The organism is Paenibacillus sabuli (assembly GCF_014705605.1).
Taxonomy (GTDB): Bacteria; Bacillota; Bacilli; order Paenibacillales; family Paenibacillaceae; genus Paenibacillus_D; species Paenibacillus_D sabuli.
Window position 1 is genome coordinate 1 of record NZ_JACXIZ010000035.1, and the last position, 57,671, is coordinate 57,671.

The window sequence follows — 57,671 nt, forward strand, 5'->3', positions numbered from 1 at the left end:
CGGCGAGCGCCCAAGCGGCCGCGCCGGCGTGGCGCGCGCTGCCGGGAGCGGCGCGCGGCGAGGTGCTGCGCAAGGCGGCGCGACTGCTGGAGGCCCGTGCGGGCGAGATCGCGGAGACGATGACGCGGGAGATGGGCAAGACGCTGCCGGAGGCGCGCGGCGAGGTGATGCGCGGCGTGGCGATCCTGCACTATTACGCCGCCGAAGGCATGCACGCGACCGGCGAGCATCTGCCGTCCTCAGACGGCCGCTCGCTGCTGTATACGCGCAAGAAGCCGCTCGGCACCGTGGCGCTGATCACGCCCTGGAACTTCCCGGTGGCGATCCCGCTCTGGAAGCTGGCGCCCGCGCTCGTGTATGGCAATACAGCTGTGCTCAAGCCGGCCTCCAACGCGTCGGTGACGGCAGCGCTTGTCGTCGAGACGCTGGTCGAGGCCGGCATGCCAGCGGGCGTCGTCAATCTCGTACACGGGCCTGGCGGCGAGCTCGGCGCAGCGCTGCTCGGGCACCCGGCCATCGAGGGCGTCAGCTTCACCGGCTCCAATGCGGTCGGCCGTACGATCGGCGAGCTGGCAGCGCGCCGCGGCATCAAGTGCCAGCTGGAGATGGGCGGCAAAAATGCAGTCGTCGTGCTCGCCGACGCCAATCTTGACAAAGCGGCCGACGCGGTCGTGTCCGGCGCGATGAAAAGCACCGGGCAGAAATGCACCGCCACGAGCAAGGTGATCGTCGAGCGCGGCGTGAAGGCCCGTTTCACCGAGCTGTTGCTCGAGCGGCTCGCCGCAATTACGCCCGGCGACGGGCTTGCCGAAGGCACGTATTTCGGACCGCTGGCGACGGCGCGGCAGCGCGATACGGTGCTGGCGGCGGTGAAGCAGGGACAGGCGGAGGGCGCGCGGCTGCTGCTTGGCGGCGGCGTGCCGGAGGAGGAGGCGCTGCGCGGCGGTCACTTCGTACAGCCGGCGCTGTTCGACGGCGTGACGCCGCAGATGCAGCTGGCGACGGAGGAGATCTTCGGGCCGGTGCTGGGGATCATGGAAGCGGACGATCTGACGGAGGCGGTCGCACTCGCCAACGGCACGGCGTACGGTCTGAGCGCGGCGATCTTCACCTCCAGCCTCGAATCGGCGATGGCGTTCGTGGAGGGCGCCGAGGCGGGGATGATCAAGGTCAACGCGGAGACGGCCGGCGTGGAGTACCACGCGCCGTTCGGCGGACTCAAGGCGTCCAGCTCGCATTCGCGCGAGCAGGGCCGGGCGGCAATGGACTTTTTTACGCATACGCAGACGATCTCGATCTCGGTATAGGCCGGGACGAACGCGAAAGGAAGGGGAACGGGGATGAAAATTACGAATGTGCGGCTGGACGTGGTGCGGATTCCGCGCAATACGGGGTTCGTCTGCGAGCACGGGCTGGTGCGCATCGAGACGGACGAAGGGGTGACCGGCGTCGGGGAGATGAGCGACTTCTCCCATCTGCCGAAATACGCGGTCGATGCGCGCGATCTGGAGGCAACGCTGCGCGGCGCGCTGGTCGGGCGGGATCCGATGGGGCTGATCGGGATCAATCAGGAGCTGAAGGATCTGTACCCGGAGACGATGTATTATTACGAAAAGGGGACCTTCATTCGCTGCGGCGTCGACATTGCGCTGCACGATCTGGCGGCCAAGGCGGCGGGCATCAACGTGAGCGCGCTACTGGGCGGACGCGTGCGCGAGCGCATCAAGGTGTGCTATCCGATCTTCCGCAGCCGCACGATCGAGGAGGTGGACGCCAACGTCGAGATCGTGCGGCGCAAGCTGGCGGCGGGCTTCGACGTCTTCCGGCTGTATGCGGGCGTCAATCCGGACGCGGACGAGCTGCTGCTCGATCGGGTGCGCACCGAATTCGGCAGCCGGGTGACGATCAAGTCGCTCGATTACAGCCATCTGCTCGACTGGAAAAAAGCGCTGCGCATCACGAAGCGCCTCATGCCGTACGGGGTGGAGCTGATCGAAAGTCCGGCGCCGCGCAACGACTTCGAGGGATTGCGACACTTTCGCATGGCCGTCGATCTGCCGGTCAGCGAGCATGTGTGGAGCTTCAAGCAATTGCATGACATGCTGCGTCACGACAGCGTCGATATCTTCAACATCGCGCTCATCTTCATTGGCGGCTTCGCCGCGGCGCGCAAGGCGGCGGCGGCCGCCGAGGTGGCGGGCAAGGGCGTGCTGATCGGCACGACGCAGGAGCTCGGCTACGGCACGGCTGCGCAAGCGCTCTTCGGCGCATCGCTGACGAACCTGGACGCGATCTCCGATCCGACCGGTCCGGAGCTGTACGTCGACGATGTGACAACGGAAAAGGTGCGCTACGAAAACGGCTGGCTGCATGTGCCGGATGCGTCGCGGCCCGGCCTGGGCGTCGAGATCGACTGGGACAAGGTCGAGCGGCTCAAGGCGGACAGCTTCGCCTGGGGCGATCAACAGGTAGCCAACCTGCAGGACCGCACGGCCGCGGGTACCGCGAGCGGGGCAGGCGAGGCGCGTCAAGACCGGTAAAGCGGCGTCACGGGCAGCGCACCGCAGGTGGGGCGTTGCTCGGGTGAAGCGGCGCGGGTAGGAGGCCGAGCAGGCGAGGCGTGTCAAGACTGGTGAAGCGGCTGTTTGCGCCCGTTTATAGGGCCGCGAACCGAGCTAAGCGTCTCTCATATCCATTAGAGCCGGCTTAGGATCCTTCACGAAATAACCAAAGACAGCTCATCCATCAGGCGGGCAAACGGACTCACCTCACCTCAGCTAACGGTTGCCAGCGCGCTTATTTCGATCAATTTCAGGCGATTTCCAGGCTAGCGGTTGCCACAGCACTTATTTGGCCTAGATCGCGTCTTTTCAATGGATTTCAAGAAAATAAGACCTGTGGCAACCGTTACAATTCAATCGGCGCTTTTTTGGGCGCAATAGCCGCTGTGGCAACCGTTAGGTTCGTTGGCCGATGGTGAAGGGATAATGACGATTTCAATTGCACCAGGTTATTCTGTCATGGACGCTTAGTAGCGGAGTAACGCTAACAACAGCTGCGGCGATTTGTTCGCGGGAGCAGTCGCGAGCAGGGAGCACAGCAGAATAAACCAATTGTTTAGTGCGGGCGCGATTACGGCGCACAGCAGTATGGATACAATTGGCGAGCACAATAATACGGACGCAACGACGAATCACGCAGCATGGAGTATTGCAATACGGACGCCCTCACGGAGCCACAGCGGTGTAGTCAATTACAAGGCACAGTTCGCAACAGGGGACAGACCGCATGGATCGCACGCAGCATGCATGCCATGCCGCGTGCGAGTGTCGAATCGGCCTCAATCGTGTCTCACAACCGCGCTCCTTTTTCATCGAGCACTTGCGCCATCTTGGTAATATGCTGACTCATCAGCCGGCCTGCTTCTTCGGGCCGGCTGTCTCGAATCGCCGCGGCAATTGCGGCATGCTCGCCAAGCAGCCGTTCGGAGGAGGAACGCTGCGAATAGAACCACAAGGCGCGCGTATCGCGCATACTGTCGTGGAGCCGGCCGGATAGCGATTCCATCAGATCGGCGATGACCGGATTATGGGTGGCCGCGGCGATCTGCAGATGGAAGCGCACATCCGCCTGTTCGCCGTACGTCTCGTCGTCGAGGTGCGCGGCCATGCCGTCAAGCGTAGCCTGTAGCTGCGTCAGATCGCTCTCGGTGCGATGACGCGCGGCGAGCGAGGCGGCGCCAGTCTCCAGCACGTTGCGCACCTCGACGATATGGCGTAACGATTCGGAGCGCCGCATCCACGCCTCCGCTTCGTCGCCCTGCAATTCCGGCGCCGGCTGGTTCCTGACGAAGGTGCCGCCCCCTTGACGAATGTCAAGCAGGCCGAGCGCTTTGAGCGAGCTGAGCGCCTCGCGTACTGTGGAGCGGCCGACACCGTAACGAACCGCCAGATCGACGACCGAGGCGAGACGGTCCCCAGGATGGAGCGCACCGTCTTCCATTTGCTTGCGAATATCTTGCATGACCCACTCGTAGCTTTTGAGCGGCCGATTGTCAGTGGTCACGATCTATCTCTCCTTTGCCGGGCGCATAATTGAGTGAAGAACGCATATTTCGAGTCGAGCTTTCAATTTGAATGAAGCGCGCATCGCTGTGGTCCAGGCGATAATAAGGCGCGAATGCGGAGTGAAGCAGGTGTTGCTGAACTTCGCACATAACGGACATTTTTGTCCGTAAGCGGCTTATTATCTATGAATACTGGCTGTAACGGAGTTAGAAGCTCGAAAGTCGAGTTTTTAAACAAGATTTGTTGTCTAACGGACAAAACTGTCCATTAAAATTGAAAGTCCATGCTGTTGAGCACGCTAACGGACAAAAATGACCAATACAAAGCCATGGGCCAGAGAAGCAAATTGGAAAGCACTACAGTTGCAATCCAATCGAGATTAGCCCAGCGCAGCCCCGAAAATGGAGTGTGGTCCATCGCCACCGGCTGCAGCCAAAACGCATGCGTGTGGCCCATCGCCAACGGTTACCGTGCCAATTCGTCTTGTTGCAGCAAGTCTTCCCCGCATGTTTATTTTAGTGTATACTATGTGACAGTAAAAGTCATCAGATGACCTGATTAATTGATCTGAATCTGAATTCATTAATTTACTGATTTGAATTCATACATTTCTGATCTGATTTCATTAATCTACGGCTCTGAATTCATTAGTCAGCTGACTTGATTAATGAATCTATCGGATTATTCAGATGATTTAATCAAGCGGTCGAATGTGCGCAATACGCTATTCGACCTAGTTACTAGGTGCAATAGGTGTACACAGGAGGGATTACTTTGTTGCAAGAGGGAGCCAGAACAGAGCTGCTGCGCATCTTGGGCGAACAGGGCTTCCGCGATGATCAAGAGTCGCGCATCACGCATTCTTACGACGGTACGCCGATGCTGCAGGCGCTGCCGGACGCTGTCGTCTATCCGGTCGATACCGCACAGGTGTCAGCTATCATGAAGGTGCTCGCCCGCCATCGCATACCGGTCGTAGGACGCGGCTCGGGCACGAATCTGTGCGGCGGCACAGTGCCGCTGGAGGGCGGCGTCGTCATGGTGATGCACCGCATGAACCGAATTCTCGAGGTCGATCTGGACAATCTGACGGCGACTGTACAGCCGGGCTTGATTACGAAGGACTTCATCGCCCATGTGGAAGGGCTGGGGCTATTCTACCCGCCTGATCCGAGCAGCATGGCGATCTCCACCATCGGCGGTAATATCGCCGAATGCTCAGGCGGGCTGCGCGGCCTGAAGTATGGCACGACCAAGGACTACGTGCTCGGCCTGGAGGCGGTGCTGCCCAGCGGCGAGATCATCCGCACGGGAGGCAAGCTGATGAAGGACGTCGCCGGCTACGATCTGACGAAGCTGCTCGTCGGCTCGGAGGGGACGCTCGCGATCGTCACCGAAGCGACGCTCAAGCTGATCCCCCCGCCGGCCGCCAAAAAAACGATGCTGGCCATGTACGCCGATCTGTACGACGCCGCGCGCACGGTATCGCGGATCATCGAGCGCCGGATCATCCCGGCAACGCTGGAATTCCTGGATAATCCGACGATCCGGGTCGTCGACGCCTATGCGGGGCTCGGCCTGCCGCTCGATATGGCGGCGATCCTGCTGATCGAGCAGGACGGCCCGCCCGAGCTAGTCGAGCGGGATATCGGCCAGATCGAGGCAATTTGCCGCGAGGAACGCGCGGTCCGCGTCCAGGTGGCCGAGAGCGCCGAGGAGGCGCAAAAGCTGTTGACGGCGCGACGCAGCGCCTTCACGGCGCTGGCGCGGCTGCGGCCGACGACGATTCTCGAGGACGCGACGGTGCCGCGTTCCAAGATTGCCGACATGGTGCTGGAGATTAACCGCATCGCCGCCAAGCACGCGGTCAACATTTGCACCTTCGGCCATGCGGGCGACGGCAATCTGCATCCGACGGCGACGACCGATGCGCGCGATCAGGACGAGATTCATCGCGTCGAGGCGGCGTTTGCGGAGATTTTCGAGGCGTCGATTCGGCTCGGCGGCACGATCACCGGCGAGCATGGCGTCGGCGTCGTCAAGGCGCCCTATCTGGAGTGGAAGGTCGGGGCGGCGGGCATCGAGGTGATGCGCGCCATCAAGTCCAGCTTCGATCCGCACAATCTGCTCAATCCGGGCAAGGTATTCGCCAAGGAGACGCGCAAACGGGTGGTGATCGACCGTGGCTGAATCGACTCTGGAAAAGCGCGGCGCGCGGACGGCGGTCAACGGACCGGAGGCCGGGCTGACTAAGCTGAATCCGCTGGCCGACAAGCTGAAGCTACGGCTTGACGAGGACCAGCTGACGAATTGTATGCGCTGCGGATTCTGTCTGCCGGCGTGCCCGACCTTCCGGGAAACGGGCATTGAAGCGGAGTCGCCGCGCGGGCGAATCGCGCTGATGAAGGCGGTCGCCGACGGGCTGATGGATCCTGACGAAGCTTTTGAGACGCAGATGAATCATTGCCTCGGCTGCCGCGCCTGCGAGCCGGCGTGTCCGGCCGATGTGAAGTATGGCCAGTTGATCGAGCAGGCCCGCGATGCCATCGAGGACCATACGACGAGCCACCGCTGGTGGGTGAAGACGGTGCGCAGCGTCATGTTCAAGCAGGTGTTCCCCAAGCAGCGCAACATGCGACTGCTCGGCGGTGCGCTGCAGCTGTATCAGCGCACCGGTCTGGCCAGATTGGCGCGCGGCGCAGGCGCGATGAAGCTGCTGCCCCGGCATCTGGCGGATATGGAAGCCATCATGCCTGCAGCCTCGCGTACAGGCGTCGTCGATCGCATCGGCGAGCATGTGCCGGCGCGCGGCCCGCGGATCGCCAAGGTCGGCCTGTTCCGCGGCTGCCTGATGGATGTGCTGTTCACCGAGACGAACGTCAAGACGGCCGAGCTGCTGGCGACGGCAGGCTTTGAGGTGGTCATCCCCCCGGCGCAGAATTGCTGCGGCGCGCTGCACGCGCATAGCGGCGAGGCGGAGGGGGCCCGCGCGCTGGCCCGCCGCAACATCCGCGCCTTCCGCGAGGCGGGAGTCGATTATATCGTATCCAATGCCGGCGGCTGCGGCGCCGCGCTCGTCGAATACGATCATCTGCTGCACGAGGATGTGCAGTGGCGGGAGGATGCGGCGTGGTTCGCGCAGCGCGTCATTGATGTCAGTGAGCTGCTCATGCGCAGCGGCAGGGTGACGGAGCTGCTCGCAGTCGGCCTTCCCGAGACCCGGGACGCGGCGCAAGCGGCGTCTTCCGAGGCCGGGAGCAGGGCGAGCGCACCACCGGTCGCGGACGGGGATCCGAGGGCTGGAGCGGTCGCGGGCGGCACGCCCATCGCCGCAGCGGCTTGCGCTCCGGCAGCGGAGACGATCACGTACCAGGACTCGTGCCATCTGCGCAATGTGATGCGCAGCGCGGAAGCGCCGCGTCGCTTGCTGCAGCAGGTCGCCGGTACCTGCTACACGGAAATGTGCGAATCCGACCGCTGCTGCGGATCGGCCGGTATCTACAACCTGACCCAGCCGGAGATGGCCGGCGATATCCTGGCTCACAAAATGGAGCATGCCAACCGCACCGGAGCCGGTGTAATCCTGACGAGCAATCCCGGCTGTCTCCTGCAAATGAAGCTGGGTGTCAAACGGCACGGACGCGATGCCGAGGTCACGCATGTCGTCGATTATTTGCATCGGCGCCTGCGCATCCAGGAGGCGCCACGGCGAGGCTGAACGGGCTTGCCGGGCAAGACGGTCTTGATCGGGCGAAGCTTCTAAAGCCTGGTCAAGCCCGTCGCCTGGTTATATGAACACAATTGGTGTCGCTTTGCCCTTTTTCGATTTTTTAGTAAAATAACGCAAAATTTTAAATAAAATTAAGAATAAACCTTTTCGTCTATTTAGGTTTCCGCTATAATTTAAACCATTCCGGTAGCGGTTGCAAACGGCCGATTAGCCGCGAAATTCACTAAAAATGGCGAGAGGCGGTGTGCTCAAAATGGAGTTGAACAAACCGGCTATACGGGCGACCTACCGCATTGAAACCCCGCAGTCGCTGCAGCGCGCAGCCCACGTTCGGCGTGGCGGGCAATCCATATTCCGATGCCGCGATGGTCGCGATCGAGTACGGCAAGCGCCATATGCTGAAGGACGATTGGAAGAAGGTCTTTGAGCCGGAGAAGGTGGCCGAGACGATCGATTACATGCTTCATCCGAACAAGCTGCAGGGGTAGCGACGGGCTGCCGACGCGACGAATTGAAAGGGGCTGCAATTCCGACATGACACTGCCATTTCCGTTTCAAGTGCCGGACAACAAGCAAATTCGGGTCATCGTCAATACCGACGCGAAAAACGAAGCGGACGACCAGTTCGCCATCGTGCACGCGCTGCTGACGCCGCGCTTTCGCATTCCAGGTATAATTGCCGCGCATTTCGGCACCGGGCGCAGCGCAACCTCGATGGACGACTCGTATCGCGAGATCGGGCACGTGCTGGAGCTGATGCAGCTGCCCGAGGCGCCGCCGGTCGTACGCGGCGCGGCGCAGGCACTGGTCGACGAAGGGACGCCGCAGCCCTCCGAGGGCGCGGATCTGATCATCCGCGAAGCGATGAAGGAGGACGAGGCGCCGCTCTATGTCATCTTCCTCGGTCCGATCACGGACCTGGCGGCGGCTTACCTGCTGGAGCCGCGGATCGCGGATCGGCTGACTGCGGTCTGGATCGGCGGCGGCCCGTACCCGGCCGGTGCGAGCGAATTCAATCTAAGCAATGACATCGCGGCGGCCAACGTCGTCATGCGCTCGTCGATTCCGCTGTGGCAGGTCCCGCAGAACGTATACAAAATGATGCGCGTCTCACTGGCGGAGCTGGCGGTGCGCGTGCGGCCGCACGGCGCCATCGGACAATACCTGTTCGACCAGCTCGTCGAATTCAACCTTCTGCCCTGGCACAGCGCGCGCTGGCCCAAGGGCGAGATGTGGATGCTCGGCGATTCGCCGGCCGTCTCGCTGCTGCTCGACGATCACGAATTTGATTACGACCTCATTGATCCTCCGTATATTACACCGGATATGGGCTATGCGCCGGGCAAGGGCGGTCGGCAGATCCGCGTCTATCGCTCAGTCGATGCGCGCTTCACGCTGGAGGACATGTATGCGAAGCTGGAGCTGTTCGCGGCCGTCACGCGGCACGACTGATCGCAAGAGCTGAGCCGAACTTTATTGTCATTGGCCTTCGCGAATACGCGCTATTTCAAGCCGCCCGGCATCGGGATATGCCGGGCGGCTTGCGTATTTTTTGCAAAGCGAAGATCAGGATCGCCCGGGCGCTGACTGGTCAGCCGTTCGATTTTCGCCTATACTGACTATGATTTCAAGGCTGTGTTACGTATTCGGAGGGAGCGCAATGATAGGGTTTTCCATTTTACTGGCGTTTCAAATGGCCGGGATGGCGGTCCAGACCGGGCTCGGCGTACCGCTGCCGGGCAATGTGATCGGACTGATTCTGTTTGCCGGGTGCTTGTTTTTGGGTTGGATCAAGCTGGAGTGGGTAGAGCAGAGCGCGGCTTTTTTGGTCCGCCACATGATGCTGTTCTTCCTGCCGTACGTGGCGGGCAGCATGATCCTGCTGCGCTACGTGGAGCTGTCCGAACTCGCCGGGCTGCTGCTCGCGCTCGTGGCGAGCACGCTCGTCTCGCTGCTGGCGGGGGGCGGGTTGACCACATTGCTGCGCAAGAGAGAGGAGAGAGAGGATGGATAACGGAGAATGGCTGCAGCGTCCCGAGTGGGGGGTGGCCCTGACAGTGGCGGCCTATGCGGCGGCGCTCTTGCTGCGGCGGCGTCTGCCCTGGATGCATCCGCTCTTCGTCGGCACCGGGCTGGTCGTGCTGATCCTGCTCGCGGGAGGCGTCTCCTATGAGGACTACCGGATTGGCGGCGATCTGGTGCTGTTCATGCTCGGGCCGGCGACTGTCGCGCTCGGCGTCCCGCTGTACAAGCATTCGCGGCAGCTCCGGCATCAGCTGGGCGCCGTGCTGGCGGGGGTCACCGCGGGGTCGCTGGCCTCGATTGGCAGCGCCTGGCTGCTGGCTGCGGGGGCCGGATTGTCGAGCGCCGTCGCATCCTCTTTATTGCCCAAGTCGGTCACCTCGGCCGTATCGGTGTCGCTAGCGGGAACGCTCGGCGGCATCCCCGAGCTCACAGCCGTGCTGACGGTGCTGACCGGTCTGCTCGGCAGCATGTTCGGCCCGCTGCTGCTCCGGCGATGCAGGCTGGGCAGCGATCTGGCGATCGGCGTCGGAGTCGGCACGGCGGCGCACGGCATCGGCACGGCCCGATTGGTCAATGACTCGCAGTGGCAGGGCAGCGTCGGCGCCCTGGCAATGAGCATCAGCTGCATCGTGACGCCGCTGCTGCTCTTGCCGTTGCATTGGCTCCTGCCTTAATCGTCGTCAGTGCGCCGAGACGGTACCGCTGCCGCCTGCGGGCAGCGCGGCGGCCGGAGCCGAGCAGGAGGCCCGGACGACGAGCCGCGTATCGACGACGATCTTGGTCGTCACGCCGGGCCCGTGCGCCATCAGATCGATCAGCTTGGCCACGGCGAGCTCCGCCATCGCTTCCTTCTCGACGTGCACGGTCGTCAGCTCGGGCGTGATGACGACGGATTCGTGAATGTTGTCGAAGCCGATGACCGACACGTCATGCGGCACGCGCAGTCCGAGCGCAGCCAGCGACTTGATCGCGCTGATGGCGATGTAGTCGCATTCGCAGAATAGCGCCGTCGGCAGCGGTTCGCGGCGCGTCCGCAGCGCAGCGATGAACGGCTCCTGCGCGGCCACTATCGTCGGCGAGAGGGTGAAGCGATCCTCTTCCGCGCAGTCGAGCCCGGCTGCGGCGAGCGCCTGCAGGAAGCCTTCCTGGCGCGCCGAAAAATTGGCGATCCGTTCGTCCGACTGGACGATGCCGATCCGGGTGTGTCCGTCGGCCAGCAGCTGACCGGCGGCCTGGTGAGCGCCGAGCTTGTTGTTCATGACGACGAAGTTCGCTTCGATTGCATCGAAGCACGTATCCAGGACGACGAGACGGCGCTGCTGCGCTGCGATCGCGCGGACCTGATCGCCGCCGAGATTCGTCCCGAGCAGCAGGATGCCGGCGGAAGCGTGCTCCTGCTCGAGCTCGCCGATGCGCCGCTCCAGCTCGTCCGGATGCAAGGTATTGAACAGCAGAGACAGACCGCGTTTGCGGCACTTCTCCTCAATATATTGAATGAGCTCCATAAAAAAGGGCTGTTGGGAAAAATGCTCGGGAACGATTCCGGCCTGTGTGCAGGCGATAAAACGAATCGTATTGCCCGGTGCGCGTCCTTTTTCCGCTTTTGGCGTCCGGGCGGCGTATCCGTGCTCCTTCGCAATTTGCAGAATGCGGGCGCGCGTTTCTTTGCCGATTCCGGGCTTGCCGTTCATGGCCAGTGAGACGGCCGATTTGGAAACGTTGGCCATTTTGGCGATGTCTTCAATTTTCACCGTATTCAGTGACTCCCTCCATGCAGGAATGAAACCGTTACTGGAGATTTTACTACATTCAACTAAAACAAACAACATTCACACGCTAAGTTTAGAAAAACGAACGCGTCAAATTTAGTCAACCCACATAAACAACAAAAAAGCCCGGACGTCCGGACTTTAATTTGATAGCTTTGGTCGGGATGACACGATTTGAACATGCGACCTCCTGGACCCGAACCAGGCGCTCTACCAAGCTGAGCTACATCCCGAAAGCGTGCGAATGGTGCCGGCGAGAGGACTTGAACCCCCAACCTACTGATTACAAGTCAGTTGCTCTACCAGTTGAGCTACACCGGCGAACCGGAGCGCTGCGCAGGGCGCATCACTCGAGCACGAAATGTATTATCGCATAATTCCGTCGTATAATGCAAGCCTTATTTTTAATATTTTTTGGCAAGGTCCGGCGCTTCTACAATGCATTCGCAGTAGGCGAAGATTGCCATTTCATGGTACAATATGCGCAAGCGCCGATCATTGACTGTGAGGGAAGCCATATGAAACATCAAGCAATGCGCAAGCAGACCGGGAAAGCGGCCGCAACGGATCGAATGCCTGCCGTCCAGCGCCAGACTGCGCAGCATCCGATGCTGAATCTTCAGCAGACTGTGGGCAATCAGGCCGTGCAGCGTATGGCCGAGCCGAGAGTGGCCGTCCAGCGCGCGGCGCTGCCGGAGGCGGAGGATGAGCTGCAGATGAAGGTCGACGACAGGGCGCTGCAACGGATGGAAGAGGCCGGGGACGAATCGGAGGAACTGCAGATGAAGGCTTTGCCGGGTCGCGCCCGTTCGACGCACTGACCGTCCTCAAGCGCGCAGCCCCGCGCCGTAGCATGCTACGACGCGGGGCTGCGAATGTCTCGCGATAGCGGGAAGCCCTTACAGCAGCTCGCGAATGTCCGATTCGAGCGCCTCGGGTGCCGTACGGGCGCTGAATTGCTTGACGACGTTGCCTTCGCGATCGACCAAAAATTTGGCGAAGTTCCATTCAATTTCACCCGTTCGATAAGGCTCGGGTACCTGTTGCAGCAGATGCGCATACAACGGATGAATGTTGTCGCCCTTGACCTCGATTTTCGCAAACATCGGGAAGGTGACTTGGTAGTTTAATTGACAAAACTGCTTGATTTCTTCTTCGGTGCCGGGCTCTTGACCGGCAAATTGGTTGCACGGAAAGCCAAGCACGACAAGGCCTTTTTCACGGTAGGCGTCGTACAGCTTTTGGAGGCCTTCGTAATGCGGCGTCAAGCCGCAGGCGCTGGCGCTATTGACGATCAGCAGCACCTGATCCCGATACGCGGAAAGGGTGGTCGATTCGCCGTCGATGGTCGTGACGGAAATGTCGTAAATAGACATGGCTTCAGCCTCCTCGGATGATATGCGTGCGTGCGAAATTGCATTGCAATCCTGAACATGTTAAAGTGAAATTTATGCCTTAAAACAGGCATTTGGATAAAACATAGCACACTTTTAAATATTCGGTCAATCCTTGAAGAAGGGAAAACCAGGGGACAGGAAAGGAGCGGAGCGGCTGTATGACGATATCAAAAGCGCAGTGGCTGGCGGAGCAGGCGCGCGTCGACGAGGTAACGGGCAAAATCGCACGCCGGATTGCGCGTCTGGAGGAACGAACCGGAGACGTACGCTCCGACGTTGTCGAAATCCGCAAGCATTTTTGGGACGAGGTTACAATCAATTTCAGTCATGCCGAGGATTTAACCGAGACGTATTTCAGCATGAAGCAGCAGGCCGACGTGCTCTCCGAGCGCGAGCGCAGTCACCGGCACGCATCCGCCGAGCTCGGGAAGTTCAGACGGCTGGTGAAGTCGCCGTATTTCGGACGCATCGATTTCAAGGCGGAGGAAGACGAGGTCGCCTCGTCGATCTATCTCGGCATCGCTTCGTTTCTCGACGAGCAAAGCGATGAATTCCTCGTATACGATTGGCGGGCGCCGATTTCGAGCTTGTATTACGATTACGGACCTGGTCCGGTCGGCTATGAGACGCCTTCGGGCCGGATGGCGGGCGAGATGGCGCTCAAGCGTCAATTCGTCATTCGGGACGGCCGGATCGAGCTGCTCTTCGATTCGGGCGTCACCATTGGAGACGAGCTCCTGCAGCAGGCGCTGAGCCGGAGCTCGGATACCCAGATGCGCAATATTGTCGCTACGATTCAGAAGGAGCAGAACCGGATCATTCGCGACGAGCGAGCGCGGCTGCTGGTCGTCCAGGGCGCCGCCGGCAGCGGCAAAACGTCGGCGGCGTTGCAGCGGGTCGCCTATCTGCTCTACAAGCATCGCGAGTCGCTGCAAGCCGACCAATTGGTGCTGTTTTCGCCGAACCCGCTTTTTAACAGCTACGTCCAAGCGGTGCTGCCCGAGCTGGGAGAAGAGAACATGGAGCAGACGACCTTCCAGGATTATCTGGCGCATCGGTTAGGCAACGCCTTCGAACTGGAGGATCCGTTCGACCAGATGGAATACGTACTGACGCAAGACGCCCAGGATCCGCTCTATGCGTCGCGACTGGAAGCGATTCGCTTCAAATCGTCTCCGGCATACCTGGCGATGCTCGATGATTACGTTGATCGGCTCGAGCAAGCGGGTATGCGCTTTCGACCGCTCAAATTCCGCGGCGAGGCGATTGTCTCGGCCCGGGCCATGCATGAGCGCTTCTACGGAATGGATCGGACGATCCGTCTGCCGGTGCGCATCGACCTGCTCCGGCAGTGGCTGCTGGGTCAGATCAAGCAATTCGCCCTCGATCAGGAGGGCAAGCCGTGGGTCGAGGAGGAAATGGAGCTGCTGTCCGAGGCGGACTACCAACGCGCCTATCAAAAGCTCAGGAAGCGCCGACGCAGCAGCAATACGCCGACCTTTGACGACTACGACCAAGAGCGCGAGCTGCTGGCAAGAGTAATCGTCCGCGAGCGACTCAAGTCGGCGCGCCGCAGGGTCCAGGCGCTGCGCTTCATCGATCTTCCGAGCATGTATGTCCAGCTATTCACTGCATTGCAGCAAGCCGGCGGAGCCTCGACGTCCGCGTACAGTCTTCCGCCACGCTGGGCGGACATTTGCACGATGACCAGGCAACGTCTGGCGGCCGGGGCCTTGGCTTACGAGGACGCTGCGCCGTACCTTTATTTACAGGAACGCGTCCAAGGCTTTCAGACCAATACCCTGATTCGCCATGTATTCGTCGACGAGGCTCAGGATTACTCCCCTTTTCAACTGGCGTTCCTGAAGCGGCTCTTCCCCAGAGCGCGCATGACGGCGCTGGGCGATCTCAATCAGGCCATCTTCGCACACGCCTCCGCCTATGACGCGCGCGAGCCGCTGCGGGGCCTCTTCGCGCCGGAGGAGACCGAGGTCATCCGGCTGGAACGCAGCTATCGCTCGACCAAGCCGATCGTATGCTTCACGCGCGGCATGATCCCGGGAGGCGAAGAGATCGAGCCGTTCGAGCGCGACGGCAGCCTGCCTCTGGTTACTCTCGTGGACAGCGAGGATTCGCTGCGCGCGCAGGTGATTGAGCAGACCCGAGCGCTGCAAGCGGAAGGCAATGCGTCGATCGCAATTATCTGCAAGACAGCGGGGCATAGCGAGCACGTGCACCGTCTAATCGCAGACGCGCTGGAGGCGGTCCTGGTCGGCAAGGAGACGGCGTCGTTCTCCGAGGGCATCCAGGTGATGCCCGCATACCTGGCCAAGGGCGTCGAGTTCGATGCGGTTATCGTGTGCGACGGCTCGAGCGAGCAATACCGCCTGGAGCGGGAGCGCAAGCTGTTCTATACGGCATGCACGCGAGCCATGCACGAGCTGCGCATTGTATGCCTGGGCGAGCCCAGTCCGTTCATCGTCGATCAGGAAGAAGATACGTACAATATTGCGTATGCCTAAGCATGATTGTTCATTTTTGAATCTTTGAAGCCGCCTTTCCGCCATTGGAGGGGCGGCTTCTTTTGCGATCCTTAGCCCAAAAGGAAGGGGTTGACAAAATGACTTTATATAATTAATGTTAATATTAACATTTGATATATGGAGGGGTTGCTAATAATGACGGGGCAGGATGTCGTGTTGGGCATGCTGGTGCACAGTCCAAAGACGGGCTACCAAATCAAGCAGATGATCACTCGTATTTTCTCGTTTTTTTTCGATGCCAGTTACGGTACGGTCTATCCGACGCTGCGCAAGCTGGAGCGGGAAGGCATGATTCAAAAGGAAGTGGTGCTCCAGGAGGGGAAGCCCAATAAAAACGTTTATGCCATTACGCCTGCCGGGATATCGACATTTCAGCTTTACCTGGAACGAGAACTGGCCGAGGACATCCTCAAATCAGATATACTGGTGCGCCTTTATTTTGGCGATCTGGCGGATCGAGACACCGTTTGTACGTGGATCGACCTTGCAGCAGAACGGGCTGAAGCGCGCGAGCGTCAACTGCGGAAAGATCTTCGCGAATATAGCGGCATGAGCAAGACGCAGCAGATTTGCTTGCGCTACGGTATTTCCAAGTATGCGCACGATGTGAATTTTTTCAAGCAGGCGTTGTCAGAGTTGAGGGACGCCGCAACAACGGAAAAGAAAGGGTGAGGGATTTGGGAATTTGGATAACGATCCACCTATTGGGCGTGGTCCTGTTTATCGGGAACGCGTCGACGGCCGCCTATTGGAAAATCACCGCCGTACGCTCGGGTGACGTGCGGCTGCTTGCCCATACTGTTCGACGAGTCATGACGGCCGATTATGTCTTCACGATACCCGGTCTTGCGCTTGTCGTTGCAAGCGGAAGTGTGCTGGCCGTACAAGAGGGGTATGCTTTGGATCAGCTGAGTTGGTTGACCGTTTCGTTGCTTCTCTTCATTGCTACGGGCTTGCTGTGGGTAAGTGTATTAATGCCTTGCCAACGCGCTATGATCCGCGAAAGCGACGATTCGATTGCTCAGGGGCGTCCGAACGCGGCTTTCCGTCGCGCTTCCCTGCGCTGGGACGTTTTTGGAATACTCGCTACGGTGCTGCCGCTTGCCGTGATGTATCTGATGGTGGCCAAGCCGTTCTAACGCTAGGAGCTGCGGCTTACTTGTCGGGGCCAAGCGGTTCCGATAAAATAATAAGGAATGGAAGATTGGGAGGATTGGCCCTATGAGGAGAGCGAAGCTCGCGCTGGCAGCCATGCTGCTGGTCGGCGCTGTAATGACCGGCTGTACGGCGGAGGAAGCGCCGCAGCAGAACGAGAGCGACAACGCGACGCCGGAGCCGCCCGGCACAGGCAACACGAATGAGCTTCGAGAGCCCGATGAAGGAGGTTTGCCGGCTCAATCCGCGTGGCCCGAAGGCTTGTACGAAGGCGAGATGGAGGGCGTGCCCTTTGCGATCGGCGACTACACCAATACATTGGAGGAGGCGCTCGGTCAGCCTTCATCCCGGGATTACTTTTCCGGCGGTCTTTATTATCGATATCCAACGGTTGTATTTTTTACGGATGCTGGAATGGACGACGAAGGACAGGTCCAGCCGGGCAAGATTACCGCGCTCGGCTTTCCCGAAGGCGCGGCGCTGCTGGGCGTGACGGTCGGCGATTCGCTGGACGCGATTGCCGCTGTGCTCGGCGAGCCGGACGCGCTGCTTTCGCCGGAGGACACAATGAATAGCGAGCTGTACGACGAGATGTGGGCGATGGAATACGACTTGGGCGAGTACGTGCTCGTATTCAGCGCGGCGGATCGGGAAGCGCCTACGAGCGGTGCCTACTACCTGCCTTTATGACGGGCATATGGCTCGCGGTCGGATACCTCATCGTCATTAATGCCGTCGCATGCGGCATGATGCGCGCGGACAAGCAGCGCGCCCGGCAGCACAGGCGCCGCATTCCGGAGAAGCGTCTGCTGCTCGCCGCGGCAGTCGGAGGAGCCGCAGGAGCCTGGCTTGGCATGAGGAGATGGCGGCACAAGACGAAGCATGCCGCTTTTGCCGCCGGCCTGCCTCTGATGACGCTTGCGCAAGCAGCGCTCCTGATCTGGCTCGCGATGCGGCTGTTGCGGCTGATCTAGCTCGGATTCGATCGTCCCCGGTGCTGCGCGGACAGGCGGGACCTGCTTGCGGGAGCCTGCGCTTGTGCGGTGCGCACGCCTCGATTGGCGCCTGTGGCGAGCTCCGGCGCATGTGCGGCCCGATAGTCGGAAGGCGACAGGCCGTATTTTTTTCGGAACACGCGAAAGAAATAGGAATAGCTGCCGAAGCCGCAGCTCTCGGCAATTTGCTCCAGGGTCATGACGCTGTAGCGAAGCCGTTCTAGGGCGATCGTCAGCCGAATCTCCTGCGTATATTCGACGATCGTCTTGCCGTAACAAGCCTTGAACAGATGCGAAATGCGCGATACGCTCAGTCCGACATGCGCTGCTGGCTCCTCGAGCGAAAAGGGGCGGGAGGCATGCTCTTCGATGTAAGATTTGAGTCGTGCAGCGATGAACGGGCGCCCTCGGGCAGCCGAGCGTTCGTCGAGCTGACGGTCGATGGTGAGGCAGATCGTGCGCAGCAGATAATCCGCCAACTCGGCCTGGCCGCCCTCCAGACGACGGCGCTCCAAAATGAGCATGCGCCACAGCGGCAGCAGTCGTTCTTCGTAATGAATGCGGGAGAGCAGCGGGCGCTGGCGGGCGTCCCACCAGTCGTTTAGCCAGGTCCCGCGGCACGACAAATAGTAATCGCTGCTGAATACGACATGACCGCGCTGCGGGTGTTCCTGCGCTTCGATGACGAGGCGGTAGGTGTCTCCGGGGCCGATCAGCAGCAGGTCGCCTGCCCCGATCGTCTCCATCTTGCCCTCGTTCAATGCTGACGCTGCCCCTTCCGTCTGCAAGCGGAACAGATAACCGGGCATCGACTGACCGTGCGCATCGGAGTAAAAGGGGGCGGTGTGATGTGAATATCCGCACATCAGCAGTTCGGTTTCCATTGGCCGGACTCCTTCATTGGTAGCAGAATTGTTCATGTCATAACAGTATCCTACATTGCACGCGCGAGGCAAATGTTTTTATAATGAACTTGGGTTTTTAATCGCGGTACAGGAGGGAACGCTAGCTATGGAAAAAATGGGAATTGGTCTTCAATTGTATACGCTGCGCGACGATCTGGCTCGCGACTTCGCAGGAACACTGCGCGTGGTGGCCGAGATGGGTTACGAGGGCGTCGAGTTCGCAGGTTACGGCAATCTGTCGGCAGACGATATGAAAAAACTGCTGGACGAGCTCGGGCTCAAAGCGGTCGGCAGCCACATTGCGCTTAAAAGACTCGACGACGACATTGCCGGTGAAATCGCTTACTTGAAAACGATCGGCGCGGCATACGGCATTGTGCCTCATCTGGCCGAGGCGGATCGGGCAGATGAGGCGACCTGGGAAAAAACGATTGCGCGACTGTCCGCTCACGCGGCAGAGTTTGCCAAGCACGGGCTGAAGCTCGGTTATCATAACCATGCCTTCGAATTCGAACTCAAGCTGGATGGCGAATACGTATTTGACGCCATCTATTCCAAAACAAGCCCGGATCAGCTCGTCGTGGAAATGGACTTGGGCTGGGTCCAGTACGCCGGCGAAGATCCGCTTGCTTATATCGCCAAGTACGAAGGACGTCTGCCGCTGCTGCATCTGAAAGACTTCCGCAAGGCTGCCCCGGGCGAGCCGATCGATACGGTGGAACTGGGCGAAGGCGATCTGAACCTGCCGGCACTGATTGAAGCGGCCGGCGCCGCCAAGGTCGAATGGATTATCGTGGAGCAGGATCGCTGCGCGAATCCGCCGCTTCAATCGGTCCGCACGAGCCGCGAATGGCTCAAAAGCAACTATAAGTAAAGCTAATTGCCGGAACACCACATTTCCAAACCAAGGAGGAGCAAGGCATTGAAAAAATTCAGAGTGGCCGTGATCGGGTGCGGCTCGATTGCCAAGCATCGTCATATTCCGGAATACGAGAACAACGAGCAGGTTGAACTGGTCGCCTTTTGCGATCTGGTCGCCGAGCGTGCGCAGCACTATGCGGACAAGCATGGAGCCAAGGTGTATCGCGACTATCAGGAGCTGCTGGACGAGGTGAAGCCGGACGCGGTCAGCGTCTGCCTGCCGAACGCCCTGCATGCGCCGGTGTCGATCGCCGCAGCCAAGGTCGGCGCGCATGTGCTCGTTGAAAAGCCGATGGCAGCCACCGACGAAGAAGCGGCGGCGATGATCGCCGCCGCCGAGGAAGCGGGCGTCTATCTGATGGTCGGCCACAATCAGCGTCTGATGCCGCCTCATGTGAAGGCCAAAGAAGTGCTCGAGACCGGACGGCTCGGCCGCGTGTTGTCGTTCCGCACTTCCTTTGGCCATCCGGGGCCCGAGGGCTGGAGTATCGACGGACGGGAGAGTTGGTTCTTCCGCAAGGACGAAGCGATCATGGGCGCGATGGGCGATCTGGGCGTCCACAAGTCCGACCTGATTCGCTGGCTGCTCGACGACGAAGTGGCGGATGTGGCCGGCTTCATCGGCACCGTCTCCAAGGAAGGCACTGACGTCGACGACAGCGCCAATTGCATCCTGCGCATGAAGAGCGGCGCCCTCGGTTCCCTCGTAGCCAGCTGGACGTACTACAAGGGCGGAGACAACAGCACCGTGCTTTGGTGCGAGAACGGGGTCATGAAGATCGGGACTGACTCGGAGGATCAAGTGATCGTCGAGCTGCGCGACGGCACGGTCGAACGCTACAAGGTCGGCGCGATGGCGACGAACACCAAGCAGACGGCCAGCGGCGTAATCGATGCGTTCGTGGATTGCCTCGTCAACGATACCAAGCCAAGCATCTCCGGTGAAGAAGGCCGCAAGTCGCTGGCCGTTATTTTGGCCGCGTTTGAGTCGCAGGCGACCGGCAAGGTCATCTCGTTGCAACAATAAATCAATCTCTATCTCAGGCGTGTGCAGTCGGGTTTTCCGGCCGCATACGCCTTTTTGCGCGCTTGCGGCGCAAGGGATTCAGCCCGTCAAACCTAAGTGGGACAAAGGATTGCGGCGACCGAAAATGTGAACATTGCGACGAAACGGACGAGGATGCTAGCATGAGCTACGGGAGAGGGAAAGCAGGTGTGAAAGCGGCTACATGTACGCGGCCGCTTGCTTTCGGTCATAGGAAGGGTTGGGCCTGGGAGCCGCGAGGCGATCGCCTTTTCCGCAATCTGAAAAGGAGGAATGATGATGATTCGAATGATGTTGCGCAGGCGCGCCCAGTGGGCGCTCGGACTGGCCGTGCTGCTCGGACTCGCTACGCTGAGCGGAATTGGGCCTGGCCCGAAGAGGACGGCGCAGGCTGCAGGTGAAGTAGAGGCGCCGCTCTACCGACTGGATCTCGATACGTACGGCTCGGCGGCTTCGCTTGTCCCCGGCTCTGCGCTGGCGTCGGCGACGGAGCTGGATTTTACGGCGGAGGGCAAGAGCAATACGGCGCCTGCTGCGGCGGCGGACAGCTTTGCCCGATTGACAACGGTCCAAGGGGAGAGTGTGTATGCCGCCCTGGATATGGCTTCCGGTTCGGATAGCGAGCTGCTGGAGCAGCTCAACAATCTGCCGCCCGGGGAGTGGGAGGTGCAGGTCGAATTCGACTTTGACATGGTAAGCCGGGGCGGCGACGCCGCGAACCGTCCGACCGTGCTGCTGCGTCTGTACGGTCAATCTGCCGTAGCCGGCGCCACCGGAACGAAGGAGCTGCGCATCGTGAACAACGTGAACATCGGCAGCTTGGATACCCAGGGCGACGGTGCGTTCACCCGCTACACCGCGACCCTGCCGCTCACGCTGTATGAGGCGGGCGGCGCCTTGGACAATGGCAGCGGCCTGGAGGATCAACTGCTCACGAGCGCGTTCTCCAGAGCGGACTTCAACCTGTCGCTGCGCTCGCTGCCGGAGGCGGCCGTGCCGATGACGGTCGATCTGGACAATGTGCGGGTCACGGCCGTCTCCGAATCGGCCGATCGTCCGACGGCGCTGGCGCTTGATCCGCTCCCGGCGGCGATCGACGAGGGCGACACGGTCGGACTGGGCGCTGTCGTACAAGCCGTATACGGGGACGCGCTGCAGCCGCTAGCCGGCCAGCCGGTCGTGTTCACCGCCGAGTCGGCGCTCGCGCCCGAGGCCGTGATCGGCACGGTCGTCACCGATGCGCTCGGCCGGGCTGAACTCGACTACACGCCTTCCCATGAGGGCATCTATATGGTGCGGGCCAGCTATGCCGGGGACAGCGGCCTCGGCCTGTGGCGCTCCGGCGCGGCAGCCGAGCTGACCGTCCTGGATCCGTGGGAGGCGCCGCCGACGCTGCTGCGCGTCAGCGATGCGGTCTCGCCCGGCGAACTGCTGACAATCTACGGCGACGGCCTGGAGGGCGAGCTGGAGCTGTCCATGTCCGACTCGAGCGGACTGGATGCCCTGAGCGCGCCGCCGGCGGCGGCCTATACGTTGCCGGTCGTGCAGAGCGATCCGGAAGGCAAGTATGTCGTGACCCGTATGCCGGACAGTGTGTCTGCCGGGGTGTACGGCGTCTGGGTAGAGAATGCGTTCGGCTGGAGCCGGCCCCTGCTGCTCAATGCGGCGCGTCCGCAATGGCTCTCCGAAGACACGGCGGCCGAGGGGCTGCGGGTGCGGGTGATGGGCCGTAATCTGGACGGTCGTGAATTCGGAGCCGCGGCAGCGACGACAGTGAGGCTGACCGATGGCGCGGCCGATTATCCGGTGACGGTGACGGAGACGACGCCGTTCATGGCGGAGATCGAGATCCCGGGAGACGGGGCCGTGCCGGCCGGCACGTATACAGTGGAGCTGGCCAATGACGGTGTCCACTATCGCCCGCTGGAGGAGGATGTGACGCTGACGATCGTCCCGGCCGGATCCGATCCGCTGGGTCTGGGCGTGGCGTGGAGCTATGCCTTCGACTGGGGCACACAGCTGGACGCCACCGCCTACGGCGCTGACGGCAGCGACGGACTCGACGATACGGCGGCGATCCAGGCGACGATCGATGCGGTCGACGCCTTGGGCGGCGGTACGGTCTATCTGCCCGAGGGCAACTACCGGATCAGCCGACTGGAGCTGCCGGAAGAGATCGTGCTGCTGGGCGACGGTCAGGAGGAGACGGTCCTGACGTACGTGCCGCTCGCCACGGCGACGACGGCGGAGCTGGAGAGCTGGACGGTCATTCGGTCCGTATCGAACGACGGCGGCCAGGGGCTGGCCCGGCTGACGCTGACGATGGACGATGCGGCGTCGGATCTGCCGCTGCCCAATCAATTCCTGTGGCTGGGCAATGGCTGGAATCCGGACTACAGCTCGCAGCAGACGGCGGAGCGAATCTTTCTCAAGGAGTTCGCGCTGGACTACCGGATGGAAGAGGGGCCATGGTCCAGGAGCGGTACGCCGGGATATATCGCCATCGAGGCGCTGGCTCACGTGCTGATCGCGGACTCGGAGTTCCGCGGCTTCGCGCCGGGACCGACGTCGTCGTACATCTACAATTACGCCCAACTGCTCGACAATGAATTCGACACGACCGCGGGCAACACCTACGTGACCGGCAGCTACATCACGGTGATCGGCAACGAGATCACCCGCAGTCTGCCTAGCGTCGACGAGGGCAAGCAAGGGATCTTCGTGCGCGGTCCGGCTTACGTGGCGGGCAATTCCATCGCCAACACCGGCAGCGAAAGCGCCAACGATGGCGAGATCGTCTCCGCCGAGAACTTCCGGGGCGGCCTCAAGATGATGGGTACTGTCGCGGCGGCGGGCGCCGACAGTGTGACTGTGGCGCCCAAGCGCGACAACGGCGGCGCGATCCTCGGCGCGAACGGACTGACCGCCTGGACGCTGGAGCGGCGCGCCTGGGGAGAGTGGCATATCGTCATCGTCGACGGCCGCGGCATGGGGCAGTACCGCGCGCTGACGGCGTATCTCGGAGACGAGACGTACCAAGTCGCCCAGCCATGGGATATCCTTCCAGACGCGACGAGCAAGTTCGCCATCGTGCTGGCGAACAAAATGGTGACGATGACGGACAATGTCGGCCTGAACAACGGCAACACGTTCCAACTCTACGGCGACTCGATCGATGCGGTGATGGCCGGCAACGCGCAGACGGACAGCGAGGGCTTCTACGCCCATTCGATCTATTTGGAGCGTCCTGAGCGGTCGGACTCCCGCTTCTCGCTGGCGTACTTCACGCGCATCGAGGACAATACGGTAACCGGGGTGTCCTGGCGCTCGAATGTCGGCACGATCAGCATCCACGCGCTCAACGAGACCCATGATCCATTTGCCTATCTGATCTATGGCGCGGACATCCGGGACAACGAACTGACCGGTATCTCCGACTCGAGCCGTCTGCGCGACCGCAATTACTACAACGGCATCGCGGTAGGCTCGCTGCACAATGCGGTCAAGCCGACCCGGCCGGCGGTCAAGGCGGTCGTCATTGCGGACAATGCAATCGCGGACACGGACCGCGGCATCACGATCGGCGCGCCCGGTCCGCAGTACGATTCGAATACCGGATACATGACCAGCCGCCACGACTCGGCGGTGACGGGCGTGGTCGTCGAGGACAATACGTTCGACAATGTCGATCTGGAGATCGACAACAGCTACGGTTCGTCGAATGTGACGATCCTGCCGTAAGCCGGAGCGCCCTTTGGGCAAGAGAGCGGCCGTACCCCGTGACAGGGTGCGGCCGCTTTGGACTGCGGCGTTGATCCGCCGAGCCGGATCCGTGATAGGGCCTGTGCGCTTGCGCACAGGCCTCTACGGCATATTGCCGATGCCGTCCGAAGGATTGATTATTCATTTGCAACGGACATTGCGATACAATGAGAGACGCAGAGGGGGCGCGCATAGTGAAGTTACGCTGGTTTCGAAGCAAACGAACAGTCTGGTTTTTGATGATCTCGATCATCCCCGTGCTTGTCTTCGGGGTCGCGGCGTACACGATGGGCGTGGGCATCATCAAAGACGAGATCAATCGTACTTCCCTCGTTTCGCTTTCGCAGCTGGACGAGCAGATCAGTCAGACGATGACTCAGGTCCAGCAGACGACCGGACAGATGAGTCTGCAGACGAATATGCAAGAGATCATCAGCATCGGCGCGGCGCCTACACTCGGCTCGCTGGCGACGACCAACGCGGCAGTCCGCGATCTCGGTTCGCTGTCTTCCTCAATTGATTATATCGAGTCTGTCTATTTGTATCATTTTGACCAAGAGACCCTGTTAACCGGTGTCGGTCTATATTCGGCCGGCGCGGTACGATTTCCGGATTGGCAATGGATGCCCGACATGCTGGACCAGGTTCGGGAGAAAAAACAGAGCTTCTGGCTCGTTCCGCGGATCAAAACAGAATCCTCCGGCGCGCAAATACAAGTCCTGACGTATATCCGCCTCATGCCGATGCTGTACGATACGCCCAAGGCGGCTCTGATTGCCGATCTGGACCTGAGCTACTTTAGCGGCATGATGTCCAGTTTTCCGTTCGGCACGCCCGGAAATGTCCTGGTTTTTACATCCGATCATGAAATGCTGATGCACGCAGACGGCGGCACGGCGTTGACTGAGCGTCAGGAGTCAAGGATCCGCAGACTCATTCAGGAAAATGGAGAGGCCCGCGTCGGTACGACTGTTGAATTGCGCGAGGCTTCCCTGTTTGCGACGGTCTATCGCTCGCCGCACAACGGCTGGAGCTACATTATGGCCATACCGTCGGATGCGCCCAATCAGAATGTGCAACTGCTGCAGCGGATGATAATGGCGACCACGCTCGGGCTGTCGCTGCTTGCGCTTTTTTCGGCTTATTTCAGTTACAACCGCTTTCAAAAAGGAGTTCAGCATCTTGTGGAACTGCTATTCAAAAACGGCCGCAAAGGCGCGGAAGAACAGACGGAATGGGATTCTACCTATGAGGGCGGCGTGAAGCTGATTGAAAGGCGCATTTCCTCGTTATTTCAAGAAATGGATGAAAAGCGGCTGCAATGGAAAGCCCAACTGCCGCAGCTGCGCGATCATTTTTTAATTTCGGCGTTGATGGGTTACAGCGAGACTGTTGAGAAGCTGCGGCATCAGCATGGCGAACGGCTCGATATTTTTCGTCATGCTGCGTTTGCCGTCATTATCATTCAGCCGGATGAGTTCCGGGATAGCGGTCGATTTCGCGAGGATGACCGGTCGTTGTTTTTGTTTGCGGCGACCAATATCGGGCGCGAGCTGCTGAGCGAGGACATGATCGTGGAGTCGGTCGTCACGCCCAGGCACGGCGTGCTGATCCTCAACCTACCGGCCGAGCATACCGACAAGCAGCTGATGGAGCAGGCCGAGGTGCTGCGCCATACGACCAAGCAATACCTGAAGCAGACGGTGACGATCGGCACCGGGCCGATCGTGGACAGCTTCAATGAGTTGGCCGGCTCCTATCGCAGTGCGCTCAGTGCGATGCAGTGGATATGGGGCGGAGCGGGCGACGAGGTAGTCGGACTTGCGCATGATGCGCCCGGCAGCATCGGCGAGCTTGCGTATCCGCACCGCACGGAGCTCGAACTGATCGCGCACATGCGCGAGGGCAACGGCGAGGGCGCATATGCATCGTTTGAAGCCTTTGTGCTGGCGGTGCGTCCGTTTACGCTGGCCGCGTCCAAAACATTCTACATGCAGCTGCTGGTTTCGATGATGCGCGAATTCCATGATATCGACGAATGGACGGCCTCGCTGGTGCAACGCAACCCTTATGTCGAGCTGGACGGGCATCAGGAGCAAGAAGAGCTGTCCGAGTGGTTTTTGCGCGAGCTCATAATGCCGCTGGTCGGCGCGGTGGAACGGCTGCGCAAATTCCGCGCACAGTCGATCGTCGAACAGACGCTGGGGCTGATCGAGGAACACTACGCGCATGATCTCTCATTGGCGATGGCCGCAGAGAAGCTGGGCATCAGTCAATCCCACCTTAGTCAACTGTTCAAGGACGAAGTCGGCGCGACGTTCATCCAGTATGTCACCCAGTTCCGCGTAGATGCGGCCAAGCGGCTGCTGGCCAAAACCGAATTGACAATCTCCGAGATTGCCAAGGAAGTCGGATACGGCAACGCCCAGCAGCTCATCCGCGTCTTCAAAAAGCTCGAAGGGGGCACACCTGGCGAATACCGCAACTGCTTGAAAGCCTGAATGGCAGTCTACACAAGGGCGTCTTCCGCGTGGGAGGGCGCCCTTTCGGGTCTTGCGCCCAGGCAGCGTGATTACGCGCAGGCGGACAACTGCGCAGCGGCAAGGGGCGTTACGCGCGTATAATCCGTTTTTCGACGTGTCGAAACTTGCGCGGACAGGCGCAGAGCAGAAAACCTGATCATCGCAATGGAACCGGTATTGCGTTACGCTTACTTCCGAAAAGGAGTGACGAACATGTTCAACCGGAGCCTTGCGGGCAACCTTGAAGACCGCTGGCGGGAATACAAGCGCAATCGCTATTTGTTTCTTTTGTTTTTGCCCGGTTTTGCTTTGTTTTTGCTTTTTAACTACGTTCCGTTGTACGGCATTATGATCGCGTTCAAGGAGTATCGCGTGACAGAGGGCATCCTGGGCAGCGCATGGGCCGGCCTGGAGCATTTCAACCGTCTGTTAGCCGGCGAGGCGTTTCTTAACGCTTTGCGCAACACGATCATTATCGCACTGCTCAAAATGGGCTTCGGCTTCCCCGCGCCAATCGCGCTGGCTCTGCTGCTTAACGAGCTGCGCCTCGTCTGGTTTCGCCGGGTCGTTCAGACCGTAACCTATTTGCCGCATTTTTTTTCCTGGGTCATTTTGGCCGGTATCTTGTTCGTATTTCTCGGTTCGGACGGTGCGATGAACAAACTGGTCGGCTTGTTCGGCCTGGAGAGGCAGTTATGGCTGCTGGAGCCCGATTATTTTTACGGCATTGTCGTGCTGACCGATATTTGGCAGAGCATCGGCTGGGGATCGATCATTTATTTTGCCGCGCTGGCCTCGATCGATCCGACGTTGTATGAGGCGGCGATCGCCGACGGGGCGAGCCGCTGGCGGCGGGTATGGCATATCAGTCTGCCGTCGATGATGCCGACGATTATTACGCTGTTTTTGCTGCAGCTCGGCAATTTTCTGACCGTGGGCTTCGATCAGATCTACAATCTGACGACCGCGACGACACTCGAAGTAGGCGAGATTTTGGACACCTATGTGCTGCGTCGCCTGCTCACGATGGATTACGAGCTCGGCATGGCGGCCGGACTGTTCAATTCCGTCATTGGCATCCTGCTGGTCGTGACCGCCAATCGGCTGGTCAAGTGGTACGACCGCGAGCAGGGATTATGGTAAAGGAGGAACTGCTTTGTTTACGCGTACATGGGGCGAACGACTGTTTGACTGGTTTAATTTCTTGTTTCTGCTGCTGCTGGGCTTGTGCACGCTCTATCCGTTCATTTATGTTTTGACGCTGTCGCTCATGACGCCGGCCGATGCGCTGGCGATGCGGGTCAACTTCATTCCGGATAACCCGACGCTGGCTTCTTACGAGAAGGTATTCGCGCATCCTTACTTGTGGCAGGCTTACTTCAATACGATCGTGCGTACCGTGCTCGGGGTAAGTCTGATGCTGCTGATGACGTCCTTGGTCGCCTACCCGCTGTCGCGGCGCGGCTTCTCGCATCGGGGCGGAATCATGAAACTGCTGGTGTTCAGCATGCTGTTCAACGGCGGCATGATTCCGATGTACCTGCTGGTCAAAAATCTGGGATTGCTCAATTCGGTATGGGCGCTCGTGCTGCCCGGCGCGGTGACAGCTTTTAATGTCATCATAATGAAAAATTTCTTCGAGGGCATCCCCGGGGAAATTATTGAAGCGGCCCGCATTGACGGTGCGGGCGAACTGCGGATCTATGCGCGCATCATTCTCCCGCTGTCGGTGCCAGTACTGGCTGTCATCGCGCTCTGGGGCGCGGTGACGCATTGGAACGCCTGGTTCGACGCGATGCTGTACATGCATGATTCAGACAAGCAGGTACTGCAGCTATTCGTCAGGCGAACGGTCATCGAGGAGGCGGTCTCGCTCACGCCGGGCGAGGAGCTCAATCGCGAGGCTTACACCCCGGAGACGCTCAAGGCGGCTACGATCATGATCGTGTCTTTGCCGATTCTGATGGTCTATCCGTTCGTACAGCGGTTTTTCGTCAAAGGCGTACTGCTCGGCTCGCTGAAAGGCTAACCGGCAACTTCCTGCTACGGCAGGTTTGCATACAAAACCATTAGAGGAGGCAACAACATGAAGCGAAAAAAAGGGGTTCGCATCTGGGGAGGCTCCGCCGCGGCCGTGCTGCTGGCGTGCAGCGTCGGTCTGGCGGGCTGTACGTCGGGCAACGGCGGCAGCAATCAAGGCGGGGCAGGCACAGGCCAGAATGAACAGACAAACGAAACGTCGTCCGGTACGAACGAGGAGCGGATGAGCATCGATTGGATGAACATTCCGTCCGATCTGAGCGACGAGTCATACGCGTTGAATGCGGTAGAGGAAGCCTTTAATGTCGATATTCAATACAATGACATTCCGCGTGCCGACTATGTGCAAAAGCAGCAGATTGTGCTGACCTCCGGAGAGGTGCCGGATGTCATGTATGTGCTCGATCCGAACCAATTGTTCAAATATGTGCAGCAGGGACTGGTTGCCGAGGTGCCGGTAGAGCTGATTGAGGCGCACATGCCCGGCGTCAAGCAGGCGCTTGACAGCTTCGCGCCCCAGGCGTGGTATTATACGAAGACTGATGATCGAAATTATGGCATTCCCCTGATGTATTACAACGGCCAGTTCAACGCCAAATCCGCCTGGCGAACCGATCTGCTGGAGGAGGCCGGCGTCGAAGGCATTCCGCAAACGCTCGACGAGATGGAGGCGGCCTTTGAGAAATTGAAGCAAATTGGCGTCTATGGCATGAATACGAACGGAAATTCCTACTATTACGCGTTCTTCACCATCTTCGGGGCATATGGCGTCATGCCGCCGCAATGGATGGTTAAGGATGGAAAGGTCGTCAACGCCGCCATTCAACCGGAGGCCAGGGAGGCGCTGGAGCGCCTGGCGGACTGGTACAGCAAGGGCTACATCGATCCGGAATTCGTGACGGGCAAAGAGCTGGAGCAAAAGTTTGTTGAAGGCAAATTTGCCTACAACCACTCCCTTTCCTTGAACGCATTCGACGAATCCAATCCGAACTCGACGCTTAATGCCATCAAGGCGATCAAACCGGACGGCATGATGGAGATGACGCCCCTGCCTGTCGGTGCTGAAGGGCAGCAGGGCGGCTGGGCATGGGGGTCGGCCGGCAGCATCTACGCATTCGGAAAGCATCTGGAGGATGAGCCGGAGAAGATGGCCCGCATCATGGAGATGATGGAGCAGACACTGACCGATCCCGAGACGTTCATGCAGGTGGCCGTCGGTGAGGAAGGGACCCACTGGGAATACAACAACCCGGACCAGCCGGGTGAGGGCTTGACCTTTATCCCGCCATTTGACGACAGCGCCAAGCTGGCCACAGAAGGGCTGAAGAACAGCTTTGAATCGATTTTTGCCGGCATGCCCGGCCCAGACGTCATCGAGCCCTTCCTGGGAGCGCGGGTCGTGGAGGACATGGAGCAATACAACGCACCGGTTTGGGACATTTTCGGCAAGCCGGACGTGCTGCCTTCCGCAGGGAAATACTGGGGAGACCTCACCAACCTGAAAACCGAGGTGTACGCCCAAATTGTTCGCGGCGACAAAACAATCGAAGAATTCGACGCGTTCGTCAAGCAATGGAACGAGCTGGGCGGAGCGGAGTTGGAAGCGGAAGCAAACGAACTGTATCAGTCGGTGGCACGGCAATAAGGCTAAAGACTTTATTACAAGCTCCGCATTACATTCCGCCGTTTCTTGTGCAACTGGAGGCCGCAAGACCTGGATGCGCAAGAAACGGTTTTTCTCGTTGCTCGCGGCAGGAAGCACAGCGGCAATGTCGAACTGTATGGGCAGCGGCGTGAATGCGGCCAAGGTTCGCGCGCTGCGTATGTAAAGATAATTCACGTTATTCATTTGGACGAGCTGGCGATATTTTCTGAAAATGGGTGTCAAGTTTCGCGTTCCATAGTATAATTGAAGGAGATAAAACGATCATGTCATCAATGTTTACACGAATCAGGGAGGTGGTGATGAACAATGGTTGACGCAGCTGCCGCCGGACTGACCGAAAGCGATCTGTATTTGTTCAACACCGGCCGCCTGTATTATGCCTACCGCACCTTAGGTGCGCATATGATGAAGATAGCCGGCAAGACGGGCGTGCGGTTCGCGGTCTGGGCCCCCGAGGCGGGCGCTGTGCGGGTGGCTGGCGCATTCAATGACTGGGACGGCGCCGCGCATCCGATGGAAGCGATCGGGTCGACCGGGGTATGGTGGTGCTTTGTCCCCGGTCTGGGCGAGGACGAGGCATACAAATACGAGATTGAAACGCCGGACGGCCGCGTCCTGCTCAAAGCCGATCCGTATGCCTTCTTTGCCGAGCTTCGCCCAAGTAACGCCTCGATTGTCAAGCCGCTCAAGGGTTATCCCTGGAAGGATACCGCCTGGATGAAAAAGCAGCGGGAGCGGCCGGCGTATTCGAACCCGATGCTGATTTACGAGGTGCATCTCGGTTCGTGGAAAATCAAGGGGAAGGAACATTTCTACACCTACGAGGAGCTCGCCGAAGACCTCGTCGACTACGCGGCTGAGATGGGATACAGCCACATCGAACTGCTGCCGCTCACGGAGCATCCATTCGACCGCTCGTGGGGCTACCAGGCGACCGGGTATTATGCACCGACCAGCCGCTACGGCGAGCCCGATCAGCTGCGCCGTTTCGTGGACCGCTGCCATCAGCGCGGCTTGGGGGTCATTCTGGACTGGGTGCCGGGTCATTTCTGCCGCGACGATCACGGCTTGCGCCTGTTTGACGGCACTCCGATCTACGAGGGGCCCGACGAGCGGCGCGCCGACAAGCCGCAATGGGGAACATTGGCCTTCGACTTCGGGCGCGGCGAGGTGCTCAGCTTCCTCATCTCCGGAGCGCTCTATTGGATGGAGGAATTTCATATGGACGGGCTGCGCGTCGACGCGGTGGCAAGCATGGTCGATCTGCATTTCGACAAGCCGGCCCATCTGCTGACCTGGAATGCCCACGGCGGGCAAGATTATCTCGAGGCGATCGATTTTCTCAAAGCGCTCAACACGGCGGTGTTTCGCTATTACCCCGGCGCATTGATGATTGCCGAGGACTCCTCCTCCCGGCCGGGCGTGACCGCTCCGGTTCATGAGGACGGTCTCGGGTTTAATTTCAAATGGAATATGGGCTGGATGAACGACATGCTGCGCTATATGGCGCTCGACCCGGCGGAGCGTGGAGCCCATCATCATCTTTTGACGTTTTCGCTGATGTATGCCTTCAACGAAAATTTCGTGCTGCCGCTGTCGCATGACGAGGTCGTGCACGGCAAGCATTCGCTGCTGAACAAGATGCACGGCTCCTACGAGCAGCGATTCGCACAGCTTCGTCTGTTTTTCGGCTTTTGGATGACCCACCCGGGCAAAAAATTGCTGTTCATGGGCGGGGAGTGGGGCCACTACGACGAGTGGAAAGACCTCGATCAGCTGGACTGGGCTATTTTGCGTTACGACTCGCATCAGGGCATGCAACGTTATTCCCGGGAGCTGAATCGTATCTATAGAAGCGAGGCATCGCTGTGGGAGCAGGATTGCAAGCCGGAGGGCTTCGAATGGCTGGACGTCCATAACGCCGAGCAGGCGTTGATCGCATTTCTGCGTCGGGCGCGCGATGCCGACGATTACATGCTGGTCGTGTGCAATTTCTCCGGGCTGGCGTATGACTACCGACTGGGCGTGCCGGAGGCGACGAAGTATCGCGTGGCGTTCCGCAGCAGCCTGGCCGGGATCGATGATGGTGCGGATGCGCCGTCCCGATTGCCGGAGGGAGAGGCGCTGCCCTGGCACGGCCGCGATTACAGCCTTGCGCTGCACGTGCTGCCGTTCGAATGCATCCTGCTCAAGCCCGAGCGCAGCCTCGCACATCAATAAGAGGAGTGGAGTGGTGTCAATGGTGAGAAAAGAAATGCTCGCAATGCTGCTGGCCGGCGGGGAAGGTAAACGGCTGGGCGTACTGACCAAGGACGTAGCCAAGCCGGCCGTCCATTTCGGCGGGAAATACCGCATTATCGATTTTACGCTGAGCAATTGCGCGCACTCGGGCATCGACACCGTCGGCGTGCTGACGCAGTACCAGCCACTCGTACTTAATCAATACCTGGGCATTGGCAGCCCGTGGGGGCTCGACCGCCGCGACGGCGGCATGTCCGTGCTGCCTCCCTACGTCAAGTCCAAGGGCGGCACCTGGTACAAGGGCACGGCCAACGCCATTTATCAGAACCTCGGCTTCATCGACCGGTACGATCCGGAGTACGTGCTGATCATCTCCGGCGACCATATCTATAAGATGGATTACAGCCTGATGCTCGAGGAGCACAAGAAGCAGCAGGCGGACGTGACGATTGCCGTGTTCGAGGTCGAGCACAAGGATGCGAGCCGGTTCGGCATTATGAGCACGGACCAGCATGGACGCATCACCGATTTTCAGGAAAAACCGAAAAATCCGACCAGCAATTTGGCCTCGATGGGCGTATATATTTTCTCCTGGCCGGTGCTGCAGCAATATTTGATCCGCGACGAGGCGGACCTCGGATCGAGCAACGATTTCGGCAAGGACGTCATTCCGGCGATGCTCGCGGACGACATGAAGCTGAGCGCCTATGCGTTCAACGGCTATTGGAAGGACGTCGGCACGATCGAGAGCTTGTGGGAGGCCAACATGGATCTGCTGACCGACACGCCGCAGCTCGAGCTCAACGACCGCGACTGGCGCATCTATTCGGTCAACCCGAACCGGCCGGCGCAATATGTATCGCCCCAAGCGGAAGTGTCGGAGTCGCTGATCACCGAGGGCTGCTTCATTGAAGGGGCGGTGCATCATTCGGTCGTCTTCAACGGTGTCGAGATCGGCGAGGACGCGATTGTCATGGAATCGGTCGTCATGCCCGGCGTCAAGGTGGGGGCAGGCGCGCGCATCTATCGCTCCATCGTCGGAGAAGGCGCCGTCATCGAAGCGGGCGTGACCGTCGGCTCGCCCGATGGCAACAAGATTACTGTGGTCGCGAGCGACGATTATGTCGGTGGTCAGACCGAATTGATGGAGGTGGAACAGCCATGAGCAAGCAGCTGATGGGCGTCATCAATCTGATTCACGAGCCGGATGAACTGGAGACGCTGACGGACGGACGCTGCCTCGCGACCGTACCGTTCGGCGCACGTTACCGGCTGATCGATTTCACACTGTCGAGCATGGTCAATTCCGGCATCTCCAACGTCGCGGTATTCGCCCATACGAAATACCGCTCGCTGATGGATCATCTCGGCTCGGGCCATCACTGGGACCTGCATCATCGGCAGAGCTCGCTGTTCGTGCTGCCGCCGATTGCCGACGATATGAGCGATCTGCGCAAGGGCGATCTGTACCATTTCTTCCAGCACCGCGACTACTTCATGCGCGGCCAGGCCGAGTACGTCGTCGTTGCGCGCAGCCACATGGTGTGCAACATCGATTATGAGGACGTGCTGCGGCAGCATATCGAGACGAGTGCCGACATTACCGTCGTCTGCAAGCGTCAGGACGAACATCTGAGCGGCAGAGCGCGTAAAGTGCGACTCGACGAGCGCGGACGCGTCGTCTCAATGCAGGATCACTACGGCCGTCTGCAGAGCGACTTGGTCTCGATGGAGATGTATATCATGCGCAAGGAGCTGCTGCTCGATCTGGTCGAATCGTCGCTGGCGCAGGGTCAGGACCACCTCGTCCGCCATGCCATCATGTCGCGCCTCGATACGCTGCGCATCCAGGGCTATCTGTACGAGGGCTATCTCGGCATCATCAACTCCATCACGAGCTATTACCGCAACAGCATGGAGCTGCTCAAGCCGCAGGTGTGGCGCGAGCTGTTCTTCAAACCCGGTCCGATCTTCACCAAGGTCAAGGACGAGCCGCCAGCCTGCTACCTGGAAGGGGCCAAGACCGGCAATTCGCTGATTGCCAACGGCTGCGTCATTGAAGGCACGGTCATCAACAGCATTCTGTTCCGCGGCGTCAAGGTGAACAAGGGCGCCGTCGTGCGCAATAGCATCGTCATGCAGAACGGCGAGATCGGCATCGGCAGCGCGCTCGACCATGTCATCCTCGACAAAGAAGTGCACATCGAAGCCGGACGCGATATTCGCGGGGTCAGCGACGCGCCGTTCATTGCCGGCAAACGAAAGGTCATTTGATACGGGACGGCATGCGGGTACTCATCGTCGCCTCGGAGTCGGCCCCGCTCGCCAAGACCGGCGGCCTCGGCGATGTCGCGGCGGGGCTGCCCGCGGCGCTGCGCAGGCACGGCGCCGACGCGCGCGTCCTCATGCCGGGCTATGGCGCGATTGCGTCGCCGATGCGCGCGCGCTTCGCGCCGATTGCGTCGTACGCCGTCCGCTTCGGCTGGCAGGCCGTACCGTGCCGCCTGCTGCGCGGCGAGGTGGGCGGCGTCGTCTACTACCTGATCGACAACGCCGAGCGTTTTGGCGGCGATTGGCTATACGGCTACGACGGGGAGACGGAGCGGTTTGTTTTTTTCTGCGCTGCGGCCGCAGCCGCGCTGGGCCATTTGGACATGCTGCCGGATGTGGTGCACGCGCATGATTGGCAGACCGGACTGCTGCCCTATCTGATCCGCGCGCGCGCCGAGCGCGCCTCCGACGTGACTGGGCCGCGTACGGTATTCACCGTGCACAACATGCAGTATCAGGGGGTTGTGGATCGCGCTCGGCTCTGTCATCTGCTCGGCACTCGCGACCTCCGGCTGCTCGATGCCGCAGCGCTGCCGGGGGATCGGGCGAGCTGTCTGGCCGCCGGACTCGCGCATGCGGACAAGCTGACGACCGTGAGCCCTACCTATGCCCGCGAGATTCGGACGCGGTCCTACGGGGAAGGCTGGGACGGCCTGCTCCGTGCGCGTGCGTCCGCATTGACCGGGATCGTCAACGGCGCGCCTGCGTCCGGACTTCCGACCGGGGCACGGCCGCCGCGGCTTCTGCGGACTGCAGGGGCAGGCGCGATCCGGACTGTCAAGGCGCGCGCCAAGCGCGACCTGCAGCGCGAGCTCGGCCTGCGCCCGGACCCGGCTGCGCCGCTGCTCGGCATCGTCTCGCGGCTATCCGAGCAGAAGGGGTTCGACCTGCTGCTCCCGCTGCTGGACCGGCTGATTGCGCGCGGCGCGCAGCTCGTCGTACTCGGCGTCGGCGAGGCTCGTTACGCGGCTGCGCTGGGCAGGGCCGCGCGACGGCACCCGGGCCGGATGGCGCTGCGCCTCGCCTTCGACGAGGCGCAGGCGGAGCGCATCTATGCCGGCTGCGAGCTGTACGTGATGCCCTCGCGCTTCGAGCCCTGCGGCATCAGTCAGCTGCTGGCGCTGCGGCACGGCGCGGTGCCGATCGTGCGCGCGACCGGCGGGTTGCGCGACACGGTGCGCAGCCGCGGCCGCACGCGCAACGCCTTCTCCTTCGCGCCGTATACCTCGGCCGCGCTCTGGCGGGCGCTGCGCCGCGCGCTCGCCGGCTATGGGGATCGGCGGCAGTGGCGCCTGCTGCAGGCGGCCGCGCTGCGCGCGGAGACCGGCTGGCAGCGCCCGGCGGCTGCCTATTACCAGCTCTATCACGAACTTGCGCCTCAACGAAAGGGGAAGATCTAACATGGCTCGTCATCTCGTAGTCGGCAACGGCAAGCTGCTGGTCAATCTGGACGATCATTGCTACATCCGCGACATTTATTTTCCGTATGTCGGCCAACTCAATCATGTCGGCGGTCAGATGTGCCGCTTCGGCGTGTGGGTGGACGGGACGTTCTCCTGGCTGGAGGAAGCGGATTGGCAATTCGAGCTCGGATACATACCGGATTCGCTCGTGACCAATGTGACGGCGCGCAACGAACGGCTCGGACTCGAGCTCCAAATCAACGACGGCATCCATCAGCGCGAATGCATCTACCTCAAGCGCGTCGTCGTACGCAATCTGACCGGCGAAGAACGCGAGGTGCGCCTGTTTTTTCACCAGGATCTGCTCATTGACGGGACGGAGGTCGGCGATACGGCTGCGTATTATCCGGACAACCAGACGCTGTTTCATTACAAGCGCTCCTCCTATTTCATGTTCAACGGCTATTCCGACGAGGGCGGTATCCGGCAATATTCGACCGGCATCAAGCGCTTCGGCTCGGCCGAAGGGACCTGGCGCGATGCCGAGGACGGTGTGCTGAGCGGCAACACGATCGCCCAGGGCTCGGTGGACTCGACGATCAGCTTCCACGCCAAGGTGCCGGCGGGCAAGGAGAAGGTCGTCTATTACTGGATGAGCATCGGACATGACCTGGAGGAGGTCAAGAGGCTCAATCAATACGTTCAGGACAGCCAGCCCGAGAAGCTGCTCAGCCGAATCGTCATTTATTGGAACCACTGGCTGCAGCGCTCCAACGCCGATTTTGGCGATCTGCCTGAGGAGGTCGTGGGCATGTTCCGGCAGAGTCTGCTGATCGTGCGGACGCAGATTGACGAGAACGGCGCCATCCTGGCCGCCAACGATACGGACATCCTGCAATACAACCGCGATCACTACAGCTACATGTGGCCGCGCGACGGCGCGCTGATCGCCGAGGCGATGTCCAGCGCGGGCTACCAGAGCCTGATTGCGCCGTTCTTCCAGTTCTGCGCGGACGCCTTGTCGCCGGAGGGCTATCTGTATCACAAGTACAATCCGGACGGCACCGTCGGCTCCAGCTGGCATCCCTACATCGTGCAAGGCAGCGTACGCATTCCGCTCCAGGAGGACGAGACGGCGCTGGTGCTGTATGCGCTCTGGAAGGATTATACGCGCCATCAGGTGATCGAGCTGCCGCAATCGCTTTACAGCAATCTGATTCGCAAGGCGGCTCACTTCCTTAGCAACTATGTCGAGCATTCCCTGCAGCTGCCCAAGCCGAGCTACGATCTGTGGGAGGAGCGCTACGGCATCTGGACGTATACGGCATCTTCGGTGTACGGGGGACTGATGGCGGCAGCTTACTTCACCGACCTGTTCGGCGATTACGAGCGCAGCGACCACTACCGCGAGACGGCGCAGACGATGCGCCAGGCGATGATTGATCATCTGTGGAACGAGGAGGAAGGCCGCTTCGCGCGCGGCCTGGTGTTCAAGGACAACGAATGGGTACAGGACATGACGCTGGAGAGCAGCATGTTCGGGCTCTGGGAATTCGGCGTCCTGGACGTCGACGACGAGCGCGTCGTGAAGACGATGCGGGCGATCAAGGAAGGGCTGGCGGTGCAGACAGAGATCGGCGGCATCGCGCGCTACACCAACGATTATTACTTCCAGCAGTCCGGCGACATTCGCAAGGTGCCGGGCAATCCGTGGATCATCTGCACGCTCTGGATCGCGAGCTATGAGATCGAGTCGGCAACTGCGCTCGAGCAGCTCCAGGGTCCCAAGCAGACGCTGGCCTGGGTGCTCGACCAAGCGCTGCAGAGCGGCGTGCTGCCCGAGCAGCTCAATCCGTACGACGGCACGCCGCTCTCGGTGGCGCCGCTCACGTGGTCGCATGCGACCTATGTGCACACGGTGTGCAAGTACGTCGCCAAGCATGCCGAGCTGACGAAGGCTTAGGAGTATCGAAGCAATGCGATCTTGCGAGTAAATGGAGGGAAAGGGATGGCATCAGAGCATGTCAATCGCCGCGGCACCGCACCGGGGCAGAGCGAGCGCCCGCTCATGCGCGGCAATGCCGGGCCGCAGTCCGAGCTGCAGAGCGGGACGGCTCAACTGCTGCAACTCGGCAGCGCCGTCGGCAATCAGGCGATGGCGGGGATGCTGCAGCGCCGGGAGGAGAACCGCACCGGTCTGCCGGATCATCTCAAGGCCAACATGGAGCAGCTCGGCGGCGTCGACCTGTCAGACGTACGCGTCAATACAAATTCATCGCGCCCGCGCGAGGTCGATGCGCTGGCGTATGCGCAGGGCAACCAGATCCATATCGCCCCGGGTCAGGAGCAGCATCTGCCGCACGAGGCCTGGCATATCGTCCAGCAAAAGCAAGGCCGCGTCCGTCCGACCTCGACACTGGCTGGCGGGCAAGCGCTCAACGACGATCCAGGGCTGGAGCGCGAGGCCGACCGGATGGGGGATCAGGCCAATCGTGCCGATGTGGCAAGCGGCATCCAGCAGCAGGTCAGCGCCGCTCCGCTGCGAGGAGCGGGCAAGCTGCCGATCCAGCGCATCCTGACGCGCGCGGAATCGGTGGCAGGTGACTTGATGCATCGCGAACGCGACAATATGTTCAGTCCGGATATGCTGGACGAATACAAAAATATTTTGAGGCACCGGTACCCGACGAAGGAAGACAAGGAGGCGGATCTTGTGGATTCGATCCAATCGGACCGCTTCGTCGATTATAATCAGCTCTCAACAGACACACTGAAGAATGCGAGGGATCTGACCAAGCTGGCTGGAAACGGCGCGGAGCACATGTATATTCATTTGGGCGGCACGATTCATCGGGCCGATCGCACCAGCGAAAAGCTTCCGCACCCGACCTTGGCGGGCGGCGACCCGGATGTTACCAGCGCGGGAACGCTCGAAGTCTCGTCACGCACCAAAAAGGAGACAGTGGACGAAGGCGGCGGTTGGAAGTCGGATAAAAATGTGACGCATTACACGGTCGCCGTCACGACCGAGTCGGGCCATTTCCGGCCGGCCTCGGTGCCCAAGGGCACGCTCGACAAAGTCAAAGCAGCGGCCGCCACAAATCCGCCCGCTACAGGCAGCATCACTGTGGTCGAAGGCTGAGAAAGGAATGGCGATGAGCGAAGCATCGGAATCGAACATAACGAGCCTGCTCGTAGAGGCGAGACTCGCACTGACCGCCGGGGTGAAGGTCGATTACGCCGAATCGCTGGAGCTGGCTCTGGATTGTCCGCGCTGCGAAGAAAGCGACCGCACCGTGCGATTCACCGCGGAGCGGGGCAGATGCCGCAGCGCCGGTCACACGTATGCCGGTCGACTGACCGGCAAATTGGTAGAGGAAGCGCCGCTTGGAGAGAAAACGCACACGTCGGCTACGGGCGAGGTCCGACTTGAACGCGAGGAGCGGGTGCAGTATTCGCTTGAGATTGCCGAGGCGCTGCCGGCCTTGCCCACTTGGGGCAGAATCCGCTTCACGCTGAGCTGCCCCGCTTGCGGCACCAGTTTGGACAGCGCATCGCAAAACAATGTGAAGCGTCCCCGTGAAATCCTCTGCGATTGCGGGCGGCTTCTGGCGTTGGAAACGCGGGAACAGCCGACCATTCGTGAGCAAAGCGCTTGAACGTCGCCTGTCGGCAAAAGCGTGCGACAGCGCAAAAACGTGCGAGGAGCTTGCGAGCTATCGCGCGCTTTTTGACGAATATCAGCTGAGGTTTGGGTTGTAGCGGACAAGGGAGACGCTTAGCGCCTTTTTTTGGCTACCTTGGTCGTGTAACGGTCATGAGGAGCGCTTAGCGGAGGAAATAGCGGATGGACGCCATGAAAACACCCGCTAAGCGTCGCTGATGTCCATTAAAGCTGGCTGTTGTTACCCATGTCGTTCGTCCGCGCGTACCCGTCATACTCCAGTTCGCCCCCGCATACCTGACTCGAGCCGGCCTCGCCCCATTACGCCGGGCTCAAGCCCCGGGGCCCAGCCCATCTGGCCCCTGGCCGAAGCCCAACCGGTTCCAGCACGCTTCGCCCGAGCCCCGTTCGCTTTAGCCCACCTGACTCCAGTCGACCCGCACTTGCTCCGGTAAATACGTAATTATCGCTTGATTCATATGATGAATTTACTTTATAATATATTCATCATATGAATTATCATATGGCTAGAAGCGGCTGCCGCTGCAATAGGAGGAGCAAATTGAAGAAGTTGGCGTATGAGACCGTTTACGACGAAATCCGGCGTCGAATCGCCGAAGGCGAATGGGCGGCCGGGCATCAGTTGCCTCCGCTTGACGACCTGTCGAGGCAGCTGGGCGTCGGCATATCGACCTTGCGCGAGGCGGTGCGGATTCTCGGCAAGCAGAAGGTGCTGCGCGTAGAGCAGGGGCGGGGAACCTTCGTCGCTTCGCCGCCGCCGGTCACGGAGCAGGCTGCTGCCGGCCGTGGACTGTCGTGGCCGGCGCATCTGGAGCAAGCTTCGCTCGTGCAGCTCACCGAATCGCGCCTGATCTTCGAGCCGGAGCTTGCGGCGCTCGCCGCAGTGCGCGCCAGCGAGGTCCAGCGCCTGGCGCTGATCGACAATGCCAAGGCCATGCTTCGCAAGCAGCAGAGCGGCGGGGACTTTCTTGAAGAGGACCTGGATTTTCACCGCATGATCGCCGATGCGGCGCACAATGACGTCACAGCGCAAATGATGGGCATGATACGCGATCTGCTGCTTGACAGTCGCCGCCGTTCGATGAAGTGGCCGGGCATGGGCGAGCAGGCAGCTTCCTACCATATCTTGATCGCCCATGCGGTGGCGGAGGGCGCCGCGGATCGCGCCCGCGAGCTGATGCGGCATCATGTGGGCGAGATGCTGGACCGGTTCCGCAAGGCCGAGTCGGGTTCACAGTAAAGGCCGACAGTAAAACGACAGTCAATACTTTGTACAAAGGGAGAGAATTCATCGGATGAATATTGCGAAGCTGGAATTGTTCAAAGTACCGCCGCGTTGGCTTTTTCTCAAAATTACGACGGATGATGGTTACTACGGGTGGGGCGAGCCGATCGTGGAGGGCAAGGCGGAGACGGTGCGCGCCTGCGTTGAGGAGATGGCCGAATATTTGATCGGCAAGCCTGCCGGGGCCATTGAAGATCTGTGGCAAACGCTGTATCGCGGGGGCTTTTACCGCGGCGGCCCGATTCTGACGAGCGCGATCTCGGGCATCGAGCAGGCATTGTGGGACATCAAGGGCAAGCGCCTCTCGGTACCGGTCTACGAACTGCTCGGCGGAGCGGTCCGGGATCGCATGAAGGTGTACGCCTGGATCGGCGGAGACAAGCCGGCCGATACGGCAATCGCCGCGCGTCAGCAGGTCGAGGCGGGCTACACGGCGCTCAAAATGAACGGAACGGCCGAGATGGACTGGATCGATTCGGCGGTCAAGGTCGAGGAAGCGGTGGCTCGCCTGGCGGCAATTCGCGAAGCGGTTGGCTACGAAATCGGTATCGGCATCGACTTCCACGGGCGGGTCCACAAAGGCATGGCAAAGGTGCTTATGAAGGAGCTGGAGCCGTACAAGCCGCTCTTCATCGAGGAACCGGTGCTGCCGGAAAACAACGAAGCGCTGCTGGAGCTGTCGCGGCATGCGACGATTCCGATCGCGACCGGGGAGCGCATGTACACGCGCTGGGGCTTCAAGCAGCTGCTGGCGCAGGGCGGAGCGGACATCATCCAGCCCGATTTGAGCCATACCGGAGGCATCTGGGAAACGCGGAAAATCGCCGCCATGGCAGAGGCCTACGACGTGGCGGTTGCTCCGCATTGTCCGCTCGGTCCGATTGCGCTGGCATCTTCCTTGCAGCTTGACTTCTGCACGCCCAACGCCTTTATTCAAGAGCAGAGTCTGGGCATTCATTACAATCAAGGGTCCGACCTGCTCGACTATTTGAAGGATCCCGGCGTTTTTGCATACGAGGGCGGGTACGTCAAGCGGCTCGAGGCGCCCGGGCTCGGGATTGAGGTGGACGAGGAGAAGGTGCGCGAGCTGGCGCAAGCCGGCCATGATTGGCGCAACCCGATCTGGCGACTGGCGGACGGTTCCATCGCGGAATGGTAGAACGCGTGTGCGCCATCGCTTAATGCCTTACGGCCCTGCCGCGCTGCGGCAGGGCCGTAAGGGTGTAGTTGACCGTTTAAGCGCGTACTAGCAGATGCCCGTTCCGCGCAAGATGATGACCAGCAGAATGTAAAGCACAAGAATTGCACCTGTGCTGGTCCACAGACCGCCGACCCCAGGACCACCGCAACCTGCACCTGCTACCGGATATCCCACAGTACATACCTCCTGAGTGTTTGGTTTGTGACGGGTTAGATCACACTGCTAATGTATGCCTTGCAAGGCGCATGGTTATGGACGAATGTCCCGAGGCGTGCAAAACGGGCGGGTGCCCGAGGGTGCGAATGCAACCCAGTCTGGGGCAACTTAGGGGATTCCTTAGAAGTTAGCTTACACACCCTACGGGACGTCCGGGCTCGCTTCGGGCGGGCCCGGCGGCGCGTATTGGCGAATATGCTTGATACGCGAGTCGGCCCGACTCGCGCCGGAGGAGCCGATTTGCAGCAGCGAGGCGTTGCTGACGCCGAGCGTCACGATCCGGCCGACCTGAATATCCGGGCAGACCTGGGTACGGCGCATCGCCACCGATTCGCAGATGCCGGAGCCCGATTCGCTCAGCCAGGCAAAGGCATCGAGCTCCGGATAGGGCTCGGAAAACATCGCATACGCTTCGAACTCCGCCTCTCCGGCGGCGGAATGATCGAGTTCGCGCTGGACCGCGATGGCCTGGAGCCGCGGAGCGAACGTCGCGTGATCGCCGAGCTGCACCACGCTTGAATAGGAGAGCGCGATCACCTCGAGCCGATCGACGCGCGAGATGCGCGGGGGCCAGTCCGGCTGCCATCCGGGATGAGCGCTCAAGGGGCCGGCTCCTCGACTTCGGTACCGGGACCGGTCGATACCTCGACCGGCTCGCCCAGCGGCGCCAATGGGCCGACGATGACCGATTCCGGCGGGGTATCGAACATCGACTGCAGGCACACATCGCCGCTGTCGCCGACCTGCAGCAGCGAGGCGCTGGCTACGCCGGTCAGCTCGATGCTGCCGACGGCGAGTTGATGATTCGTCACATCCATCCGCATTTACGATTCCTCCCGATTGCTGCCGGTCTCCGCCGGATTCCCGGTCGCGCCCTGCTCCCGCAAAGATTGTACATACTGGCGCAGCGCCTTGTCGATGTCGGCGGCGGTATAGGCCGCCGCTTGCTTAGCGAGCGCCTCGCGGTCGCCCGCGACATCTGGCTGCCGCTGCACGATTTGCTCGATATAATAGCGCACGCGCGGCCCCAACTGCCGGCCCACATCGCCGAGGATGAGGCGGCAGTGGTGCGGATCAAGTGCGAGTCCGCGTGCCCGGGCATACTCCTCCAGCGTCGCCTGGCCCTCCCGGCTCAAATGCTCGCTCGCCTGGCGCTCGGCATCGCGCAGCGCCGCTTGCGGCGCTGTGTGCCGCGCGTCCTGGTCGGGGGTTGTCTGCGGCGAGGCTGAAGCAACCGTCGAGGTCTGTGGCGCGTTCGGCTGGGGCACAGTCATTTGCTCGATTTCTTGCCCGAGCTCGGACCCGCTCGGCGGTGTCATGCCGATATTCAGCGTGCCCTCCAGCGTTTCCACCTTCAATTGATCGAAGTGGTACTCCAGTCGATCCACCCGATAGGTGGGGCGCTCGCCTATGGCTTGGAACTGCTGCTGCATTTCAGTCATATCGCGCTTCAGCGCTTCAATCTGACGCGCTTGCGCGTACAACTGCTGCTGTACGCGCTGCGCCCAGTCCTGCCACGTCAGGGGAGGCTCCATCGTCGATCACCTGCTATCGCGGAGGCGGACTGGGGAGCGGTACGAAGGACAGCGGGCTGTTCCCGCCGAGCTCCGGCGCGGGCCCGGTGAAGCCTCCGGTATTGTAAAGCTGAGACAGCGCGCGCAGCGAGCCGGCGCTGCCTACCTGCAGCACCGATGAATTCGATACGCTATCCACGCGCAACTGATGAATCGAGATCGTCTGATAGACTGTGAAATTCATGGGACATTCACTTCATTGGAGGAACTGTCCTGGATATCCGGGTCGATCGTATTCGTCGAACTGAGCGCGTTGTTGGCATTGGCGAGACTTCCGGTCAGGAACGAGCCGGATCCCGCATAGGTTTTGGTCGTGCTGCTCGGCGTGATCTCGAGGGTGTCGCCGAATTGCACCACTCCGCTCGAACCGATGCTGACAATATTGACAAATCCGACTACTGCAGGCATAAAGCCACCTCACATCCTTCTATATCGCAGCGCGTGCTAACATCTTATGCGGTATGCGCCCAGACGTGACTCTGCGTCCGACAGCGGCCAAAGTATCGCAGTCGGCGCCAGGCGCATACAATGAAGCAAAGGCGAGCGAAGGGTGCCGTTCGCTCGCAAGCAAAGATACAGGCTTTGATCAATGAACGGATGGAGGTGGGCGGATGTCGATGTTCGGCAACGGCGGACCGCTGGACTGGGAGCAGCTCCAGCGCTGGCTGGCGGGCAAGGGACTCGAGGCGACCGAGGAAATGATGCGCGAGCCGCAGTGGGTCGAAAAAATGGTCAGCCAGGCCATGAAGCAGTCGCTTCCGCGGCTGCATCGCGCTGACCGTTCGAACGTGGAGCAAGAAGATTGCTATGAAACGCATCATTTTGTATTCGTGCGCTTCAAGCTCGACAAAGGGGTCAGACGCGATCAGCTCCGCCTGCTGGTCCGGGCGGATCGGATCAAGCTGGAGCGGGAGGACGGGAAGAAGCCGATCCGTGTCAAGCTGCCTTGCCAGGTCCAGCCCCGTTCATGTCGCGCGCTGCTGCGCGCGGGGGTCCTGCAGGTGAAGCTGCGCAAACGTCCGGTCGATCCGACGTATCATGAAGCGTTTATTCGGGGGCAATAAGGCCGGGGTTGTCACACATTTGTGCGAGTTCCCGACTGGCGATACGGGCGCATATCCTATATAATGGGGGCAAGCAATCGAACGCCAAGGGAGTGTATGTTCGTGTCACTAGTGAATGTAAGCGACGTTCCCGCCAGCCTGTTCCTGCTCGGCGTGGTGTTTATCCTGTTGATTTTTGGACTGCTCAGCTTGGGCATTCTGCGCATGTTCGAGAAGCGTTTCCGGGTAGGCTGGTATTCCTTCGCCGGAGCAGTCTTCAGCAGCGTAGCGTTTGGTCTTATTTTGAACCAGTGGTATTTGTAGCAGCGGCCTGGCAAGGCGAAAGCCGCCCGTCACGGGCGGCTTTTTGAATTTAAAGCGGGACGAAGGGAAGGGAAGCGCGTGCAAATTTTATGGTTTTCGCTGAACCTGGTTTTTGTTGCGGTCTTGATTACCGCCCTATTCAGCCACCGCGCCGTCGGCGAAGCGGAGCGGCGCGGCGAAGCACAGTCCAGGCTGCACCGGCTGCGGCGCATTCGGCTTGGACTTGGAATGTTGGCCGGCTTGTTATTCGTGTTGATGGCGGTCAGCTTTTTGGCCGATATGCGCATCAACGGGTGACGCGGTTGCCTTTGAATGTGACAAAAGTTTGTCGAATGAATAAGGCTTCGCAACTTTTAACTCTCCATTCGCGTCAAAACGGTCATGGCGCCTCGCCAAATCAGCTTTTAACGCCCCCGGCGCAAAGGAGAACATGCATGAAATTGTCGAACCCTAAATGGACCCGTATGATCGCAAAAGGCCTTTTGATTTCCTCTTTGCTCGCAGCACCGCTCACCGGCTGGCAAGCAGAAACCGCTTCCGCGCAGTCTGCTTCGGAAGAGCTTATTATGATGAAAAACAACGATCTCATTATGCATAACGGCCAGACGGTCCAAGCCGTTCAACCGGTTACCTTCAAAGACGGCGCGTCGTACCTGCCTTTCCGTACGATTGCGGAGCTCTACAACTTCCGCGTCTCGTACGACAAAAGCACCAAGGAATCGATCGCCACCGGCGGCGGACTGGAGTTCCGCTTCACGCCGGATACGGCTTACATCCAGGTCAATGGAGAGTCGATCAAGTCATCTGGCAAAGTCTACATTCAGAACGGGTACATGATGGTGCCGCTGCGGACGTGGGCCGATCTGACCGGCAGCGCACTGACGCTCAAGAACGGCGTCATGACCTTTCGATGGAGCTTTGAACCGACCGCCAACTTCACGGTCGATCCCGAGGAGATCTTCGCCGGCCAGACAACTGTTACGTATACGGATCAATCGAAGAGCCCGGGAGGGGCAATCATTGACGAGCGCTGGGAGGGTCGCCAGGATGTATTCACAGCGCCCGGCGATTATGTCGTGACCCGCTGGGTCATGGACGAACGCGGCGTATGGAGCGAGCCGTACAGCGTGAGCGTGCACGTCGAAAAGCCGAACGAACCGCCGGTCGCCAACTTTACGACCGACAAATCGACCTACCGCATCGGCGAGCCGGTCAATTACCGCGATCTGAGCACCGATGACAAGAACGATATCGTACGCCGCACCTGGACGTCTAACGAACCCGCTTTTTTCCAGGCCGGCACGTACCAGATCGAGCTTGAGGTCGAGGACGGCGAAGGACTGGTACATACCGCGACCAAGGTCATCACCGTTACGGAAGAAGTGCTTTACAACGAGAACGATTTTTACCGCCTGTTCACACCGACCGGGGACAAATTCCCGATCTCGGCGCGTTCGGTGCTGGATCTCGAAGAGGTCCGATTCGACATCGAGCCGGAGGATACGAACCTGATTCACAGCAACAGCCCTGAGCGCTTGCTTGGCGAGGGCGTCGCGTATGAGGATACGGTGTCCGGGCAGACGCGATTCCTGTTCCACAATCAGAACGACAGCGACAAGAACCTGACCTTGTATGTGCTGGCCACCAATCCAAATGCGACCTACGCGTCGCTGACGATGGATGCCTTCGGCATCGGCGGACCCAACACATACGTATCGACAGGCGGCAAGCTTGCATCGTCGCGCTTCATGAAATCGTGGCTTGATCCGCTTGATGACGAGACGATTACGCTTGCGCCGGGTGAATCGAAGCTGATCATGCCGAATCTGAGCCGCGTGCCGATCAAGCCCGGCCAGATCGTGAGTGCCTACGCGGATATTTTGTCCAACCAGGACATCGCCTACAAGGTGCTCGTCGTCGATTCGACTAAGGATCCGCTAGAAGCGCTGCCGCAGCTTAAGCCGCTGGCGCGCGACCAGACTCACGTGCGCGGCACGTTCCCCGGAGCGGACCGGGTGCTGCGCATCGACGGCACGATCGGAGCGACGGGGCAGCGTATCGAATTCGGCGGACGCAAGTCGGACCGTTACCTGACCGGCGAAGACCGCATGACCGGGACGTACGAAATGAACAATGGCAATTTTGGCGTCATGTACAAAATGAACATTACGGTTGCGCCGCGGACGGTCATTGCGATCAATCCGCGCGGCGGGCACTATGCCGGCGCGTTCCTGGTCAACGACAAAATCGTCAGCACGACCGAGAACAGCATCCTGAAGGGCTCCTGGGAAGCCGGGGTGCTCTATCGATCGGGCAACACGACCGAGCAAGTCGAACTGAGCTTCATGCTCGCTTCGGGCAGCAACATGCCGATCCAAATGATCTTCCTGCCGATGCCGGAAGCCAAATCCTGAGCTTGATCGCATAAAGGCCAGGACTGCATATAACCGACTTTCAGTTTTCACTGGAAGTCGTTTTTTTTCCTTTAATCTGGCCTGGATTCTGGAGGGCTCGCCGCCGCTTGTCGCAATTTTATAGTGTTGATGTCATTAAATTTCATTATCATGTACGGCTTGGTTATGGTAAGTTATACTCGTGTCGTATATTTGAAGTGCGAGGAGCGATTATCCGATGATACGAGTTGCAAAATTGAGCTATTGGCATGTACACGCCTGGGATTATACGAAGCTGGCCCAGCAGCATCCGGGGACGGAAATTGTCGCGGTCTGGGACGAGCTGCCGGAGCGCGGGCGCGAGGCGGCGGGCAAGCTCGGCGTCCCGTTCCACGACGATCTGGACGCGCTGCTGGCGGATGAGTCGATCGACGCGGTAATCGTCGACGCGCCGACCTCGATGCATCACGAGGTGATCGGCAAGGCTGCGCGCGCGGGCAAGCATATCTTCACCGAGAAGGTCGTCGCGCCGACGCTGCGCGAGGTCAACTCGATCCTGCGCGACGTCGAGCAGGCGGGCGTCAAGCTGACGGTGTCGCTGCCGCGGCTGTACGACGGCTATACGCAGACGATTCTGCCGCTGATCGAGCAGGGCGTATTCGGGGAGCTGACGCATGTGCGCGTGCGGCTGTCGCATGACGGCTCGCTGGCCGACTGGCTGCCGGCGCATTTCTACAATGCGGAGCAGACCGGCGGCGGGGCCATGATCGATCTGGGCTGTCACCCGATGTACCTGACACGGCTCTTCCTCGGCTTGCCGGAGGCCGTCAGCTCCAATTACGGACGCTTCACCGGGCGCGAGGTCGAGGACAATGCGGTCAATTCGCTGCATTACGCGAACGGGGCGATCGGTATCGTCGAGGCCGGATTCGTCAACGCCTACGCGCCGTTCTCCATCGAGATCGACGGCACCGAGGGCTCGCTCGTCTACGGCATCGGCGGCAACGAGCTCAAGGTCCGCTCCAAGCGCCGCACGAACGAATGGGAGACGCTGCCGCTGGCCGACAAGCTGCCGCCGGCCTTCGACCAGTGGGTCGGGCATATCGAGAACGGTACGGAAGCGACTGACAATATCGCGATGGCGATCGATCTGACCAAGCTGATGGAAGCGTCGGTCAAGTCCGCAGCCGAGCAGCGCGTCGTCGCGCTGCGCGAGCTCGAGCAGTGAATCCGGTATCGAGTCCATTCGCTTACCGGATGATGGAGGAGCGAATGGATGCGCTTGACAAGCTGGCGCTGCAGTTTCGATGGGGCCGCTACGGCATTCGTCTGCTGCATTGTCACCTGACGTCCTTCCCGCCGGGCAAGGTCGTCCGATACCACAAGCATTCGGATTATGAATTTCACTTCATCCCGCGCGGCAAGGGCGTCGTCCTGTTGGAGGGCGAACGCTTCGAGCTGCGCGAGGGCCAGATGTATCTGACCGGTCCCGGCGTCATGCACGAGCAGTATTCCGATCCGCATGAGGCGATGTACGAGCTGTGTCTGCATCTGGATATCGTCCCGCTCGAGGCGTCATTGATGCAGACCGAGGCGTGGGGCGACGAGCTGGAGATCCGCGAGGCCGAGGAATGCATGGAGGCGCTGCGGCGCTTTCCGCGTAGCGTCCTGACCGACGACCATCGGGCGATGCCTTGGTTCCTCACGGCTTATCGCGCCTGGCAGGAGGGCGTGCCGGGCTACTACACGACGATCAAGCAGGCCGTCCTGCAGATGATGCTGCGCGCCGTACGCGCCGCCGGAGCCGCTTCGAGCCCGGCGCCCCCGCCGGCCAACAATCTCGGCGCGCATCGCTTTCGACTGGCTTCGACCTATATACAGGACAATTATGCCGCGCCGATCACCTTGCAGGAGGTCGCCGAACGCTTGCAGATCAGCGCGCGTCAACTGCAGCGTATTTTCCGCGAGCAGCATGGCGATTCGTTCAGCAGCTACCTGGAGGGGTACCGGCTGGACAAGGTATGCGAGGCGCTGACCGAAGGCGCGGCGCCGATCGAAGGCATCGCCGCCGAGCACGGATTTTCGAGCAGCAATTACTTGTATTACGTCTTCAAAAAAAAGCTGGGCTTGACGCCGGGGCAGTACAAGCAGCGCCGTCAGCTCGCCGGCGGCAGCCGCCGGTCCGAGCCCGTCACCCGAGACAGGAGAGTGAACAACGTATGACATCCGAGATTCGGATCGGGATCATCGGCACGGGAGGCATCGCTCACGCCCATGCGCGCGCCTACAAACAAATTCCGAGCGCGGCCATTGTCGGCGTGGCCGACATCGTGCCGGGCAAAGCGGCCGGCTTCGTCGCGGCGGAGCAGCTCGAGGCCGAGCCCTATACCGATCATCGCGAGCTGCTAAGCACCGACATCGACGGCGTCAGCATCTGCGCGCCCAATGCGGCGCATCACCGGCTGACGATCGACGCGCTAAGGGCCGGCAAGCATGTCCTGCTGGAGAAGCCAATGTCCGTGACGCTGGACGAGGCGATCGAGATGGTGGAGGCGGCGCGCGTGTCGCCCGGCATGCTGACGATCGGTTTTCAACCGCGCTACGACCCGAATATGAAGCTGGTGCAGGAGATTGTCCAATCCGGACAGCTCGGCAACGTCTACTACGTCGAGACCGGCGGCGGGCGCAGACGGGGAATGCCGGGCGGCACCTTCATCCGCAAGGAGCTGGCCGGCGCCGGCGCGATGGCCGATATCGGCTGTTATTCGCTCGATATGGCGCTCAATGCACTCGGCTATCCGAAGCCGGTGTCCGTGTCGGCCTATACGTCCAACCATTTCGGTACGAATCCGAAGTACCACCCCGAGGCGGACCGCTTTGACGTCGAGGATTTCGGCGTGGCGATGGTGCGCTTCGAGCGCGATCTGGTGCTGCAATTCAAGATCTCCTGGGCGATGCACATGGATACGCTGGGCGCGACGATGTTCCTCGGCTCCGAGGGCGGCCTCAAGGTGACGCCGCACGGGACGGGCAACTGGTCCGGCGTATGGGACGGCAGTGTCGGCTCGATGACGCTGTATCACGATCTGATGGGGCTGCAGACGCAGACGCCTGTGCCGGCGATTGCCCATCAGAAGGATCTGTTCCTGGAGAAGGTGCGTGATTTTGCGGACGCGATTCGCGAGGGACGCCCGGCGCCGATTCCCGGGGAGCAAATTCTGATCCAGCAGGCGATTATCGACGGCGTGCTGCGCTCCTCCGAGCAGCGGCGCGAAGTGGCCATCGAGCTGCCGTTGCTGGGCGATTCCGCTGGCGCGAGCTAGCGCGCGCAGGAGGGGCCGGACAAGGTTGACGGCGGGCGGCAATTGCGGCATGATGGAGATATTCGGAGGTGAGGACGATGCGCAGGACCCTTCAGGCTCCGGTGCGCTTCTACCGGCGCTTCATCTCGCCGCTCAAGCCGCCGACCTGCCGCTTCTATCCGACCTGCTCGGCCTATGCGCTCGAGGCGCTTGAGACGCACGGCGCGTTCAAGGGCAGTTGGCTGTCGGCCAAGCGAATCTGCAAATGCCATCCCTTTCATCCCGGCGGCTTCGATCCCGTGCCGCCCGCCTCGCCGCCGCCTTGACATGGGGATGCGGACTTGGTATATTTTGAAGCATACCAAGCATCCGATGAACGGATAAGTAAGAAGCTGGGCACCTCCCAGAGAGCCGGAGCAGCTGTGAACCGGCAGGCGGCGGCTTCCGAAGATGGTCCCGGAGGATTCCGGTCTTGAGCTGCGCAGAGGCGCAGTGAGGGCGGACGTGCAGGCCAACGTTAACGGCCGCGCCGTATGTAGCGTTACGGCGCCTGAGCCTCCAAGCCGCAAGGCTGGAGGGAATTTGGGTGGTACCGCGTGAGCACTGGCTCTCGTCCCATGGGGAGGAGAGTTTTTTTGTTGCCAAATTTGCGAAAAGCGAGGGACGCGCGCATGACACAAGAAAATGCCGGAAAAACATTTTATCTGACCACGCCGATCTATTATCCGAGCGACAAGCTGCATATCGGGCACGCCTATACGACGGTAGCCGGGGACGCCATGGCCCGGTACAAGCGGCTGCGGGGCTACCGCGTCTGGTATCTGACGGGCACCGACGAGCACGGCCAGAAGATCGAACGAAAGGCGAAAGAGAAGGGGCAGACGCCGCAGCAATTCGTCGACGGCATCGTCGCAGGCATCCAACAGTTGTGGAAGAAGCTGGACATCAGCAATGACGACTTCATCCGCACGACCGACAAGCGTCATACCGAGGCGGTGCAGGCAATCTTCGCGCGACTCGTCGAGCAGGGGGATATCTACAAGGGCGAATACGAGGGCTGGTACAGCATTCCCGATGAGACGTATTATACAGAGACGCAGCTTGAGGACATCGAGCGCGACGAGGCGGGGCGGATTACCGGCGGCAAAAGCCCGGACAGCGGCCACCCCGTCGAGCTGGTCAAGGAGGAATGCTACTTTTTCCGCATGAGCAAGTACGCGGACCGGCTACTCCGCTATTACGAGGACAATCCGGACTTCATTCAGCCGGAATCCCGCAAGCGCGAAATGATCAACAATTTCATCAAGCCGGGACTGGAGGATCTCGCCGTCTCGCGTACGACATTCGATTGGGGGGTGCCGGTGCCGGGCGACCCCAAGCATGTCATCTATGTGTGGATCGACGCGCTCTCCAATTATATTACCGCGCTCGGTTACCAGAGCGACGACGACACGCGATTCCGCGACTTTTGGCCGGCCGACGTGCACTTGATGAGCAAGGAGATCGTGCGCTTTCACACGATCTACTGGCCGATCATGCTGATGGCGCTCGATCTGCCGCTGCCCAAAAAAGTGTTTGCGCACGGCTGGCTGTTGATGAAGGACGGCAAAATGTCCAAGTCGAAGGGCAACGTCGTCGATCCGCTGATGCTGATTGAGCGCTACGGGCTGGACGCGCTGCGTTATTATTTGCTGCGCGAGGTGCCGTTCGGCTCGGACGGCACGTTCACGCCCGAGAACTTCGTGGAGCGGCTGAATTACGATCTCGCCAACGATCTGGGCAATCTGCTCAATCGCACCGTGGCGATGATCGGCAAGTACTTCGACGGTCGACTGCCGGCCTACACGCCCGACGCGACGCCCTATGACCGCGAGCTGACAGAGCAGGTCGCTACGACGGTAGAGAAGGTCGAAGCGGCGATGGAGAGCATGGAGTTCTCGATTGCGCTCAGTGAGATCTGGCAGATGATCCGGCGGACGAACAAATACATCGACGAGACGCAGCCGTGGGTGCTGGCGCGCGATGAAGCCGAGCAAGGCAAGCTGGGCAGCGTGATGGTCCATTTGGCAGAATCGCTGCGGATCGCCGCAGTGCTGCTGCAGCCGTTTTTCACCCGCTCGCCGCAAGAAATGCTGCGCCAGCTCGGTCTTGCAGAGGGCGAGCTCAGCACTTGGGATAGCACCAAAACGTTCGGCGTCATTCCGCCAGGCACGACGGTCGGCAAGGGCGAACCGATCTTTCCGCGTATCGACGCAGCGGAGGAGGTCGCCTATATCGCTGCTCAAATGACCCCGCCAGCCGCGGAAAACCGCGAACCGGCAAAGGCCGCCTCGTCCGCTGAGCAAGCGGAGTCGGAGCAGCTGCCGGAAATTACAATCGACGAATTTGCCAAGCTGGAGCTGCGGGTGGCGGACGTCGTCGCGGCCGAGCCCGTCAAAAAAGCGGATAAGCTGCTGAAGCTGCAGCTGCAGCTCGGCGATGAGCAGCGCCAGGTCGTCTCGGGCATCGCCAAGTTCTACAAACCCGAGGAGCTGATCGGCCGCAAGGTCATCTGCGTCACCAATCTGAAGCCCGTCAAGCTGCGCGGCGAGCTGTCCCAGGGGATGATCCTGGCGGCCTCGCACGGCGATCAATTGACGCTGGCGACGGTGCCGGAGGGCATGCCGAGCGGCGCGCGGGTCAAATAAAAAAGCGGGGTAACCCGCTCCGAACAAGCATATGCATAGTAAGGATGAGAAGGGTCTTTGAAGAAGGAGGCGCAACGTGGATCTCACCCTTTGGATTGCGTTCGGAGCGGGCGTCGCCTCGTTTGTGTCGCCCTGCTGCTTGCCGTTATACCCGTCCTATCTGTCCTATATTACCGGCATATCCGTGACGGAGCTGCGCGCCGGCCTGCAGCGACGCAGCGGCAGTGCGCGCATGCGCACCTTAGTACATACGCTGTTTTTTTTGTTGGGTTTTTCGGTTGTTTTTTATACGCTCGGATACGGGACCAATGTTTTCGCCGACTGGTTCGCCGACTACCAGGCGCATATCCGGCGGGTTTCGGCCATTTTGATGCTCGTGCTCGGGTTGTTTTTGCTCGGCCTCTTTCGTCCGCAAGCGCTCATGAAGGAGCGCAAGCTTCGATTCGGGCCGGTCAGGGTCCGCCTGCTTGGCTCCTTGATTATGGGGATCGGTTTTTCCGCCGGCTGGTCGCCCTGCATCGGACCGATTCTGACGATGATCCTGGGCATGATCGGCAGCGACCCTGGCGCCTGGTTCTCGCTAACGAGCGCATATGCGGCCGGCTTCGCCTTGCCGTTTTTCGTGCTCGCTTATTTTGTCGGCGGGGCGCGCTGGCTGACGCGTTATTCCGGGGCCGCGATGAAGCTCGGCGGCGCCGTGATGCTCGTCATGGGCCTACTGCTGCTCACCGACCGCATGACGAGACTGACGATCTGGCTCAACCAATTCGCGCCGTCCTGGATGGGTTGAGGCATCACGTGAAGTAATCAATCGTCGCTCCGGGAAAATGAGCGAAAATTTGCTCCGTCAAATGCATGCGCAAGGCATGAGCCTGCTCGTCGGGATAGACATATTTGCCTTGCCCCCAGCGCCCCCATTTGTATTTGCGCTTGTCAATGTCCATCTCCAGCTTGGTGCGCGGGTAGCGGCGCTCAATGACCGACTTGGCGGTCTTGGTGAAGCGATGCTGAATCAGTTCGAACGTCAAATTCGGCACGCCGCCCGGCGGCAGGGACCGGGCCAACGCTGCAATCAACTCGGCATAGCCGTCTTGCCAGCCGTCGTACCAGATAATGGGCGCGATGATGAAGCCCAGCGGGTAGCCGGCGGCGGCAATTTTGCCCGCGGCCTCGATACGCTCGGCGAACCTTGAGGTCGCCGGCTCGAAATGCTTGATGACATAGTGACTATTGACGCTGAATCGAATGCGGGTGTGGCCGTTGTGTCTGGCATCCAGCAGCGAATCCACGTGGTGGAACTTGGTGACGAAGCGCAGGCGGCCGTGCTCTTGATCCGCCATGAACTCAATCAGTTGGCGCAGGCTGCCGGTAATCGGCTCCAATCCGACGGGATCGGACGTGCATGCCGCCTCAAAGCGGGTCAGCTCCGGTTCCCGCGCCTGGATGTACCCGCGCGCGGCCTCCATGATTTCGTCCAGATTGACGTAGACCCGCACATAGGGCTTGGCGCCCAGCGTCGTCTGAAGATAGCAATAATGGCAGTGGCCCATGCAGCCGGTCGCAATGGGAATGGCATATTCGGCCGACGGCTTGGACTGATCGAAGGTTAACGTTTTGCGTACGCCGATGACGAGGGTGCGCTTGGCGATCTTATATTGCTCCAGCTCGGTTTCGCCCGGCAGGTTCGTAATGCGATTGTGCGAGGTGGTCATGCGGTAAGGAATGCCGGATTCCTTGACCCAAGCAAAAATTTCGGCGCCTTTCGGGTATTCAAGGGCCCCCGGTTCGACATAGACCAGCTCCGGCGTAAATTCGGCGGTCGGCCGCGGCTTGGCGCGTTCTTTTACAGGTGTGGCCATTTTTGGATGCCTCCAATATAAAAGGATGGTTGTCGTTTCGGTATAGTGTTGACCGGCACAACACCGTTCAGCCATGGTAACTTTGGGACTCAGGTTGCGGCTGGGGTGTCGGACAGTGTATGATGACTAGAGAAGAAAGCAAGTTGGGGGGAGCCTTTCGATGCCGACGCCTAGCATGGAAGACTACTTGGAACGAATTTATAAGCTGATTGACGAAAAAGGATACGCGCGCGTCTCCGACATAGCCGAAGGGCTGGAGGTTCATCCCTCGTCCGTTACCAAAATGATTCAAAAGCTCGACAAGGACAATTATCTGATCTACGAGAAGTACCGCGGTCTCGTATTGACGAATAAAGGGAAGAAGATGGGCAAACGTCTGGTGGATCGGCATCAGCTGCTGGAGCAGTTTTTGACGATCATCGGCGTGCACGAGGAAAACATCTACCGCGACGTGGAAGGCATCGAGCATCATCTGAGCTGGGATTCGATTACGTGCATCGAGACACTGGTCGCGTATTTCGAATCGGACGCGCAGCGACAGGACGAGCTCTCGCGCATTCGCAACGAGATTGAGAACGATTAAACTGTAGCGGTTCGTATACGCATGTGAAAAAGTGCGAAAAAAAGTCTTTTCAAGTCGCAGACTTGAAAAGACTTTTTGCGTTGCGCTAACAGCATGGAGCGAGAGGGAAATGCTTAGTGATACTTGGGCAAATCGTCGTTGTCCTTGCCGCCTTCGATGACGCGGAAGGGCAGGCGCTTGCGGTCGGGCTTGGACCGGGTGTTGCGCTGCCGCGCGGCTTGTTGAGTTTGAGCCGACTGGTAGCTACGCTTGGCGCCGGGCTTGTCGCGCTGCCTCGATCCTCCGCCGAGGAGCCGGCCCGGACCGAACTTGTACAGCAGGAAGATGATGCCGAGCACTGCCACTGGCAGCAGCAGCCGGCCTGGCGACTTGAATAGCATGTCAGCAATGCCGATGATCACAAGCGCGACAACGACGAGGACTGCGGGATGAAGCTTGCGCATGTTTGTTCATCCTTTCTTAGCTGACGGAGCGGCCCAATGCTTGCGTCTCGCCGGCATATTGGGTATCCAGCTCGCGCATCCGGTTAAAGGAAGCGATCGATACCTCGACCTGCTCGTCAGTCGGTTCTTTGGTGGTCAATTTTTGCAGCCAGAGTCCTGGATACCCGAGGTAGCGGAGCACGGGCGTATCGCGGAGCGAGTTCGTAAAGCGCAGCGCTTCGTAAGAAAGACCGAGCACGAGCGGCAACAAAAGAATCCGCAGCGAGATGCGCTCCCACATCGTGTCCCAAGAGAAAAACGAGTACACGATCACGCCGACAATGACGGAGAGCACGATGAAGCTGCTGCCGCAACGGTAATGCAAGGTGTTGTATTTCTGCACGTTGCGCACCGTCAGGTCTTCTCCGGCCTCATACGCGCTGATCACCTTGTGCTCGGCGCCGTGATACTGGAAGAGGCGCTTAATAATCGGCGTCAGCGATATGATGTACAAATACGTCAGCAGAAATGCAATTTTGATGGCGCCTTCGATTAAATTATGAATCACGATGTTCTCGAA

Annotated in this window: 53 protein-coding genes and 2 tRNA genes (1 of these 55 running past the window's edge); 41 read left to right on the forward strand and 14 right to left on the reverse strand. The window is 60.2% G+C overall.

All coding sequences use genetic code 11. The annotated features are described in order from the left end of the window. Positions 1 to 1,307 (forward strand): aldehyde dehydrogenase family protein (locus IDH44_RS18640; protein WP_190920333.1); only part of this gene is annotated, 1,307 nt, incomplete at its 5' end. A gap of 33 nt (positions 1,308 to 1,340) precedes the next feature. Next, positions 1,341 to 2,540 carry a mandelate racemase/muconate lactonizing enzyme family protein gene (locus IDH44_RS18645; protein WP_190920334.1) on the forward strand — a complete coding sequence of 400 codons (1,200 nt, stop codon included), beginning with the start codon at positions 1,341 to 1,343 and terminating at the stop codon, positions 2,538 to 2,540. Positions 2,541 to 3,351: 811 nt separating this feature from the next. On the opposite strand, the gene IDH44_RS18650 is transcribed toward IDH44_RS18645, so the two are convergent. Beyond that, positions 3,352 to 4,065 carry a FadR/GntR family transcriptional regulator gene (locus IDH44_RS18650; RefSeq protein ID WP_317890213.1) on the reverse strand — a complete coding sequence of 238 codons (714 nt, stop codon included), beginning with the start codon at positions 4,063 to 4,065 and terminating at the stop codon, positions 3,352 to 3,354. Between the two features lie 776 nt (positions 4,066 to 4,841). Here IDH44_RS18650 and IDH44_RS18655 point away from each other — a divergent pair. From IDH44_RS18655 to IDH44_RS18680, 6 genes are all read left to right on the forward strand, one after another. Continuing rightward, entirely contained in the window at positions 4,842 to 6,257 is a 1,416-nt protein-coding gene (locus IDH44_RS18655) for an FAD-linked oxidase C-terminal domain-containing protein (protein ID WP_190920335.1), read from the forward strand. Continuing rightward, positions 6,250 to 7,785, forward strand: a complete 1,536-nt coding sequence (locus IDH44_RS18660; protein WP_397326807.1) for a (Fe-S)-binding protein — start codon at positions 6,250 to 6,252, stop codon at positions 7,783 to 7,785. Before IDH44_RS18655 ends, IDH44_RS18660 begins: the two co-directional genes overlap by 8 nt. 305 nt (positions 7,786 to 8,090) lie before the next feature. Continuing rightward, positions 8,091 to 8,285 carry a phosphogluconate dehydrogenase C-terminal domain-containing protein gene (locus IDH44_RS26710; RefSeq protein ID WP_223869817.1) on the forward strand — a complete coding sequence of 65 codons (195 nt, stop codon included), beginning with the start codon at positions 8,091 to 8,093 and terminating at the stop codon, positions 8,283 to 8,285. Positions 8,286 to 8,331: 46 nt separating this feature from the next. Further along, complete coding sequence (locus tag IDH44_RS18670; RefSeq protein WP_190920336.1) at positions 8,332 to 9,249, forward strand: nucleoside hydrolase; 918 nt, start codon at positions 8,332 to 8,334, stop codon at positions 9,247 to 9,249. 208 nt (positions 9,250 to 9,457) lie between these two features. Beyond that, entirely contained in the window at positions 9,458 to 9,811 is a 354-nt protein-coding gene (locus tag IDH44_RS18675) for a CidA/LrgA family protein (RefSeq protein WP_190920337.1), read from the forward strand. After that, the gene (locus IDH44_RS18680) at positions 9,804 to 10,496 is read left to right on the forward strand and encodes an LrgB family protein (RefSeq protein ID WP_190920338.1); all 693 of its coding nucleotides are present in this window, start codon (positions 9,804 to 9,806) and stop codon (positions 10,494 to 10,496) included. The genes IDH44_RS18675 and IDH44_RS18680 overlap by 8 nt, the downstream gene beginning before the upstream one ends. Positions 10,497 to 10,502: 6 nt before the next feature. Here IDH44_RS18680 and IDH44_RS18685 read toward each other — a convergent pair whose 3' ends face one another. The 3 genes from IDH44_RS18685 to IDH44_RS18695 form a co-directional block, all read right to left on the reverse strand. Beyond that, a complete protein-coding gene (locus IDH44_RS18685) occupies positions 10,503 to 11,573 on the reverse strand; it encodes a LacI family DNA-binding transcriptional regulator (protein ID WP_317890214.1) in 1,071 nt (356 codons plus the stop codon). A 174-nt stretch (positions 11,574 to 11,747) separates the two neighbouring features. After that, positions 11,748 to 11,824 (reverse strand) — tRNA-Pro (locus IDH44_RS18690). 12 nt (positions 11,825 to 11,836) lie between these two features. Further along, positions 11,837 to 11,912 (reverse strand) — tRNA-Thr (locus tag IDH44_RS18695). A gap of 197 nt (positions 11,913 to 12,109) precedes the next feature. Between IDH44_RS18695 and IDH44_RS18700 the strand changes: the two genes are divergently transcribed. Next, positions 12,110 to 12,412 (forward strand): hypothetical protein, encoded by a 303-nt coding sequence (locus IDH44_RS18700; protein WP_190920340.1) that lies wholly within the window; start codon positions 12,110 to 12,112, stop codon positions 12,410 to 12,412. A gap of 78 nt (positions 12,413 to 12,490) precedes the next feature. Here IDH44_RS18700 and IDH44_RS18705 read toward each other — a convergent pair whose 3' ends face one another. Continuing rightward, a complete protein-coding gene (locus IDH44_RS18705) occupies positions 12,491 to 12,967 on the reverse strand; it encodes a glutathione peroxidase (RefSeq protein ID WP_190920341.1) in 477 nt (158 codons plus the stop codon). 179 nt (positions 12,968 to 13,146) lie between these two features. Here IDH44_RS18705 and helD point away from each other — a divergent pair, with 179 nt between their 5' ends. The 5 genes from helD (at position 13,147) to IDH44_RS18730 (ending at position 17,660) form a co-directional block, all read left to right on the forward strand. Continuing rightward, on the forward strand, positions 13,147 to 15,510 hold the full coding sequence (gene helD, locus IDH44_RS18710) for an RNA polymerase recycling motor HelD (protein ID WP_190920342.1): 2,364 nt from the start codon (positions 13,147 to 13,149) through the stop codon (positions 15,508 to 15,510). 156 nt (positions 15,511 to 15,666) lie between these two features. Continuing rightward, the gene (locus IDH44_RS18715; protein ID WP_190920343.1) at positions 15,667 to 16,203 is read left to right on the forward strand and encodes a PadR family transcriptional regulator; all 537 of its coding nucleotides are present in this window, start codon (positions 15,667 to 15,669) and stop codon (positions 16,201 to 16,203) included. Then, entirely contained in the window at positions 16,200 to 16,670 is a 471-nt protein-coding gene (locus IDH44_RS18720) for a DUF2269 family protein (RefSeq protein WP_317890215.1), read from the forward strand. Before IDH44_RS18715 ends, IDH44_RS18720 begins: the two co-directional genes overlap by 4 nt. Before the next feature lie 82 nt (positions 16,671 to 16,752). After that, positions 16,753 to 17,376, forward strand: a complete 624-nt coding sequence (locus IDH44_RS18725; RefSeq protein ID WP_190920345.1) for a DUF4309 domain-containing protein — start codon at positions 16,753 to 16,755, stop codon at positions 17,374 to 17,376. Continuing rightward, the gene (locus IDH44_RS18730; RefSeq protein WP_190920346.1) at positions 17,373 to 17,660 is read left to right on the forward strand and encodes a DUF1294 domain-containing protein; all 288 of its coding nucleotides are present in this window, start codon (positions 17,373 to 17,375) and stop codon (positions 17,658 to 17,660) included. The genes IDH44_RS18725 and IDH44_RS18730 overlap by 4 nt, the downstream gene beginning before the upstream one ends. Here the strand turns inward: IDH44_RS18730 and IDH44_RS18735 are convergent. Beyond that, positions 17,657 to 18,565 carry a helix-turn-helix domain-containing protein gene (locus IDH44_RS18735; protein WP_190920347.1) on the reverse strand — a complete coding sequence of 303 codons (909 nt, stop codon included), beginning with the start codon at positions 18,563 to 18,565 and terminating at the stop codon, positions 17,657 to 17,659. The two genes, IDH44_RS18730 and IDH44_RS18735, sit on opposite strands and share 4 nt — an antisense overlap. Before the next feature lie 127 nt (positions 18,566 to 18,692). Here IDH44_RS18735 and IDH44_RS18740 point away from each other — a divergent pair, with 127 nt between their 5' ends. From IDH44_RS18740 to dgoD, 16 genes are all read left to right on the forward strand, one after another. Continuing rightward, entirely contained in the window at positions 18,693 to 19,460 is a 768-nt protein-coding gene (locus tag IDH44_RS18740) for a sugar phosphate isomerase/epimerase family protein (RefSeq protein ID WP_190920348.1), read from the forward strand. A 48-nt stretch (positions 19,461 to 19,508) separates the two neighbouring features. Next, entirely contained in the window at positions 19,509 to 20,534 is a 1,026-nt protein-coding gene (locus IDH44_RS18745; RefSeq protein ID WP_190920349.1) for a Gfo/Idh/MocA family protein, read from the forward strand. A 297-nt stretch (positions 20,535 to 20,831) separates the two neighbouring features. Then, positions 20,832 to 24,293 (forward strand): glycosyl hydrolase family 28-related protein, encoded by a 3,462-nt coding sequence (locus IDH44_RS26715; protein ID WP_223869818.1) that lies wholly within the window; start codon positions 20,832 to 20,834, stop codon positions 24,291 to 24,293. A gap of 215 nt (positions 24,294 to 24,508) precedes the next feature. Then, complete coding sequence (locus tag IDH44_RS18755; RefSeq protein WP_190920350.1) at positions 24,509 to 26,815, forward strand: helix-turn-helix domain-containing protein; 2,307 nt, start codon at positions 24,509 to 24,511, stop codon at positions 26,813 to 26,815. A gap of 234 nt (positions 26,816 to 27,049) precedes the next feature. Continuing rightward, positions 27,050 to 27,979 (forward strand): ABC transporter permease, encoded by a 930-nt coding sequence (locus IDH44_RS18760; protein ID WP_190920351.1) that lies wholly within the window; start codon positions 27,050 to 27,052, stop codon positions 27,977 to 27,979. A 13-nt stretch (positions 27,980 to 27,992) separates the two neighbouring features. Then, complete coding sequence (locus IDH44_RS18765) at positions 27,993 to 28,865, forward strand: carbohydrate ABC transporter permease (protein ID WP_190920352.1); 873 nt, start codon at positions 27,993 to 27,995, stop codon at positions 28,863 to 28,865. Between the two features lie 57 nt (positions 28,866 to 28,922). Beyond that, positions 28,923 to 30,521, forward strand: a complete 1,599-nt coding sequence (locus IDH44_RS18770; RefSeq protein WP_190920353.1) for an extracellular solute-binding protein — start codon at positions 28,923 to 28,925, stop codon at positions 30,519 to 30,521. Positions 30,522 to 30,848: 327 nt separating this feature from the next. Then, positions 30,849 to 32,762 (forward strand): 1,4-alpha-glucan branching protein GlgB, encoded by a 1,914-nt coding sequence (glgB, locus tag IDH44_RS18775; protein WP_190920354.1) that lies wholly within the window; start codon positions 30,849 to 30,851, stop codon positions 32,760 to 32,762. A gap of 19 nt (positions 32,763 to 32,781) precedes the next feature. After that, a complete protein-coding gene (locus tag IDH44_RS18780) occupies positions 32,782 to 33,948 on the forward strand; it encodes a glucose-1-phosphate adenylyltransferase (protein ID WP_190920355.1) in 1,167 nt (388 codons plus the stop codon). Continuing rightward, positions 33,945 to 35,057, forward strand: coding sequence for a glucose-1-phosphate adenylyltransferase subunit GlgD (gene glgD, locus IDH44_RS18785; RefSeq protein WP_190920356.1), 1,113 nt, complete (start codon positions 33,945 to 33,947; stop codon positions 35,055 to 35,057). The genes IDH44_RS18780 and glgD overlap by 4 nt, the downstream gene beginning before the upstream one ends. Before the next feature lie 11 nt (positions 35,058 to 35,068). Beyond that, entirely contained in the window at positions 35,069 to 36,514 is a 1,446-nt protein-coding gene (locus tag IDH44_RS18790; RefSeq protein WP_190920357.1) for a glycogen synthase, read from the forward strand. A 1-nt stretch (position 36,515) separates the two neighbouring features. Beyond that, positions 36,516 to 38,480: a glycoside hydrolase family 15 protein gene (locus tag IDH44_RS18795; protein ID WP_190920358.1), complete on the forward strand. Its 1,965-nt coding sequence runs from the start codon at positions 36,516 to 36,518 to the stop codon at positions 38,478 to 38,480. Between the two features lie 45 nt (positions 38,481 to 38,525). Continuing rightward, a complete protein-coding gene (locus IDH44_RS18800) occupies positions 38,526 to 39,659 on the forward strand; it encodes an eCIS core domain-containing protein (RefSeq protein WP_190920359.1) in 1,134 nt (377 codons plus the stop codon). 13 nt (positions 39,660 to 39,672) lie between these two features. Then, complete coding sequence (locus tag IDH44_RS18805) at positions 39,673 to 40,176, forward strand: hypothetical protein (protein WP_190920360.1); 504 nt, start codon at positions 39,673 to 39,675, stop codon at positions 40,174 to 40,176. 567 nt (positions 40,177 to 40,743) lie between these two features. Beyond that, positions 40,744 to 41,442: a FadR/GntR family transcriptional regulator gene (locus IDH44_RS18810; RefSeq protein ID WP_223869819.1), complete on the forward strand. Its 699-nt coding sequence runs from the start codon at positions 40,744 to 40,746 to the stop codon at positions 41,440 to 41,442. Between the two features lie 55 nt (positions 41,443 to 41,497). Next, complete coding sequence (dgoD, locus tag IDH44_RS18815) at positions 41,498 to 42,646, forward strand: galactonate dehydratase (protein ID WP_190920362.1); 1,149 nt, start codon at positions 41,498 to 41,500, stop codon at positions 42,644 to 42,646. Positions 42,647 to 43,045: 399 nt separating this feature from the next. Here dgoD and IDH44_RS18820 read toward each other — a convergent pair whose 3' ends face one another. Genes IDH44_RS18820 through IDH44_RS18840 form a run of 5 tightly spaced genes read right to left on the reverse strand, consistent with a single transcriptional unit; the run spans position 43,046 to position 44,886 of the window. Next, positions 43,046 to 43,507: a spore germination protein GerPE gene (locus IDH44_RS18820; RefSeq protein ID WP_190920363.1), complete on the reverse strand. Its 462-nt coding sequence runs from the start codon at positions 43,505 to 43,507 to the stop codon at positions 43,046 to 43,048. Continuing rightward, on the reverse strand, positions 43,504 to 43,728 hold the full coding sequence (locus IDH44_RS18825; RefSeq protein WP_190920364.1) for a spore gernimation protein GerPD: 225 nt from the start codon (positions 43,726 to 43,728) through the stop codon (positions 43,504 to 43,506). Before IDH44_RS18825 ends, IDH44_RS18820 begins: the two co-directional genes overlap by 4 nt. Continuing rightward, the gene (gene gerPC / locus IDH44_RS18830) at positions 43,729 to 44,439 is read right to left on the reverse strand and encodes a spore germination protein GerPC (protein ID WP_190920365.1); all 711 of its coding nucleotides are present in this window, start codon (positions 44,437 to 44,439) and stop codon (positions 43,729 to 43,731) included. It lies immediately after the preceding gene. 13 nt (positions 44,440 to 44,452) lie between these two features. After that, a complete protein-coding gene (locus tag IDH44_RS18835) occupies positions 44,453 to 44,662 on the reverse strand; it encodes a spore germination protein GerPB (protein WP_190920366.1) in 210 nt (69 codons plus the stop codon). Next, the gene (locus IDH44_RS18840; RefSeq protein ID WP_190920367.1) at positions 44,659 to 44,886 is read right to left on the reverse strand and encodes a spore germination protein; all 228 of its coding nucleotides are present in this window, start codon (positions 44,884 to 44,886) and stop codon (positions 44,659 to 44,661) included. Before IDH44_RS18840 ends, IDH44_RS18835 begins: the two co-directional genes overlap by 4 nt. Positions 44,887 to 45,089: 203 nt before the next feature. On the opposite strand from IDH44_RS18840, the gene IDH44_RS18845 reads away from it, so the two are divergent. From IDH44_RS18845 to IDH44_RS18890, 10 genes are all read left to right on the forward strand, one after another. Next, the gene (locus IDH44_RS18845) at positions 45,090 to 45,542 is read left to right on the forward strand and encodes an Hsp20/alpha crystallin family protein (protein WP_190920368.1); all 453 of its coding nucleotides are present in this window, start codon (positions 45,090 to 45,092) and stop codon (positions 45,540 to 45,542) included. Between the two features lie 96 nt (positions 45,543 to 45,638). Then, on the forward strand, positions 45,639 to 45,845 hold the full coding sequence (locus IDH44_RS18850) for a hypothetical protein (protein WP_223869820.1): 207 nt from the start codon (positions 45,639 to 45,641) through the stop codon (positions 45,843 to 45,845). A gap of 78 nt (positions 45,846 to 45,923) precedes the next feature. Then, the gene (locus IDH44_RS18855) at positions 45,924 to 46,142 is read left to right on the forward strand and encodes a hypothetical protein (protein WP_190920370.1); all 219 of its coding nucleotides are present in this window, start codon (positions 45,924 to 45,926) and stop codon (positions 46,140 to 46,142) included. Positions 46,143 to 46,411: 269 nt separating this feature from the next. Further along, positions 46,412 to 48,259, forward strand: a complete 1,848-nt coding sequence (locus IDH44_RS18860) for a stalk domain-containing protein (RefSeq protein WP_190920371.1) — start codon at positions 46,412 to 46,414, stop codon at positions 48,257 to 48,259. 217 nt (positions 48,260 to 48,476) lie between these two features. Further along, positions 48,477 to 49,466 carry a Gfo/Idh/MocA family protein gene (locus tag IDH44_RS18865; RefSeq protein WP_190920372.1) on the forward strand — a complete coding sequence of 330 codons (990 nt, stop codon included), beginning with the start codon at positions 48,477 to 48,479 and terminating at the stop codon, positions 49,464 to 49,466. Further along, positions 49,463 to 50,461: a helix-turn-helix domain-containing protein gene (locus tag IDH44_RS18870; protein ID WP_317890217.1), complete on the forward strand. Its 999-nt coding sequence runs from the start codon at positions 49,463 to 49,465 to the stop codon at positions 50,459 to 50,461. The genes IDH44_RS18865 and IDH44_RS18870 overlap by 4 nt, the downstream gene beginning before the upstream one ends. Continuing rightward, on the forward strand, positions 50,458 to 51,561 hold the full coding sequence (locus IDH44_RS18875) for a Gfo/Idh/MocA family protein (protein WP_190920373.1): 1,104 nt from the start codon (positions 50,458 to 50,460) through the stop codon (positions 51,559 to 51,561). The genes IDH44_RS18870 and IDH44_RS18875 overlap by 4 nt, the downstream gene beginning before the upstream one ends. 77 nt (positions 51,562 to 51,638) lie before the next feature. After that, positions 51,639 to 51,866, forward strand: coding sequence for a membrane protein insertion efficiency factor YidD (gene yidD / locus IDH44_RS18880; RefSeq protein WP_190920374.1), 228 nt, complete (start codon positions 51,639 to 51,641; stop codon positions 51,864 to 51,866). Positions 51,867 to 52,211: 345 nt separating this feature from the next. Continuing rightward, on the forward strand, positions 52,212 to 54,227 hold the full coding sequence (gene metG, locus IDH44_RS18885; protein ID WP_190920375.1) for a methionine--tRNA ligase: 2,016 nt from the start codon (positions 52,212 to 52,214) through the stop codon (positions 54,225 to 54,227). Positions 54,228 to 54,303: 76 nt separating this feature from the next. After that, positions 54,304 to 55,017 carry a cytochrome c biogenesis CcdA family protein gene (locus tag IDH44_RS18890; protein ID WP_190920376.1) on the forward strand — a complete coding sequence of 238 codons (714 nt, stop codon included), beginning with the start codon at positions 54,304 to 54,306 and terminating at the stop codon, positions 55,015 to 55,017. A gap of 4 nt (positions 55,018 to 55,021) precedes the next feature. Here the strand turns inward: IDH44_RS18890 and splB are convergent, their stop codons facing one another. After that, positions 55,022 to 56,086, reverse strand: a complete 1,065-nt coding sequence (gene splB, locus IDH44_RS18895; protein WP_190920377.1) for a spore photoproduct lyase — start codon at positions 56,084 to 56,086, stop codon at positions 55,022 to 55,024. A gap of 160 nt (positions 56,087 to 56,246) precedes the next feature. Here splB and mntR point away from each other — a divergent pair, with 160 nt between their 5' ends. Further along, complete coding sequence (mntR, locus tag IDH44_RS18900) at positions 56,247 to 56,669, forward strand: transcriptional regulator MntR (RefSeq protein ID WP_190920378.1); 423 nt, start codon at positions 56,247 to 56,249, stop codon at positions 56,667 to 56,669. Positions 56,670 to 56,782: 113 nt separating this feature from the next. Here the strand turns inward: mntR and IDH44_RS18905 are convergent, their stop codons facing one another. Then, positions 56,783 to 57,112, reverse strand: a complete 330-nt coding sequence (locus tag IDH44_RS18905; protein ID WP_190920379.1) for a hypothetical protein — start codon at positions 57,110 to 57,112, stop codon at positions 56,783 to 56,785. A gap of 16 nt (positions 57,113 to 57,128) precedes the next feature. Beyond that, a protein-coding gene (locus tag IDH44_RS18910; protein WP_190920380.1) for a DUF1385 domain-containing protein crosses the window boundary here: on the reverse strand, positions 57,129 to 57,671 show its 3' portion. 456 nt of this gene lie beyond the right edge of the window; the window shows 543 of its 999 coding nt (coding positions 457-999); the start codon falls outside the window, past its right edge — the gene reads right to left on this strand; it ends in the stop codon at positions 57,129 to 57,131.

Coding starts and splice junctions, on each gene's coding strand:
- IDH44_RS18645 (WP_190920334.1), top strand. CDS start 1,341: ATGAAAATTACGAATGTGCGGCTGGACGTGGTGCGGATTCCGCGCAAT.
- IDH44_RS18670 (WP_190920336.1), top strand. CDS start 8,332: ATGACACTGCCATTTCCGTTTCAAGTGCCGGACAACAAGCAAATTCGG.
- IDH44_RS18675 (WP_190920337.1), top strand. CDS start 9,458: ATGATAGGGTTTTCCATTTTACTGGCGTTTCAAATGGCCGGGATGGCG.
- IDH44_RS18680 (WP_190920338.1), top strand. CDS start 9,804: ATGGATAACGGAGAATGGCTGCAGCGTCCCGAGTGGGGGGTGGCCCTG.
- IDH44_RS18700 (WP_190920340.1), top strand. CDS start 12,110: ATGAAACATCAAGCAATGCGCAAGCAGACCGGGAAAGCGGCCGCAACG.
- IDH44_RS18705 (WP_190920341.1), bottom strand. CDS start 12,967: ATGTCTATTTACGACATTTCCGTCACGACCATCGACGGCGAATCGACC.
- helD (WP_190920342.1), top strand. CDS start 13,147: ATGACGATATCAAAAGCGCAGTGGCTGGCGGAGCAGGCGCGCGTCGAC.
- IDH44_RS18715 (WP_190920343.1), top strand. CDS start 15,667: ATGACGGGGCAGGATGTCGTGTTGGGCATGCTGGTGCACAGTCCAAAG.
- IDH44_RS18725 (WP_190920345.1), top strand. CDS start 16,753: ATGAGGAGAGCGAAGCTCGCGCTGGCAGCCATGCTGCTGGTCGGCGCT.
- IDH44_RS18730 (WP_190920346.1), top strand. CDS start 17,373: ATGACGGGCATATGGCTCGCGGTCGGATACCTCATCGTCATTAATGCC.
- IDH44_RS18735 (WP_190920347.1), bottom strand. CDS start 18,565: ATGGAAACCGAACTGCTGATGTGCGGATATTCACATCACACCGCCCCC.
- IDH44_RS18740 (WP_190920348.1), top strand. CDS start 18,693: ATGGAAAAAATGGGAATTGGTCTTCAATTGTATACGCTGCGCGACGAT.
- IDH44_RS26715 (WP_223869818.1), top strand. CDS start 20,832: ATGATTCGAATGATGTTGCGCAGGCGCGCCCAGTGGGCGCTCGGACTG.
- IDH44_RS18760 (WP_190920351.1), top strand. CDS start 27,050: ATGTTCAACCGGAGCCTTGCGGGCAACCTTGAAGACCGCTGGCGGGAA.
- IDH44_RS18770 (WP_190920353.1), top strand. CDS start 28,923: ATGAAGCGAAAAAAAGGGGTTCGCATCTGGGGAGGCTCCGCCGCGGCC.
- glgB (WP_190920354.1), top strand. CDS start 30,849: ATGGTTGACGCAGCTGCCGCCGGACTGACCGAAAGCGATCTGTATTTG.
- IDH44_RS18780 (WP_190920355.1), top strand. CDS start 32,782: ATGGTGAGAAAAGAAATGCTCGCAATGCTGCTGGCCGGCGGGGAAGGT.
- glgD (WP_190920356.1), top strand. CDS start 33,945: ATGAGCAAGCAGCTGATGGGCGTCATCAATCTGATTCACGAGCCGGAT.
- IDH44_RS18790 (WP_190920357.1), top strand. CDS start 35,069: ATGCGGGTACTCATCGTCGCCTCGGAGTCGGCCCCGCTCGCCAAGACC.
- IDH44_RS18795 (WP_190920358.1), top strand. CDS start 36,516: ATGGCTCGTCATCTCGTAGTCGGCAACGGCAAGCTGCTGGTCAATCTG.
- IDH44_RS18800 (WP_190920359.1), top strand. CDS start 38,526: ATGGCATCAGAGCATGTCAATCGCCGCGGCACCGCACCGGGGCAGAGC.
- IDH44_RS18805 (WP_190920360.1), top strand. CDS start 39,673: ATGAGCGAAGCATCGGAATCGAACATAACGAGCCTGCTCGTAGAGGCG.
- dgoD (WP_190920362.1), top strand. CDS start 41,498: ATGAATATTGCGAAGCTGGAATTGTTCAAAGTACCGCCGCGTTGGCTT.
- IDH44_RS18825 (WP_190920364.1), bottom strand. CDS start 43,728: ATGCGGATGGATGTGACGAATCATCAACTCGCCGTCGGCAGCATCGAG.
- gerPC (WP_190920365.1), bottom strand. CDS start 44,439: ATGGAGCCTCCCCTGACGTGGCAGGACTGGGCGCAGCGCGTACAGCAG.
- IDH44_RS18835 (WP_190920366.1), bottom strand. CDS start 44,662: ATGAATTTCACAGTCTATCAGACGATCTCGATTCATCAGTTGCGCGTG.
- IDH44_RS18840 (WP_190920367.1), bottom strand. CDS start 44,886: ATGCCTGCAGTAGTCGGATTTGTCAATATTGTCAGCATCGGTTCGAGC.
- IDH44_RS18845 (WP_190920368.1), top strand. CDS start 45,090: ATGTCGATGTTCGGCAACGGCGGACCGCTGGACTGGGAGCAGCTCCAG.
- IDH44_RS18850 (WP_223869820.1), top strand. CDS start 45,639: ATGTTCGTGTCACTAGTGAATGTAAGCGACGTTCCCGCCAGCCTGTTC.
- IDH44_RS18860 (WP_190920371.1), top strand. CDS start 46,412: ATGATGAAAAACAACGATCTCATTATGCATAACGGCCAGACGGTCCAA.
- IDH44_RS18865 (WP_190920372.1), top strand. CDS start 48,477: ATGATACGAGTTGCAAAATTGAGCTATTGGCATGTACACGCCTGGGAT.
- IDH44_RS18875 (WP_190920373.1), top strand. CDS start 50,458: ATGACATCCGAGATTCGGATCGGGATCATCGGCACGGGAGGCATCGCT.
- yidD (WP_190920374.1), top strand. CDS start 51,639: ATGCGCAGGACCCTTCAGGCTCCGGTGCGCTTCTACCGGCGCTTCATC.
- metG (WP_190920375.1), top strand. CDS start 52,212: ATGACACAAGAAAATGCCGGAAAAACATTTTATCTGACCACGCCGATC.
- splB (WP_190920377.1), bottom strand. CDS start 56,086: ATGGCCACACCTGTAAAAGAACGCGCCAAGCCGCGGCCGACCGCCGAA.
- mntR (WP_190920378.1), top strand. CDS start 56,247: ATGCCGACGCCTAGCATGGAAGACTACTTGGAACGAATTTATAAGCTG.
- IDH44_RS18905 (WP_190920379.1), bottom strand. CDS start 57,112: ATGCGCAAGCTTCATCCCGCAGTCCTCGTCGTTGTCGCGCTTGTGATC.